Source organism: Nocardiopsis sp. B62 (assembly GCF_018070675.1).
In the GTDB taxonomy this organism is placed as follows: Bacteria; Actinomycetota; Actinomycetes; order Streptosporangiales; family Streptosporangiaceae; genus Nocardiopsis; species Nocardiopsis prasina.
In genome coordinates this window covers 227315-284712 of record NZ_JAGPXK010000001.1, presented here as the reverse complement: position 1 = coordinate 284712, position 57398 = coordinate 227315, and the positions used below count along the sequence as shown (strand labels likewise).

Here is a 57398-nt window from a genome sequence, read left to right as displayed (position 1 = left end):
CCCGAACGCGGAGACGGCCAGCCCCCGCAGCTCGCGTTCCCTGACCGGGTCGAGGCCGTCGCGGAACACCAGCACATCGGACAGCGTGCGCCGGGCCATGTGCACCACCTCGCGCTGCGCCGCGCTGAGATGGGGGTGGGCGCGTTCGTAGCGCCGCAGGTGCTCCAGCCACAGGTCACGGCGGGCGCGGGGAGGGAGCTCGGCGAAGACGAGGCGGCGGTGAACCAGAGGGTGCGTGGTGAACGCGTCGTAGTCCCTGGGGAGGCGGTCACGGTTGGCCTCCACCCACTCGCGGGCCAGACCGTGGTCGGAACGGGCCAGTGCCGGGGTACGGCCCGCCAGCGCGAGGGTCATGATGACGAACCAGCCCGCGCGCAGCCTCTGCAACCGGGGCCGCACCGAGGCTCCGGGGGAGGACACCCGGGATCGCTCCCAGGGGGCGCGGCGGCGTTGGCGGCTGAGTTCGCCCAGGGCCTCGACGACCCGCAGAGCGGCCTGCGCGCCCAGGCCCCGCAGGAGCGGCCGGACCATGGAGACCCCGCTCCAGCAGCGGACCTCGGTTCCTCGGTGCCGGACCAGCGTGGGGACCCAGGGGGCGTTGGGCCCCCACTGACGGACCCGCCACTCGCGCACCTCCGGGTGGGTGAGCGGAAGTGTCTCCAGCCGACCACCCGACACGGACTCCACCGTCGTGGAGATGTCCGCGCACCTGTCACACGAGGAGTCGAAGGCCAACACGTACCGAACCCGAATGTCCCTCATGATCTCCCTTCCCCCGCTGCCGCATCCCAGTGTCAAGGGGAGTTCTTCGCCGTGGGTCAGGTTTTCGGAACTTGGTACCTCCAATCGGTGGTCCACGAGGGCAATATCGGCGCGAACACGGATGAAACCGCGTTCGCGCCGCTGATCGGCGCTCTTTTTGGTGGTCACTTGGGTGATGTATCGGGCTGGCCGGGGGACCCGGAACCACGCGGTGTTCCCCGAGGTCAGGTGCGTTCTCCGGGGCAGGAGCCGAAAGGAGCAGGAACAGCGGCACTCGGAGACGACGCGCGAACTCGTCGGTGTCACCACCGAACCGTTCCCGCTCCGGGGCGCACTCGCGGAGCGCCGTTGGTGGGCGCCCCGCGTGGGCGGCCACGAAAACGCGGTGGATCCGCTCGGCGGCCCCTGCTCTCCTCGGCAACGGAGTGGAGGCACCGAGACGAACGACGCACAGGCGGAGATCGCGCGAGCCGTCGAGGGCGAACCGCGCCTGCACCGGCCCGAGGTGCGCGCCTCCCCACAGGCGGCCGGGGAGCTCCTGGACCCGGAGTTCGTCGGGGTGGGGCAGCCATGGCGCAGATGGGACCGGGCGTCGATGCTCACGGATCTGCCCTCGATGACTCCCGAGGACCCGGGGTCGGCGATCCGACATGCGCGGAACCCGGCTCGCACCGGGATTGGTGCACCTGACCTGTGCCGCCGTGGTCGACGGCCACAGGGCTCTGCGCAGTGCCCTGTGGCGGCGCGACGGGCACGGTCGGTGGCGGACGCTCCACCACCAGGGGACGCCCTGTCCGCAGACGAGCGGGTCAGGCCACCAGGACGGGGGCGAGCCGTTCCAGCTCGGTGACGGCGGCGGCGATCGAGGGACGTTCTCGGGCTCCGGCGCGTGTGAAGGTGAGCAGCGAGCGGGCCGGGACCGGAGAGCCCTCCAGCCGCACGCGGGTGACCGGCAGGTCGGGGGACAGGTCCGCTGACCTCGGCACCAGCGCCACCCCCAGGTCGTGGGCGACCAGAGCCGCCACGGAGCTCCACTCCAGCGCCTGGTGACGGCCCTGCGGGGTGAACCCGACCGCCGCGCAGGCGGTCATGGCGTGCGCGTGACAGGTCGTGTCCGGCCTCGGCAGCACCCAGGCCTCCCGCGCGGCCTCGACCAGCGGCACGCTCGTTCGCCCGGCAAAGCGGTGCCCTTGGGCGACCAGGAGGTCGAAGGGGTCCTCGAACAGGGGCGCCTGGTCGAAGCGGGTGTCGTCCAGCGTGGGGGTACCGGGGGCGGACTCCACGATGGACAGGTCGATGTCACCCCGGAAGAGCAGGTCGAGGCTGTCTCCGGGCTCGGATTCGATGATCCGTACGTCCAGGCGCGGATACGCCGTGCGCAGAGCGGCGGCCATGGGCGCCAGCAGCCGGGTCAGCACGACGGGGAAACCCGCCACCCACAGCGGCCCGGCCGGTTCCGCGTCCAGCCCGCGCATCTCGATCTCCGCCCGCTCCCAGCGGGCCTGGATGGCGTCCGCGTGCTCCAACAGACTTCGCGCGGCCGGCGTCAGCCGCACACCGCGCCCCTGGGGTTCCAGCAGCGGCACCTCCAGCTCCTTGGCGAGCAGCCGGATCTGCTGCGAGGCCGCCGAAGGCGTGAAGTGCAGCGACTCGGCGGCGGCGGTCACCGTTCCGTGGTGGGCCACCGCCCTGAGGATGCGCAGCCGACGAAGATCGATCATGTAGTTGATTCTTCAGAGTGTCATCCAGAAAATCAACCTGGACCGCGAGGGTCCCCGGGCGTGATGCTGGATCGCGGAAGACGACGGCGAACCTGAGGTGCTCGATGAACAGTGTCTGCCCCCACTGCGGATGGCCGGACGAACAGCCCTTCGCGGTGCTCTCCCAGCATCGGACCGGCACGGGGCTGACCGTGTGGTCGCGCTGTGTCTGCGGCTCGACCCAGGTCCGCGAGATCGGTCTCGCGGGCACGCGGATCGTCTCCCGGGGGCGGCCCACCAAGACCCCTCGCGCACCCGGCTGCAACGCCTGAGCGACCCACCGGAAGTGTGACGGGGGTTCGTCCCCAGGAACAGTGCGGAAATCGTGGTCGGGGAGCGGTCCGCGATACGGTTACGGGCATGGGGAACACACCGGCGCGACCGTCCACTTCGGCCGAGGACTACGTGAAGGTCATCTATGACCTCCAGGAGCGCGGAACCGGACCGGTGACGATCTCCGGGATGGCCGAGCGACTGTCGGTGTCCAATTCGTCGGTGTCCGGGATGCTCCGCAAGCTCAACGAACTCGGCTTCGTGGAGCACCAGCGGTACGGCAACGTCAGCCTCACAGAGACCGGCACCAAAGCGGCCCTGGCGGTCCTGCGCCGCCACCGGTTGCTGGAGACCTACCTGGTGGCCGAGCTGGGCTACTCCTGGGACGAGGTGCACGACGAGGCCGAGATCCTCGAACACGTCGTTTCGGACAAGTTCGTCGACCGTATCGCCGCCCACCTGGGAAACCCGGTGGTGGACCCGCACGGCGACCCCATCCCCACCCGTGAGGGCGTCATAGTCGAGCGCGAGTCCGTGCTGCTCTCCGAGGCCGAGGCCGGTACGACCGGCGTGATCGCCCGGGTCAACGACACCGACCCCGAACTCCTGCGCTACCTCGCCGACATCGACATCGGTATCGGCATGCGGGTGGAGGTCGTGGAGCGGCTGCCCTTCGCCGGTTCCATCCAGATCGCGGTCCGCCCGGAGAAGGGCGAGGAGGAGCGCGAGCAGGCCCTGGGGCTGGTCGCCGCCGAGGCCCTCTGGCTCAGCCCCGAGGAGTAGCGGACCCGGCACCACACCGGGGTGGGGTGCCGGGCGGGCTGCTCCTAGGCCAGGGGCCGGACGCCGGGACGACCGGCATCGATGACGAACCGGGCCCGGTCACGGATGGGCGCGCCAGGCCTGCTCACGTAGTCCACCACCCGGTAGTCGGCGGTCCACTCCGTGGGCGTGACGGTGTTGCGCACGTAGCCGCGGCGGCGGTTGATGAACTTGATGTGCGGGTTCTCGGCCAGCTGGACCGCGTCGCCCGGGTTCTGTTCGGCGCCGTCCTGACCGCTCGTGAAGGAGGTCCCCACCAGTTCGGTGGCCACCGTCCTTGATCCCGGGTCGTCGAAGTCGGCCTTGACGTCCACCACGTAGTTGGCGTGCACGTCGCCGGTGAGCACGACCGGGTTGGACACCCCGGCGATCTCGTCCCGGACGCTGTCCCGCTCGACCCGGTAGTTGTCCCAGGCGTCGTCACTGAAACTGGTCGAGTCTCCCTCCGCGAAGTCGCGCTGGGAGAAGAACACCTGCTGCGCCAGGACGTTCCACCTGGCCTTGGAGTCCGACAGTCCTCTGGACAGCCACCGGCGCTGGTCGGCGCCGAGCAGGGTGCGCCCGGGGTCGTCGCGCTCGGAGTCCTCCACCTGCACGTCCCGGTACTGGCGGGTGTCCAACAGGTGCATGTCCACCAGGTTGCCGAAGGTCAGCCTGCGGTACAGGTGCAGGTCGGGCCCGGCCGGGCGCTGGGCGGCGCGCAGCGGCATGTGCTCGTAGTAGGCCTTGAGCGCGTGCTCGCGCCGGAGCAGGAACTCCTCCGGGGGGACGTCCTCCTCGTAGGAGGTGTCGTCGGCCCAGTTGTTCTCCAGTTCGTGGTCATCGAAGACCACCGCCCACGGGAAGGCCGCGTGGGCGGCCTGGAGGTCGCGGTCGGTCTTGTACTGGGCGTGCCGCAGCCGGTACTCGGCCAGGGAGCGGATCTCCACCTCAGGGACGTGGCCGCGACCGATACTGCCCTGGTCGGGGGTCTCGTAGATGTAGTCGCCGAGGAAGGCGACCAGGTCCAGGTCCTCCTCCGCCAGGTGCGCCTGGGCGGTGTAGTGGCCGTGGGTGTAGCTCTGGCAGCTGGCGAACGCGAAGTCGAACCTGTTCACACGGGCGCCCGGAACAGGCGCGGTGCGGGTGCGGCCGACCGGGCTGATCTCGTTGCCGACCCGGAAGCGGTAGAAGTAGTCCGCTCTGGGGCGCAGGCGCTCCAGCTCCACGTGGACGGAGTGGGCCTGGTCGGGGCGGGTCTCGACGCTTCCGGACGCGGCGAGGGTGCCGAAGTTCTCGCTGTGGGAGACCTGCCACTCCACCTCGACGGCTCGGTTGGGCATGCCGCCCAGGCCGTCTTCGGCCAGGGGGTTCGGGGCGAGCCGGGTCCACAGGACCACGCCGTTGTGGAGGGGGTCACCGGAGGCGACGCCCAGGGTGAAGGGGTCGGAGATCGCGGGGTTTCGGGGGATCGAGGTGGCCGCGAGCGCGGAGGGGGTCCCGAGGGAGGTGCCCAGTGCGGCGGCTCCCAGCGTGACGGCTCCACCGACCAACGCCTGGCGGCGGGTGGCTGCGGGCCCCGGGAACAGCGTGGGGGACTGATCGGGGGATGCGGGTGTACCCGGCATGTACGGTCTCCTGGGTTCGAGCGGCGGACCGCCCCGGAGTGCCCGGGACGGGAGCAACCGTGGTCCATCCGGCCATGGAAAGTGGTACGACCCAACGCCTACGCGGTGAACATTACCTCCGCTTCGGTGACGGCAAGGTTACTGAGGGTCGCAGCCTGGGTGTTTCGTCGACCCTGGGATATTACGATCGCTTACGTTCTGGCCCCACCCCCTCAAGAGGTCCGCATGGGTTACGTTCTCGAAGCCGTGATCGCTCCGCCGTCGCTCCTGCGGGCGGGCGGCCCGGACCTCCTCGAGGTCGGGTTCGTCACTCTGAGTGAGGGGCTCGCGTTGGTGCCCGTCACCGAGGCGCTGGCCTCCATGGACGACCAGGCGGCCGAGGCCCCCTCCGGTTTCGTCCGCCTCACGGTCCCTCTGGTGGAGCGCGTCACCGCGTGGTCGGCTCGGGGGCCGCTCGCCTACGTCGAGGCCGACTTCTTCGGCGGCACGGGCTCCCAGAGGGCGGTCGTGTGGGACCGGGGAGTGGTGGACCTGGGTCCACTCCATCAATCAGAGGGCGAGCCCACCCCGGAGGAGGGGACCCCGATCTCCCGGGCCCTGCGCCGGCTGGGGGTGGGTGTCGGCCCCGACGAGCGCGACGAGTTCGACACCGCCGGGCTGGGTGCGCACCGCTCCACGGATGCCTGGGCACGGCAGGCGACGCCACTCGGGGCGTAGGCGCGGCGCCGGGGGAGTGGACGGCTCCATAGCCCGCGGACCGCGACTCGGCCCCGGGCGCCTGGAGGCGCCGCCGAGCCGGGCCCGTCGGGCCCGGTTCAGGTCAGTCGGACGACGTGTTTGCCCCGCACGCCACCGGCCTCCAGTGCGCGGTGGGCCTCGGCGATGTCGGCCAGTTCGTGCACCGTGTCCACGACCGGGCGCACCTCTCCGCGCTCGACGTACCCGGCCAGGTCCCGGAAGAGCGGCGTCTTCGGGTTGCCGCTGAAGAACATGGTCCGGCGAGACCGCAGGAGTGTCGCGCCCGCCAGGCGCACCGCCGAGGAGAGCGACCCGACGGACACCGCCACCAGACGCCCTCTCCGGGTCAGGAGCCGTTGGTAGTCGGGCAGGTCGGTGGCGACGATGTCGATGATCACGTCGAACCCCTCCAGCCCGGCCAGCTCGGCGGGGCCGGTGGAGGCGTAGTCGTACGCCTCATGGGCTCCCAGGCCGCGGACGAAGTCCAGGTTGCGCGCCGCGGCCAGCCCGGTGACGTGCGCGCCCATGGCCCTGGCCAGCTGGACGACCGCGCTGCCCACCCCTCCGCTGGCGCCGCGCACGAGGACGCGTTCACCCGGTCTGACCCGTGCCATGTCCCGCAGCGCGGTGATCCCCGTGGTACCACCGGCCAGCAGCGAGACCGCCTCGACCGAGTCGAGACCGGCCGGGCTGAGCGAGACCCGTCGGGGACGCACGGCCACGTACTCCGAGGTCGCGCTGCCTCCGGCTCGGCCCTGGACACCCCACACCCGGTCTCCCACGGCGGGCCCTCTCACCCGCGCGCCCGCCTCCACGACCTCCCCGGCGAAGTCGATGCCCATCCCCTTGGGGAAGCGCCTGCCGGTCACCAGCGCGAGCCGTCCGGAGCGCACCAGCAGTTCCCCGCCGTTCACGCTGCTGGCGTGCACCCGCACCAGGATCTGGTCGGGGCCAGCCACCGGACGGGGGACGCGCCCCTCATAGAGCACCTCGGGCCCTCCGTAGCCGTCGTATCGGGCCGCACGCATCTCCATCGTCTTCTCCGTCCGTTCCGGTCCTGGGGGGAGGGTGGCAACGGTCCCGCCCCGCCTACGCTCCAGGTAAGCATCGAAACGGAGGGGTCAATCCGTTTAGCGGTAAAATGAGAGGCATGCCGAACGAATCCTCTCGGAAGCCGCGCTCGGACGCGCTGCATAACCGCCGACGCATCCTCGACACCGCCCGGGCCGCCTTCCTGGAGGGCGGGATCGAGGTGTCGATGACCGAGATCGCCCGCCGCGCGGGGCTCGGCATCGCCACGCTCTACCGGCACTTCCCCCACAAGGACAGCCTGGTCCACGAGGTGTTCCGGGGGCAGCTCGACGTCTGTCTGGCGGGCCTGGAAGAGGCCGCCTCCGACCCCGACCCCTGGCGGGGCTTCCGCTGGTTCATCGAGGAGCTGTGCGCGATGCAGGCCCTCGACCGGGGCTTCAACGAGGTCTTCCGAGCGGCCTTCGTCGGCGGGGCGGTGTTCGACGAGGCGCGGATCAGGGCAGAGAACACCTTCGCCGACCTCGCCCTCCGCGCCAAGGCCGCAGGGAAGCTGCGCCCCGACTTCGTCCGCGACGATCTCACCCTGGTGATCATGGCCAACAGCGGCGTCAGCGCCGGCTCCGAGGAGGACGCCGTGGCCGCCTCCCGCAGGCTCGCCGCCTACCTGATCCAGGCGTTCCAGGCCACACCCGAACATCGGCCGCTGCCACCCGTACCGAGGCTGGGCCCGCACCCGGCGCTGCGCGAAGCACGCTGACCCCGCCCCCGAGGGCCGTCTCCCCATACTGAGCGCGTGAAGCGACGACATCAGGTCCTGGCTCCGGCCGAGGCCGGTCCGAGACGGGGCCCCGGGCACCACCGGGTGGTCGGCACCCCCGGTGTCCGGGTCCGTCCGACCACGGCGCGGGCACCTGCTCCCCGCGTTCAGGAGCTGAGCGCCTCCGGGTCAGTGGGTTGACGCGAGCGGGGCAGCGTGTCGAGCACAAGACGGTAGGACTCGGTCACCAGCTCCTCGATCAGCTTCGTGTCGATCGAGTCGCCAGGAGCCAGCGTGATCCAGTGCCGCTTGTTCATGTGGTATCCGGCGACGATGTCCGCGTACGCCTCCCGGAGCGTTGTCGCGTCGCTCGGATCGGCCTTGACGATCACGACGGGCTGACCGGCCACGACCCGCGCGTCCCGCACGCGGGAATGCCGCGGAACCTCGGTCATCAACATGAACCATCTCTCGTGGACTCTGAAGGCCTCCCAACCGGGCTCGAACGAGTACACCGTGGTTTCCGGCAGGTTCTGGGCACACTCTTCCGCCACCTCCTGCAGGGCCTTTCCGTCCACCGTCGGGACCTCCTCATCAACACGGGGCAGCAAGCTCGGGCACCGAACCCCGAGCGAGCCGAATCCCGCCCGGCGTTCCCGCGCATGACCCGTTTCTACCCCTGCCGAACAGTCGCGATTCCGGTGCCAGGGGCTCAGTAGCGGGCGCGGTGTCATCCGGGTGGAGGTTCGGCGTCCCTCCCGGCGTGGGTGGCGCGTGCCCGAGGACGGTGGGTCACGACGGTCGGGCCGTAGGTGACGAGGAACCACCTGCGGCCCGACCGCTTTCCCACGCCCCCTGTTCATCCCCTTGCGTCCGTGAATAGCATCGTTTGTTGTGACACACCAGACGACGGACACCGCGAACAGCGAAGGCCCGCGTCTCGCGTCCGTGCGCGGGATCAGCGTCAGTTACGACGACCGCGGCGCAGGATGCCCCGTCCTGTTCGTCCACGGTCACCCCTTCGACAGGACCATGTGGGAACCCCAGGTCAGAGCACTGGCCGGGCGCGGTTACCGCACCATCGCCCCCGACCTGCGCGGATACGGACGCAGCACCGTGGTACCCGGGGTGACCTCGATGGACACCCTCGCCCGTGACCTCGCCGCCCTCCTCGACCACCTAGAACTCGACGTGGTCAACGTGGTCGGCCTGTCCATGGGCGGGCAGGTCGCCCTGGAGCTGTACCGGCTCTTCCCCGACCGCGTGGACTCTCTGGCCCTGGCCGCGACCAACCCTCTGCCCGAGACCGAGGCCGGCAGGGCCAAACGCAGGGCGATGGCCGCCCGCCTGCGCGCGGAGGGCATGCGCGGCTACACCGACGAGATGCTGGTCGGCATGATGACCGCCGCGAACGTGCGGGACCAGCCCGCCGTGGCCGACCACGTGCGCGCCATGATGTACGCCGCCCCGCCCGAGGGCGCGGCCGCCGCTCAGCTGGGCCGGGCCGAACGACCCGACCACACCATGTTGCTCAGGCACATCTCGGCGCCCACTCTGCTGGTGGTGGGCCAGCACGACGGCTTCACCCCGCCCGGGGGCGCCGAGCTCATGCACGTGCGCATCGCGGACTCGGTGGTGGAGATCATCGAGGGCGCGGGGCACCTGCCCAACCTTGAACGCCCGGGACGCTTCAACGAGGTCCTGCGCCGCTTCCTGGAGCAGGCCCGGACCCGCCCCCGCGACCGCTGAACACGCCGTGACCCGGTGTGGCGGTCACGGCGGCGTACTCGTGGTTCAGGCGGGGGTCCGCTCGACGGGGAGCCACAGCTCCCCCGAGGCGAGGTCTCCGTCGTACTCCACGCTCAGCAGTTCGGGACCGCGCCGGTACCGGTAGGCCGGGTTGGAGGGGAACCACTCGCTGGCGGCGTACACCCAGAGGTGCTGGATCGCTTCGGGGAAGCCGAGCCGCTCGAAGGGGAACACGACCCAGGTCCCCTCGGGCACGTCCAGGGCACGCATCCCCTCCGGGGTCCCCGACGCCGACGTCGCGGCGGCCAGGTGGAAGTCGACGTCGCTGCCCTCGCGCCGGTCGGGGTCGTGCGCGACGGTGACCGAGAGGGCGCCGCGCGGTTCCTGGTCGGACAGCTCCGCCAACCTCTCGTACACCTCGTCGCCCAGACCCAGGACGAACTCGGCCATGGGCTGGTTGACGCCCTCCTGGACGAGCGGAACCCGGGTTCCGGGACCGACCAGGCGGAAGGCGCCCTTTTCGACGATGCGGTAGCGCATGATGGTGTTCCCTTCGATGGTGAGGCGGAAGGCCAGCCGTGACTGGGAGTTGAGCGCCGCGCCCGTGCGCCGGGCCTCGCCCGGGCTCATCCCGTGCATCGCCCGGAACGCCCGGCCGAAGGCCTCCGCGGACCCGTAGCCGTAGCGGACCGCGATGTCGAGCAGGGTGTTTCGACCCTCGATCACCTCCGCCCCGGCCAGGGTGAGGCGGCGCCGACGCACGTACTCCGACAACGGCATCCCGGACAGCGCCGAGAACATCCGCCGGAAGTGGTGCTCGGAGGTGAGCGCGGACCGCGCCATGGCGGCCACGTCCACGGGTTCGCCCGGATCCTCCTCGACCCGTTCGAGCGCCTCGTTCAACCGGTCCAGCACGTGTGCCTCCCTCTTCCACCACCGACGTTAGGGACCCGGCCCCGCCCCGACCCGACAGTCGCCGTTCACCTCCGGTCAGGTCCGCCGAGGTGCCCCTCTGCTGGCAGGAGAACCTTCTGTCACCACCGCCTGCCACGCTCTACGGTGCCACTCCGAGCCCCCACCCCCTTCGGAAGGTCACATGTCCCAGAACGTCCCGCACAAGGTCCCGGACGAACACGGCCGCCGCGCACCGTTGGGCGCACGCTTCCACCAACTCCTGGGGGCGGTGGGGCTGGGCAACCTGGGCGACGGAATCGCGGTGGTGGCGCTGCCCTGGTACGCCACCACGCTCACCGACGACGCCCTCCTGGTCGCGCTGGTGGGTGCGGCCACCCGTCTTCCGTGGCTGTTCCTGGCGCTGGTCGCCGGGGTGGTGGGCGACCGAACGGACCGGCGTCGCCTCATGGTGCGCGCCGGTGCGGTCAAGGCGGTGCTGCTGGTGCTCCTGACCGCCGTGGTGGTCCTGGGTGTCGGTTCGATCCCCCTGCTGGTCCTCATCGCGCTGCTGGTGGGCACGTGCGAGGTGTTCTTCGACAACACCGCGCAGTCGATGGTGCCCTCGGTGGTGTCGCGTCCGCAGCTGGAGCGGGCCAACGGGCTCCTCCAGGTCGTGGAGCGCGTCCTCAACAAGTTCCTGGGCGCGCCGCTCGCCGGGGCGCTGCTGGCGGTCTCCACCGCCTGGGCCTTCGGTGCCCAGGCCGCCCTGGTCCTGCTCGCGGTCGTGTGCCTGGTCGGCATGCGCGGCGACTTCCGTCCGGCGGCGGAGGACGCGTCCGGGGAGTCTGCGGACCGGCGGTCCTCGGTCGGAGCGATGCTGCGCGAGGGGCTGGTGTGGCTGTGGCGGCACCCGGTCCTTCGGCCGCTCGCGCTGGTCTCGGGGGCCTCCAACCTGGCGGCGGCGATGAACGGGGCCGTGCTGGTGCTCTTCGCCCAGGAGGTGCTGGGGGTGGGTGCGCAGGGCTACGGTCTGCTGATGACCGTCACCGCCTTCGGAGCGGTCACGGGCGCGCTCGTCGTTCCCTCCCTCACGGGCCGGATCCACCCCTCCAGCGCCATGGTGGTGGTCCTGACGGTCCTGGGGGCGACCGCGCTGGCCGTGGGCCTCCTGCGCTCCGTACCGGTCTTCGTGGTCTGTTACTTCCTCACCGGGTTCGTCTCCACCTGGTGGAACATCACCCTGATCTCCCTCATCCAGAGACTGACCCCCGACCGCCTGCGGTCCCGGATCTTCAGCGCGCACCGCACCGTCTCCTGGGGGCTGCTGTCGGTGGGGATGGGCCTGGGCGGAGCCCTGGTCTCCGTGTCCGAGGGGCCGTTGGGTCGCGAGTGGGCGCTGGCCGCCCCCTTCGTCACGGCGGGGCTGATCGGCCTGGCGCTGGCGTTGGTCGCCCGTCTGGTGCTCGGTCCGGCGCTTGTCGACCGTGCCCTGTCCGACGCCGAGGCACGGGGCGAGCCCGGGTCCGGCTCACGGCAAGACTGACCCCCGGAAAGGGATGATCGGGAAAAACCTGGAAATCTTCGGGCAACATCCGTGTCTGGATCGACGCGGCGCCCTTCCAACCCGCACCATGGCCCCACAAGATGGCCCGCAGGCCGACCCCGAGAAGGAGGTGGGCGGGGCGGGGTACACACGCCCCGCGGACTCTATGGACCTTGGTTTTCTGCGACCTCTGTACGAAAGCGACGGCCCGGTGGCCTCGGTGCACCTCGACACCAGTCGGGACACCACGGACGCCGACAAGAAGATCGAACTGCGCTGGCGCCACCTGCGCGAGGAACTGGAGGCGCTCGGCACCGACGCGGCCACCCTCGACGTTCTGGAGGAGGCCGTCGGAGAGGGCAACTCCCGCGCCTTCGGTGACCACGGACAGGCGCTCTACGCCTCCGAGGGAAGGCTCCTGGGGGCGCACACCCTCGCTGTGCCGCCCTCACAGGACCGGGCCTCGTTCCTGCCCGTCCCGGACACCCTCCCACTGGCGATCGACCGCGGCCGCCGCCTCCCCTACGTCCTCGTGGCCCTGGACCGGGTCAACGCCAAGGTGTTCGCCTACCCCAGCCACCCCACGCGCGGCCCCGTCATGGAGGCCGCCAACGAGGGTGAGAACATGCAGAACATCGACGGGGCCAGCCGTATCTTCCCCGGTCAACGCGGTGACGCCGGGGGACGCCGCGCCGACACCGGCACCGCGCAGGACCGGTGGCGGGGCAACGCGGCCCAGGTGGCGGACCTGGTCCGCGAGGCGGTGCGCAGGGTGGACGCGGCCGTGATCATCGCCGGTGGAGACGACGAGGCCATCGCCTACCTGCGCGACAACCTCGGCCCGCGCCAACTCACCATCCCCATCAAGGTGGTCTCCGGCGGGCGCGGCGGCACCGACGCCGAGGAACGCCTGCACGAGAACGCGGAGGAGTGCCTGCGCGAGCTCATCCACGAGGAGCGGACCCGGGTCTACTCCGACTACCAGCGCAAGCTCGCGCACGACCAGGCGGTCAAGGGCACCAGCTCCATCCTGCCGATGCTGTCGGAGGCCCGGGTGGAGACGCTCCTGCTGGGAGCCGACCGGGAGAACGAACCCCAGCTGTGGGGCTCCTACCACTCGCCGGTCCTGGTGGACACCTCACCGCGCGGCCTGGACGACCCCAACGCCGGGTTCCAAGCACCGGCCAGCGCGCTCATGCTGCGGGCGGCGGTGATGTCCGACGCCGACTTCACCGAGCTGCCCGTGCCCGCACAGAGCGTGGACACCCGCACCGACCGCGAGACCCCGGACTCGGACGCCGGGGCCACGCTGCGCTTCCCCAAGCAGTAGCGTCCCGCGCCCCGCTCCTGCTCCCGCAGGGGCGGGGCGTTCTCACGCCCGGGTTCAGGAGTCCGCGAACACCCCCAGTTCGTTCCCGCTGGGGTCGGCGAAGTGGAAGCGCCGCCCACCGGGGAAGTCGTAGGGGCCCTGGAGGACACGGCCGCCCGCGCGTTCCACGTCCGCGACCGTGCGGTCCAGGTCCTCGGAGTAGAGCAGGACGAGTGGGCCGCCGACACGTACCTCACCGGCCGGGTTGAGACCGCCCACTTCCGAGGAGCCGTCAGCCGAGCGGATCCCCGCGTACGCGGGACCGTAGTCGTTGAACCGCCACCCGAAGGCCTCGGTGTAGAACCGCTTGGTCTCCGCCAGGTCGGTGACCGGGATCTCCACGTAGTCGATGGTGTGATGCCGCTGATCGCTCATACCCGGCATTGTCCTCGACGGGGCCGACAGAACGGGGCATCGTCCGACGGGTGTCGGAACTCCCCGCTCCACGGCCCGACCCTGCGGTCAACCCCACCCCACCTCGGTGGACCGCCCCATGGCCGGGCCGGGGCACCGGTTCCTCACGTTGTGGACGACACCTGCGACCCCCGGCCCGGCCAGCCGTCCACCGGACCTCGACGCCGGTGTGATCCCGCCATACCGGTTGCTTCCAGTCCGAGGCGGCGGACCGCCCGGGGTTGAAGCCGGAGCTCTCTGCCCGCTCCGTCGTGGCCGGTGCGTGGCAGGCCACGAGCGGTGCCGCCGTTGCGCCCGAACGCCTGGTGGGAGGCGTGAACCCGCTTGGCCAGCCCGGATGGTGCGGTTGGTGGTCGGCCTACGCGGGATCGGCCGCCAACGACATGATGAAGCGCTCGGCCGCGGCGTCGACCTCGGCGTCGGGGGTCAGCAGCCCCTGGAGCAACAGACCCCGCAGACACGAGATCGCGATCAGGCTCCGCTGCCTCGCGTCCGTCGGCGTGGATCCGTCGCGAAGAGCCGCCTCTTCGAGCAGGCGCGCCAGGTCATCGATGTCGGCGACGAACTCCTGGAACGCGTCGGGCTCGTAGACCGCCAGTCCGACCAGGTGGAAGAAGGCACGGGTTCGATCCTCGTGTGCGGCGTTCGAGTAGTAGTTCCAGATGGCCCTGCACAGGGGAACGAACCCGAGTTCGTTGTCGGCCGCGGCAATGACGAGGTTGTCGCGGCGGCGCGCCTCGGACAGCACGGCTCCCAGAAGACCAGGTCGCGATCCGAAGTGATAGGTCAGCAGCGTGTGGTGCACATCGAGCCGCTCCGCTATCTGACGCATCGACAGGTTCGAGCTGGGGCCGCTCTCGCCGAACTCACTGAACAGCGCCTCCAGGAGGCGCTCCTTCCCTTCCCCGACCGGCGATCTCACGCTACCTCCGTTGACATCTTCACCACTGTTGAGTACGTTATCGCACATCGAATTCACCAGTGTTTAGGACAGTGGGCGCTGCCTCCGCGAGGAGGTGCCATGGCCATTCATGGTCCGTCGGCGGCACGGTCGCGGACGGATCGGTCACCGAGTCGACCGCGGTCGACTCGGGCCTGGCGGTCGGCACTGTCACGGCGATGCTCGGCCGCCGAGCTCACCGCCGACATCTTCGCCACCGCGACCCTCAGCCTCGACGCGGACCTCCTGTGCGGTGTCAGCCCCGCGGGCGCGGCTGCGACGGTGCCCCCGGGGCACACCAGGCGCCGTGTGTCACGGGCCGCGTCGTGGGGGAGACGACCGTCGCAGAACGCGGTCGGCAGGGTCGCCCGGCGGCGGGACCCACTCCAGGACGCAACGGTGTTCACCGAACCGGACATGGCCGCCCTCGACGTGAGGGCGGGCGCATCGCGAAAGGAGAAGCTCGATGAGCGAGATGTTGCACGGCTGCCTCGCAGACACGGAGTACCTGGAGGTCACGGCGGAGTCGGGGCACAGCTACGGCGTCTGGGTGACCACACCCCCCGGCTACGCGGACTCCACGGATCCCCTGCCGTTGATCTACGTGATGGACGGCAACTACGCCGTGGGCCTCACCGCGCCCCTCATCGTCACCCAGGCGGACCCGTATCTCGCGATAACCCCGTACATCCAGGTCAGCGTCGGCTACGCCGGCGAGGAGGCCGCACAGTGGGCACACCTTCGCAACCGCGATCTCGTGCCACCTGGAGAACCCGTCGGCGGCGAGACGCTGACGACCCTCGCGGCGGCTCGCGACTCGGGTGCGATGACCCAGGCTCAGGTGGACGCCTACCTCGCCGAGCTGTCGGACACCCACGCCGACGTCTTCCTCGACTTCCTCGCCAACGAACTCCACCCTCGTCTGCGGTCGCGGCTGCGCGTCAGCGAGTCCGGGCACGGCCTCTTCGGCTACTCCTACGGAGGCCTCTTCACCCTCTACGCATGGCTTCGCGGGACGGCCCCGTTCACGACCTTCGGTGCGGGCAGCCCCGGTGTCGTGGGGCCGGACAGCCAGGTGTTCGACCTGGTCGAGGCCCTGCCCGAGCGGGGTGCGGACTCGGCCGCTCCACGGTTGCACGTCACGCTGAACGAACTCGAACTGCTGGGAGACGTTCCGATCTATCGCGGGCTGGCCCGCAACGTCCTCTCGGTCGTGGAAGCGCTACACAGCAAGGGACGATCGCAGGACGTCTCGAGCGCGATGTTGCAGGAAACGCACGTCACCGGCCTACAGGCATCGTTCCTGAGCTACCTGAAGACGTGCTTCACGCGCTGAGCCGACGGTGAGCAGGGCGCCCACCCACGAGGTCACCCACGGCTGCGGCCCGAACGACCAGGTAGGCGCCCCGACCCGGCGGGGCGGGCGGGTACGCGACGACGTCCGCGCCGGGTGTTCTCGGCGTGGACGTCGCGCCCGGCCATCAGCGGGGCGGCCGCGAAGCAGGCACCGTCGGAGTTGCTCCCGCACCTCGGAGGCGGGGAAGCGTCGCGACTCCCGCCGAGTACGCGGGTCCTGCCGGGGAGCGGCGGGGTACCCCCCTTGATGGCGAGCCCAGCCCACCCTAGGGTCGGTGGTCACACCCTCACTCACAGTGAGGCCCCCACTCCGACACGGAGGTCTGCCCCGTGCCCACCCCCCGCACCCGACGCCTGTCCCTCTGTCTGGCCGCCGCAGGAGCGGTCGCGCTGACGGCCTCGGCGCTCCCCGCGCACGCCGAGCCCGTCCCAGCCGACGTCCGGGTCTCGAACGCCCCCGCCCTGGAGGAGGCCCTGGCCAACGCCCAGCCGGGACAGACCATCACTCTGGACAGCGGTGAGTACGTCGGCTCCTTCGTCGCCACCACCCCCGGGACCAGCGGCGCCCCCATCACCCTGACCGGCCCCTCCGACGCCGTCCTGGTCAACGACGAACCCACCTCGGGCAGCGGCTGCCCCGCCCCCGACACCCACAGCAGCGGCTACGGCCTGTGGCTCCACGAGGCCGACCACTGGAACGTGCGGGGTCTCACCGTCGCCGACTCCAAGAAGGGGGTCGTGATCGACCGCTCCGACCACGTCCACCTGAGCGACCTGGAGGTGCGCGGCACGGACGACGAGGGCGTGCACTTTCGCAGCTCCAGCTCGGACGGTTCCGTCCGCGACTCCCGCATCACCGACACCGGCCGCGTGCAGCCGGGCTTCGGTGAGGGCGTCTACCTGGGGTCGGCGCACAGCAACTGGGGCTGCTTCGGGGGCGACGACGGCGTGGACCGCAGCGACCGCACCGAGGTCACCGGCAACCACTTCGGTCCCGACGTCCGAGGAGAGCACCTCGACATCAAGGAGGGCACCCGCGACGGCCGCATCTCAGGGAACACCTTCGACGGACGGGGCATCTCCGGCCAGAACTTCGCGGACAGCTGGGTGGACGTCAAGGGCAACGGCTACGTGTTCGAGCACAACACCGGGACCTTCGAGCGGCCCGGGGTGTTCGCGCACGGCTACACCAGCACGCAGCAGGTCGACGGCGCGGGCTGCGGCAACGTCTTCCGCGACAACCACTCGGACCTGGGCGGGGTGGGCGGCTTCGCGATCGCTCTGTGGAGCCAGTCCGACTGCGCGGGTGAGCCCAACGTGGTGCACGCCTCCAACACCGTCAGCGACGCCACCCGTGGGCTGACCAACATCGACGTCACCCCCTGACGACCGACGCGAGGCGCCCCCGTCCGAGTGGGACGGGGGCGCCTCGCGATCACGGCGACCGGCGGGGGATCAGCCCTGCTCGGCGACCAGCTTCTCGGCACCGACCAGGCGCACGCACACGGCCAGAGCCTCGATGGCCTCCTCCAGCGCGTCCAGCTCCGGGAAGGAGGGCGCGATGCGGATGGTGCGGTCCTGCGGGTCCTCACCGTAGGGGTGGGTGGCACCGGCGGGGGTGAGCGCGATCCCGGCCTCGGCCGCCCGGCGCACCACCTCACGGGCGCAGCCGTCCAGCACGTCCAGGCGCACGAAGTAGCCGCCCTTGGGGGTGGACCAGGTCGCCAGACCGGTGCCGCCGAGGCTCTTGGTGAGGATGCGCTCCACGGTCTCGAACTTGGGCTCCAGCAGCTCGCGGTGGCGGCGCATGTGCGCGCGCACGCCCTGGGCGTCACCCAGGAACATGGCGTGCCGCAGCTGGTTGATCTTGTCCGGGCCGATGGAGCGCTTCCCGGCGAGCCCCTGGTACCAGCTCAGGTTCGCGGGCGAGGAGCCCAGGAAGGCCACCCCGGCACCGGCGAAGGTGACCTTGGAGGTGGACCCGAAGACCAGGGCGCGGTCGGGGTTGCCGCTCTCGGCGCAGGCACCGAGGAGGTCGGCGATCTCCACCTCCTCGTCGGTCAGGTGGTGCACCGCGTAGGCGTTGTCCCAGAAGATCCGGAAGTCCGGGGCGGCGGTGGGCATCGCGGCCAGGCGTCGCACGACCTCGTCGGAGTAGGAGACACCGTCGGGGTTGCTGTACTTGGGCACGCACCAGATGCCCTTGATGTCGGCGTCGGTGCTCACCAGACGCTCGACCACGTCCATGTCGGGGCCCTGGTCGGTCATCGGCACCGGGATCATCTCGATGCCGAAGCGCTCGCACAGCGCGAAGTGCCGGTCGTATCCGGGGACCGGGCACAGGAACGCGACCCGCTCGGCGTCCGCCCAGCGTCCGGTCCCGCCGGGAACCGTGCCCAGGAAGGCGTTGGCCAGGCTGTCGTGCATGAGCTCGAGGCTGGCGTTGCCCGCCGCGATCAGCTGCTCGACCGGGACCTGGAGGAGGTCCGCGAAGATCTCCCGCAGCTCCAGCAGGCCCTGGGGGGCGCCCGCGTAGTTGCGGCAGTCGGTGCCGTCTGCGGCGGTGTAGCGGCCTCGGGGCAGTTCGAGCAGTTCGGCGGACAGGTCCAGCTGGCGCGCGGACGGCTTGCCCCGGGTCAGGTTCAGGGAGAGTCCACGCTCGACCAGGGCGGCGTGGTCGCGCCGGGCCGACTCAAGGAGCTCGGCGGGCGGTGTGGGGCTGCTTGCGGTGGTCACGGGATGTTCCTTCCGATGGGACGCCCCCGGTGCGACGCGCGTCGTGGAACGGGGCGCACGGGGTTTCGCACAGGAATTGTCCCAGATGACGGCGGCGCAGTCCCGGTCAGGTCGTCACCCTCGGTTTTGGCGGGCGCGTCGGGCGGCGCGCTCCTCCAGATGGTCGGTGTCCAGGGCGGGGTCGCAGAAGGGTCCGCCGACGCGGTCGTGGGGCGGCCGGGTCGGGTCGGGTTCGTCTCCTTCGGCCCCCAGGAGCGCGGCCGCGTGGGCCTCGGCGTCGTCCCGGGGTTCGTAACCGAGCTCACGCGCCCCCTCCAACGACCACCAGCGGCGGGTGTTGTCCGACACCCCCCACACCAGGCGGAAGCCCGGGGCGGGGTGGGCGATGACCGCCTCCATCAGGCGGGCGCAGTCGTCGGGGGAGAGCCAGGTCGCCAGCATGCGGGTGTCGGTGGGGAGCGGCTGGCACGACCCGATCCGCACGCACACCGTGTCCAGCCCGTAACGGTCGTGGTAGAGCCGCGCCAGGGCCTCCCCAGCGACCTTGCCCACCCCGTAGTGGGTGTCGGGGCGGGGGAAGGCGAACTCCCCGGGGTCACCGTCACCGCGAGGGTGGAAGCCCACCGCGTGGTTGGAACTGGCGAAGACCACCCGGGGGCCGCCCGCACGGCGGGCCGCCTCCAGGACCTGCCGGGTCCCGTGGACGTTCACCTCCAGGATGTCCTCCCAGCGCTCCTCCAGGCTGAACCCGGCCAGGTGGATGACGGTGTGGGCGCCCTCGAAGGCGGAGGTCATCGCGTCCAGGTCCGTGACGTCGGCGCGGACCGTTTCCACGGCCTCGCCCTCGGCGGCGGGCGGGGGTTCGACGATGTCCACGAGCCGCAGGAGTCGCCCCGGGCGGACCAGGCGCGGGCGCAGGAGGGTGCCCACGACCCCTGCGGCGCCGGTGATCACGACGGTCTGGAGTGGGTCGGCGGTCCTGTTCATGTCCGGTGTCGCCTCCGTCCGGTGTTCCCCCGGGTGGGGGAGGCGGGGTCCTCCTCGCCCGGCGTTCCCGTGCCCGCAGGGTTCACAGGGAGGTGACGCCGAGGCGGCCCATGAGCTCGGGTTCGGTGATGATGTCGATGCTCTGGCCCTTGGCGATGTAGGCCTCGGCCTGCTTGTGCTTGGAGGTCTTGCCTCCGTGGTCGCTGTCGGCCACCACCAGGACGTCGGTCTTCTTGGTGACGTTCTTGGCGGGTTGGCCACCGGCCTCGGCGATGCGCTTCCACACCTCGGGCTTGTCCATGGCGCGCAGGTCACCGGAGACGCACACCGTACGGCCGTAGAGCGGTCCGGCCGGGTCGGCGTCGGCGGACGGTTGGGGGAGCGGGGTCTGCGCGGCCCGCTGCCAGCGACCGAACCGGTCCTCGCGGGCGGGGGCCTCCACCACGGCGGTGATCAGCGGGACGGCCGCCGGAGCGGGCGTGGCACTGACCGCCTCCAGACGGCCCAGGCGCAGCCCGCTGACACGGCTGAGTTCGGGCAGCGTGCCGGTGCCGTGGCGTCGCATGGCCGCGATCATGATGTGCGCGGCCGCCTCGGCGTCGGCGTCGGCCCGGTGGTGTCGGGTGATCGTGTGGCCCACGTGCGCGGACACCGTGGGAAGGCGGTGGTCGGGCAGGTCCCAGGTGCGCCGGGACAGCGCCAGCGTGCAGGCGTAGTCGAAGGCGGGCAGCGCCAGCCCGGTGTGGGCGCAGGCCTGGCGAAGCGCCCCCATGTCGAAGGGGGCGTTGTGCGCCACCAGCGCCCCGCCCCTGGCGAACTCGATCACCTGGTCTCGCACCCTCTCCCAGGTGGGCGCGTGGGCGACGTCCCCGGCGGTGATGCCGTGCACGGCGGTGTTGTGCCGGGAGAAGAACGAGACCGGCTCCGGTGGGCGGATGAGAGTGGTGAACCGGTCGACCACCCGCCCCTCGCTCACCCGGACCAGACCCACGGCGCAGACGCTGCCGCGGTCCTGGTTGGCGGTCTCGAAGTCGATCGCGGTCCAGGTGTGGGACACCCCCGCTACCTCCCTTGTACTCGCGTTGGAACGGGTCGAGCGTACCGGGGCCGTCGCACCACCGCGGTCAGAACGGTTCGAAGGAGGAGATCGCCTGCTCCCGTAGCGAGGTGTCCTCGGCCCAGACGTCCTCACCGGAGGACCAGGCCAGCGTGTAGAACTCGCCCTCGGTGGCGTTGATGTTGCGGGCCAGCAGGCGCCAGGCGCCCTCGCCCCGGTCCCAGCTGAACTCCCAGTCGGCCGCCGAGACGAAGGAGGTCCGGGACGTGACGTCCTCCACCCTGATCCGTTCGTACCCGGGCAGCCGGTTCTCCGCGACGGAGTTGCTCTCCTGCTCCAGCACGTGCTCGTACTCGTCCTCGATCGAGTGGGGGGTGCGGTCGATCTGGAGGTAGGCCTTGGACGTGGGGGAATCGTAGAAGACGCTGGCGCCGTCCGTGCGGCGCTCCCAGCCGTCGGGGACCAGCAGGGCGAACCCCTCGGGGTCCTCTGTCCAGGTCATACCCTCCGCGGAGGGGACCTCGTCCTCCTCTGTGACCGGGGCGGTGGGGTCCCCCGCGTCGGTGGGGACACCGGCCTCGTGGCTCGGCGAACCCTCCTGGCCGGATCCGCCCCAGCGGTCGACGACGACCAGGGAGGCGGTGATCAGCAGGGCGGCCAGGCCCAGGGTGAGCACCACCACGGGCCAGGTCAGGCGTCGTGGGCGCCGTGCGGCGGTGGCCCCGTCAGGCGTGGCGGGGGTGGGTTCGGAGGCGGTCGGGGGCCCGAAGGCGACCGTCGTCCCCACGGGCCCGGTCGCGCCCGGAAAGCCGGTCGTCCCCGGTGGGGTGGAGTCACTCGCGCCCGGCGCGGCCGGGGGGAGGTGTGCCACGGTCAGGGCCGAGGTCCCGGTCTCTCCCCGAGCGGCGGCGCTCAGCAGCTCGCGACAGCCCCGCGCGTCCAGTCGGCGGTCGGGGTCCTTGACCAGCAGTCCGCGAACGGCATCGCCCAGCGGACCGGGCAGGATCTCGGGCGGGTCCGCGCTGAGCACCGCGTGCAGGGTCGCCGGGACGCCCTCACGCAGGAAGGGGGACACCCCCGTGACCGCGTGGTACAGGGTGGCGCCCAGGGACCAGAGGTCGCTGGCGGGGGTGGCGGGCCGGGAGTTGAGCCGTTCGGGTGCCACGTAGGCCGCGGAGCCCATCACCCCGGAGGTCTGGGTGACGGCGGCGGTGTCCACGATCGTGGCGATCCCGAAGTCGGTGAGCACCACCCGGCCCGCCGCGGTGACCATGACGTTCTCGGGTTTGACGTCGCGGTGGGTGATGCCCTGGCCGTGGGCGGTCTCGAGCGCGTCGAGCAGGCCCAGCCCCCAGGCTGCTGCCCGCTGTGGCGGGACCGGGCCGCGCTCGCGCATCAGGCGCATCAGGGAGTCGCCGTCCAGCAGCTCCATGACGATCCACGGGCGACCGTCGTCCTCGACGATGTCGTACACGGTCACGATGTTGGGGTGCTGGCCCATCGCGGTGGCCTGGGCCTCCCGGCGTGCCCGGGCGGCCACCCGAGCGCGTTCCTCCTCGTCCAGGCCCGGACCCAGCAGGATCTCCTTGACCGCCACGGTCCGATTGAGTCCGGTGTCGTGCGCCCGCCAGACCCGGCCCATTCCTCCTCGCCCGACCTCGGAGTGCAGTTCGTAGCGCTCACGCAGTGTGCGGTGGGGAAGGACCACCTGGGACTCCTGTGGGACGGGGGCCGAAGGTACGGGCGACGTGACGGCCGCGGGGGCGGGGCGGGAGTTCACACGTCAGGTCGCCCATTCTAGGAAGGATCGGACCTCGGGGCGTACATCGACTGACGGCTCAGGTGTCAGCTTCGGCCAGGAAGTCCCTGACAAGGCGGTTCACCGTATGGGGTGACTGACGGTTGACCCAGTGCCCCTGGCCCGCGAGGAGTTCGAGGCGGGCTCCGGGCACCGCCTTGGCGGCGGCGACGGTGGTGGCGGGCTTGACGCCCATGTCCTTGTCACCCTGGACGAACAGGGCCGGGCAGCGGATCTCACCCAGGCGCGGACGCAGGTCCACGTTCATCCGCCAAGGGCCGATGGAGGCGTTCTGCCAGTCCGAGGATCCCGCGCCGTGGGCGTCCATCTCGGCCATGACCTCGTCGACGACCTCGTCCTGGTCGGGGGCGGGTCCGGCGAACAGTGCCGTGCGGACGAAGGCCTCGGTCCGCTTCCTGTTGCCGACCATCATCGCGGGCAGGGAGGTGTTGAGCAGGTGGCTCCGGGAGACGAGCCACAGGAGCTGGTGGTAGACGGGCGGAAAGGACAGGGTACCCCCGGGAGCGATGGCCACGAGGCGTTCGACGCGGTCGGGGTGGTCGATGGCGGTGGCGAGGGTCATCGCGCCGCCCTGGGACATCCCGACGACGGCGGCCCGGTCGACGCCGTACTGGTCTAGGGTCGCGAGCACGCAGCGTTGGAGGGCGGCGTGGTCGGCGAATCCGTTCCACGGGGTGCTCAGCCCCTGTTTGGGCCAGTCCGGGGCGATGACCCGGTGGTCCCGGGCGAGGTCGGGGATGAGGTGGCGCCAGCTCATGGTGGCGCTGTCCACTCCCGCGCCGCTCAGCAGCAGCACCGGCGGGGCGTCCTCGGGGCCCTCGACGATGACGCTCAGGCGCCCCTCGGGAAGGGCCACGTGCTCTCGGTGGAAGTCGGGGCCGCTCATGTGTGGTCCTCACGTCGGTCGCGCCAGCGCTGGAGCATGGCGGGGAGTTCGGTCTCCAGGAACCCGTAGAGCTCGTGGACGTTGGCCAGGCGCTCGCGGCGCTCGGGTGGGGCGTCCTCCAGGGCCCTGAGTCCGCGTTCGGTGACCTGACGGAAGCTGGTGGCCAGGGCGTAGCGGCGCTCCAGCATGCGGCTCCAGCCGTCGGCGGCGATCCGGAAGTACTCCTGGCGCTCGCCGCGTTTGCGCACCCCCTCGACCAGACCGCTGGGGGTGAGCATGCGGGTCGCGCTGCTGATGGAGCTGCGGCTGACCTGGAGCACCTCGGCCAGGCGTGCGGCGCTCTGCTCGGGCGGGTCGCTGATCAGCAGCCAGCCGATGACCCGGCCGGAGATCAGCGGCAGGCCCTCGCGTTCGAAGAACACGGCGACGTCGTCGACGAAGGCCAGTTCGTCCTCGGTGGGTTCGTTCATGCGGGCAGATTACAGCCATTGCAGTCATGACTGCAATGGCTGTAACGGGGTTGCCGTCGACCCGAAAGGAACACCCACAGGCGGGAACCCCGCGTTCGGTCGCGTCCCGTCCCCGTCAGGCGGTCGCGCTCCGCTCCTGGAACGGGGGGTGCGCGTGGCAGGGGTCCGCTCGGTGCGGAGCGGACCCCTGCCAGCCGGGTCGGCCCGGGAACCCCCGGGATGGAACGGACGCCGGTTACCGGTCACCGTTCCCTCGGCTTCTCTCAGCCCTGCGCCCTGGCTACGGGACGGAGTCGAATGACGGGGATCGTGCGGTCGGTGTCCTGCTCGTACTGGGCGAACGCCGGGGAGACCGTGGTGATCTGGTTCCAGGTGCGGTCGCGTTCGTCCCCGGCCAGCTCCTCGGCCGTGACGGGGAACTCGGCTCCGGCGACCACCACCCGCACTCGATCGGGGGCCGCGGCCAGGTTGCGGTACCACAGCGGCTGCTTGGCGGACCCGGCCGCGGAGGCGACGATGACGTAGGAGCCGTCGCCCAGCGGGAAGTAGGCGACCGGCGTGTGGCGTTCCTCCCCGGACCTGCGGCCGATCGTGGTCAGCACCAGGGCGTTCATTCCCTCGGGGCCGCTGCCGCCGGCCCGGATGTCGGCGATCACCCCGGCGTTCATCTGCCGCATCTGCTCAGCGGGCGGCATCTGGACGCCACGGGTGCCGTTGGGTGTGTCGAAGCTCAAGAGGTCTCCTCGTGGGGCTCGGGCCGTTCAGGACCGGCCAGTGTCGACGGCGAGGCTGTTGTGGGGCGGGCCGTTGGACGTGCCCTGGTTGCGGGCGAAGGCCACCGGATCGGATCGCAGCACCCCGCCCGGTGCCCCCGGTTCGGGACGGTGGTCAGAGGGTGATTTTCCCTCGCCCACCACCCGAGCCCCTCACGCCCCGACCTGCTCGGCGAGTTGGTCGGCGACGCCCCGGGGTTCACGGCCGAGGAGTTCGGCCAGCAGCGGGTCCGGTTGCGCGAAGTACCCCTCGCGGGTCGCGCGGAACATGGTGAGCATGAAGCGGGCCGCCTGCTCCGGAACACCGTTCGCCGTCTGGTCGGCGACCCACTGTTCATCGTCAACGACGACGCGTTCGACGGGGTGGCCGCCGAGTTCGGAGGCGATCGCCGCGAAGTCCTCGAGAGTGACGGCCTCTCCGGCGATCAGGGTGGCGGCCCCGTCGAGGGAGCGCTCACCGGAGAGAACGACCGCCGTGGCCTCGGACAGGTCGGCGGGGGAGGTCCACGGGACGGGCCCGTCGGCCGGGGCCGTGATCACCCCGGTCTCCCGCCACGGCCCGAGCATGGAGGCGAAGCTGTGGGCGAAGAAGCCGTAGCGCAGGGAGGTCCATGCGACACCGGAATCGGCGAGGATCGCCTCAGTGGCGGCGTGAACGGCCGCAGGAGGGTAGGGGCCGTCGATCGCGGCACCATGCTGGCTGGTGTACAGGATCCTCCGGGCGCCGGCCGCGACGGCGGCCTCGATCGCGTTGCGGTGCAGCCCCACCATGTCGGCGGTCGGGTCGTTCCCGGACACCAGGAGCACCTGGTCGGCACCAGCGACGGAGTCCCGCAGGGCGGCCGGTTCCTCGTAGGAGCCCTGACGCACGCGCACGCCGCGGTCCGCGAAGTGCTGGGCCCTGGAGACGTCGCGCACGCTGACACCGATCCGGTCGGCGGGCACGCGTTCGAGGAGGTGTTCGACGGTGGCCCCGTTGAGGGTGCCGGTGGCGCCGGTGACGACGATCATGCTGGTGGCCTTTCGCTGTGTGCCCGCAGTGTGTGCCCGCACTGGAAGTGGTCCGGTGGCACCGTTTCCCTCAAGTTGACCAGTGGGGTCAGTTTCACGTTGGCAACGACGCTAGATAACCTGACCAACGCAGTCAAGTTACGGTCGGAGCAGCGGAGAGCGGTGGGAACCATGAGCGGTGCGGCATCCGAGAGGCCCCGGCTGCGCGCCGATGCCCAGCGCAACACCGAGCAGATCCGCCACGCCGCGATCGGTGCGTTCCGGGGGCGAGGCCTGAGCGTGCCGCTGGAAGAGGTGGCCAGGGCCGCGGGGGTGAGCAAGGCCACGATCTTCAACAGGTTCGGCGGCCGGATCGGACTCATCGAAGCCGTCATCGAAGAGGTCGTCGCGCGCGAGCTCCGCGCCGTGATCGACCACGCTCGGGCACTCGACGACGCGGGGGAGCGGATCGCGTACTACGTCACCGCGATCCGCGACCTCCAGTACCGCCAACCCACCGCCAACGACGTCCTGCTTCAGGAGTACCCCCACTCCCAGCAGCTGATGGACATATGCCGGGTCGCGGGCGAGATCTACGACGAACTCGTCTCCGCTGGTCACGCCGCCGGAGTCCTGCGACCGGAGTTCACGACGGATGACCTCCACGCGCTCATCGTCGACACCGCGCTCGCACTCAAACACGGCGCCCGCCCGCCCCGCGACGCCTACGACCGCCGCACCACCTTCCTCCTCGACGGAATCCGTGAGCACCAGGGGCCTTCCGGCGAATGAGGGCAGACGGGCCGCGGAGCGGTGACGGCGGGTCGACGGACCGAACACCAGCCATCCCTCCCCAGGCGGCCCGTCCAACCACACGAGCCAAAGCAGCCAACCGACCAGGACGCAGGAAAGCCCCGCCGGTCCCCTGGCGGAGCGGAGTCGCCCGGACGCGGATCGCGACCGGTCGCCTGGAACGGTCGGACTCACCGCCTGGCGGCGCCAAGGCTGCGACTCTGGCCATCGCACCGTTCCGAAGCAACCAGGTCCTGGCCTCCTCGAACTGACCCGCGTCCTCCAGCAGCCTCCCGAGGGTGACCATCGCCTCGGCGTGGCCCGGGTCGGCAGCCCGACGCAACCTGCCTTACTCATCCGACCTGACACGGCCAGGGATGCCCCGAAGAGGAACATCGCCGAGGTGTCGCCTCGGTCTGCGGCCCGGCGCCACCAGTCCCGGGCCCTCCTCCTCCGACCCGTGTTGAGCATCAGGCCCCCGAGGGTGACGATCGCCCGTGTGGCCCTGCCTGGCCAGCGGGGTCCAGGCCCTTTCGGCGACGGCGGCCCGGTTGGCGTCGTGAGCGGCCCCCGCGCGCCTGGCGACTTCGACGATCTACGGCAAGCTCCCCGATGCGCAGTTTGACCCGCTTGTGGTAAAAGTTAGGCGTGCCGAACTTTAGAGATGGGTTCTCTTCAAACACCTGGTCCACCGTGATCCCCGGGGTCACACTGGCCCTGGCTCTCAGCGCCTGTTCCACCTCCGCCGGAACCGACCGCGACGACGACCGCCTCGTCGTCCTCACCACCTTCACCGTCATCGCCGACATGGCGGAGAATGTCGCCGCCGACCGCGTCGAGGTCGCCTCCCTCACCCGACCCGGCGCGGAGATCCACGGCTACGAACCCACCCCCGACGACCTCGTGCGCGGCCAGGACGCCGACCTCATCCTGGAGAACGGCCTGGGCCTGGAGGCATGGTTCCAGCAGTTCACCGAACGCGTGGACGCCCCCACCGCCGTGCTGAGCGAGGGCATCGAGACCATCCCCGTCTCCTCGGGCGGCTACGAGGGCGAACCCAACCCGCACGCCTGGATGTCCCCCGACAACGCCCTGGTCTACGTCGACAACATCCGCGACGCCCTCACCGAACTCGACCCCGAAGGAGAGGCGGTCTACGCCGAGGCAGCCGAGGGCTACAAGGAGGAGATCGCCGAGGTCGGCACCTACCTGGAGACCGAACTCGCGGAGGTACCCGAGTCCTCCCGAGCCCTGGTGACCTGTGAGGGGGCCTTCTCCTACCTCGCCCGCGACGCCGGACTCGCCGAGCAGTACCTGTGGCCGGTCAACGCCGAACGCGAGGGCACCCCCCAACAGATCGCCGCCGTGTCCGAGTTCGTCCGCGACAACGACGTGCCCACAGTGTTCTGTGAGAGCACGGTCAACGACAGCGCCCAACGCTCCGTGATCCGCGAGACCGGCGCAGCCATGGGTCAGACGCTCTACGTCGACTCGCTCTCCGAGTCCGACGGCCCCGTTCCCACCTACCTCGACCTGCTCCGCCACGACGCGGAGGCCATCGTCGCCGGCCTGACCGGCGAGTGAGGAAGGAGACCGCCATGAGGGAGCAGAACCGGTGACCGCCGCCATCGAGGTGACCGGAGCCACCGTTCACTACGGCGAGGTCCTCGCCCTGGACGACGTCCACCTGTCCGTGGAGCCCGGCCGGGTGTGCGGGCTGCTCGGCATGAACGGCTCCGGCAAGTCCACCCTGTTCAAGGCCGTGCTCGGCCTGGTCCCCGTCGACCACGGGCGGGTCCGTCTTTTGGGCATGGGCAACGCCGCCGCCCGCCGCAAGGGCCTGGTCGGCTACGTCCCCCAGTCCGAGCAGGTGGACTGGGCCTTCCCCGTGCGGGTGCGGGACGTGGTCATGATGGGCCGCTACGGGCACATGGGCCGCAGGCGCCGCCCTCGCGCCGCCGACCGCGAGGCCGTGGACCACGCGCTGGCCCGCACCGACCTCACCCACCTGGCCGACCGTCAGATCGGGGCACTCTCCGGAGGCCAACGCAAACGCGCCTTCGTCGCGCGCGCCATCGCCCAGGACGCCGACGTGCTGCTCCTGGACGAACCCTTCGCGGGCGTGGACAAACGCTCGGAGGCCACCATCACCGACCTGCTCCTGCAACTGCGCCAGACCGGGCACACCCTGCTGGTGTCCACCCATGACCTGGCCCAGGTACCGGCCCTGTGCGACGAGGCCGTCCTGCTCCAACAGCGCGTGATCGCGCACGGTCCACCCGAGAAGGTCCTGCTACCGGACGTGCTCCTCGAGGCGTTCGGCATCCACCCCAGTGAGGAGCGACGTTCGTGGACGTCCTGATCGCGCTCGTGGAATGGTTCACGGTGCCGATGCGGTTCGAGTTCGTGCAGCGGGCGCTGCTGGTGAGCGTCGTGGCGGGCGTGGTCTGCGCCGTGCTCTCCTGCTGGATGACGCTGGTGGGCTGGTCGCTGATGGGCGACGCGGTCTCACACGCGGTCCTGCCCGGAGTGGTGCTCTCCTACATGTTCGGCATGCCCTTCGCCCTGGGCGCCCTGGTGTTCGGGGGCGGCTCTGTGGCGCTGATCGGAGTGATCAACCGCACCTCACGGGTGAAGGAGGACGCCGTGATCGGCGTGGTCTTCACCGCCATGTTCGCCCTGGGCCTGGTGATGCTCTCGCGGGTGCCCAGCCAGACCGACCTCAGCCACATCCTGTTCGGCAACGTGCTGGGGGTCTCCGACTCCGACATCCTCCAGGTGCTGGTCCTGGCCGCGGTGGTGCTGGTCGTGGTCTGGTACAAGCACCGCGACCTGACCATGTACGCCTTCGACCCGGTCCACGCCCACGCCATCGGTGTCAACCCGCGCCTGCTGGAGACCCTGCTGCTGGGACTGCTGTCGGTGACGGTGGTGGTCGCGCTCCAGGCGGTGGGGATCATCCTGGTCGTGGCCATGGTGATCATCCCCGGAGCGACCGCCTACCTGCTCACCGACCGCTTCGAGCGGATGCTCCTGATCTCGGCGGCCGTGGCTGTGGCCGCCGCCGTGGTGGGCGTGTTCACCAGCTTCCACCTGAACGTGTCCACCGGCGGCTGCATCGTGCTGGCCCAGGCGATCGCGTTCACCCTGGCCTACCTGTTCTCCCCCCGACAGGGGCTGGTGTGGAAGGGGCGTGCGGTCCGCGCGCTTCGGGCTCGCGGCCGCGGAACCGGCGTCCTCGGCTGATCGAGCGATGAACACTCTGTTTTGAACATTATGTTGACAACTTTTCGTTGTCAACGCATAGTGATGGCATGGAGAACCCACAGGAGACCTTCACCCGGCCCGACCCCGAGCAGGCCCGACGCAAGCGCGTCCACGAGGCCCTCTTCCGCATCACCGAACGCCACGCCACCGGCGAGGACCGCCTCCGCTGGGACCGGACGCGCATGCCCATGTCCCCGCACGAGGCCATCCGCCGCGTCAGCGACCTGGCCGCGGGCAGCGCCCTCCCTGATGAGGGCGCCCCTTCCGTGGACCAGGACGACCTGACCGCGGCGCTGACCCTGGTGCCATGGGCCCGAGCCGAGTTCGACCAACTGGAGTCGGGGCTGCTCACCATGTCCAAGGGGCGGGGCATGACCTGGCAGGAGATCGCCTTCGGTCTGGGGCTGGGCACAGCCCAGGCCGCCCGGCAGCGCCAGGAGCGCCTCACCCGTCGCACCGAGGAGGGGTAGGCCCCGTAGCGGCCAAAGCGGTGTCCTGCTCAACCCATGCGGGGGACAGGGAGAGGCTTCACCATCGCCGAGCGGGTCACGAGCCCGCTCGGCGCGGGGATGCTCCGGAACGCGTCCCACCTGCAACTGCGGCACGCGGACAGCGCCCATGTACCCAACAGGTACGTCAGGTGAGGCCGACCACGGTCCAGGGGCCCGGGTTCTCCTCCGTCACGACCACGGCTCCGGGTACCGCGACCAGACGAGGAGCGTCGGGAAGAGTCATGGCGCTGCCCTCGGACCTGATCCACCACTCCTCGTTTCGGGTCATGTCCGCGTTCAGAACAGCGGGTTCGCCCTCGGAGTCCCAGCCCGCGAACTCGACGTTCATCGATCCCCGGTCCAGGTCGGGGTCGGTCAGGTAGTCAGGCCGGAGCACACCCTCCCCCAGAAGCAGCCCGCGGTCGATGTCACCCTCGGCCGGGCGCTGGGAGGTCTCCAGGTGGGCCAGTTCCTCACCCTCGAAGGACATGCGCCAGTACTCGACCGTGCCTTCGTCATAGTCGACGGCCATCTCGGCGTAGCCGTCATCGAGCAAACCGACGGGGTGTCGATCCCGGTCCTGGTAGACCGCGCCCCTGATCTCCTCGCCCGTCTGGGGGTCGATCAGGAACTCGTGCCGTTGGTTTCCGGTCCCGACCTCCAGGAAGAGCGCTTCGGCTCCGGGGGAGAGTTCGTGCTTGGCGACGCCTCGGCTGTCATCGGCGAACTCCTGGTCCACCTCCCAGAGGACCTCACCGGTTTCCCCCTCGAGGCCGACCGCGAGCATTCCCTGCTCGTGTAGGTCGACGGAGTCGTCTTCGAAGCTGCCGTCGTTGTAGGCCGCGATGACCACCACGGTTTCCCCGGCACTGAGCACGTTCTCGACCGTGACCCCGGTGCCGGCCTCGGGCGCGGGCGGCTCATAGGTCCAGACCCGCTCGCCTCCGAGCAGGGAGAAGGCCTCCACGGAACCGCCCTCCTGCGCGGGGTCCGTGACCGCGACGTGCGAGGTGAGCGCGGCGGCACGGGCGAGGTTCCTGCCCGGGTCACCCTCGTGTTCCGCGATCAGTCGCCCGGTGCCCGCGTCGAGCAGTACCGCGGTGTCCGGTTCACTGCCCGGCAGGGTCAGCAGGACCTCCTGCCCATCAGGTGTCGTCCGGGCGCTGCGGAGACCCCCGTTTTCGAGCCGGTAACTCCACAACTCCTCACCCGAGGCCCCGTCCAGGCCGACGGCACCGTCGCCCGTCACCATCACGGGCCCGGACACACCGGGCAGGACATCGATGAGGCTGGTCTCCCGATCAGCCGTGCTCCACTGCCAGGCCACCTGCGACACCTCAGCCGGTATCGGGTGTGACGGGGCCTTGCCATCGTGGACACGATGCTCGACGGCCGCCGGACCAACATCTCCGGAAGGTGCGCACCCGGACGCGCACACCAGGAGGGGAAGAGAAAGCACCATCGCACCGGTGGTGATCGAGTTATCCATTACCACCACTCACGGCACCGAGTGGCACCCGCGCTCTTTCCGCATTCGTACCCAACTGCGATCCACCTCGAGCAAAGCAATGAAATCCGCAAACCTGCTCCACACTTCTACCATCAGGACTTCCGGGCAGATCCGAGGGAAGGGTTCGAACCAGGTGTCTTCCAGGAGGTTGCAGATCCTGGGCCTGCCACCCGTGGATCCATGAGCCTCACCAGGCGGTGGGCGGTAGGAGGCGGGCACCCGGGACACGACGAACCCGAAAAGCACTCCCATGGGCTCCGGTACCGCCCTCTGGTGGAAACGGCGCCGTGGCCAAGGCTGCCCAAGGGCGCTTCCGCTGCGAAGAGCCCCGCGACGGAAGAGGACGTCGCGGGGCGGGAACTCACAGGAGCATGGCGAGCTGGCGCGCCTGGGCGACCAGGGTGCCCTCGCTGTCCCAGATTTCCATGTCCTCCTCGTGGAGGCCGTTGGATACGTGCTTGGTGGAGACCCGACAGGCCAGCCAGCCGGGAGCGGGCCGGGCGCGCACGTGGGAGGTCAGCTCCACCGTGATCGTGCTGAACTCGCCGATGTCGAGTACTGCGGGAACGGCGAAGTCGACCATGGCGGGCAGCGAGTGCACGTCGGCGTCACGGCCGTCGGCGAAACGCATCCAGAAGTCGGTCCGGGGCTGGCCGTCCTTCTTCCCGTCCAGCCACCCCGGGCGCTCGGGGTAGCGGTAGTCGATGCGGTGGGCGATCGTGATGCCCTCCGGCCTGCCCGCGAATTCCGGGGGCACGTAGCAGTCCTCGGGGGCGGGCAGCTCCGGCGGCCCGTCCAGATGCAGCTCACGACCCTCCGCCGTGAGGTCGCCGTAGGTGGCGGTGGCGCGCAGGATCTCCTTGCCGCCCTGTTCGGCGACGACGGCGCCGGTGGCCGTGCGGCGCCCCTCACGGATGGTCTCGGTGCGCAGAACGGCCTGGCCCGGGGCGGCGGGACGCAGGTAGAAGGCGGAGACCACGAGGGGGTCGGGCTGGGTGAGGGTCTGGCTCAGGGCGTTGAGGGCCGTCCCCAGGACGTAGCCGCCGTTGGGGTGCGAGGTGAAGGTGGTCCAGCCGTCGGTGAGGGTGGCTGTGAACTCGCCGTCGGCACGCTTGTCGACCCGGGTGTCCTGGTCGAACTCGTAGCCCTCGGCGGGGTGGTCAAGGCTCATGATGCAATGTTACCGACTGGTAGAACCCCTGGCCACACCTGAACCGAACGGGGTTCGGTTCTGTGGGCGAGGACACTCGAGACAGGACCCCGAGAACCGCTCGACCCTGACGCCAAGTCGGGCCCCACGTTCGTCACCACGACAGACGCTACCCGCCGCCACAAACGAGAACCTGTCACATCGTGGGCCACACGAACGCCTCACCGCCCAGCATCGACGCCCACGGCGGGGGGCTGAACTGGCGCCCTCAGGAGGACGTTCGCAGCCAACGCCGCGCGTCCCTGGGACCCGACCGGCGGCCGCAGGAACACTCCGCGGGGAAGGCACGGGCAGGCGGGGCGTCCCTCCTCGGGGCGTCTTGCGTCGCGAGGTCCAGGGAGCTTCGGTGGGTGTGTCCGCGAGGTTACGGACCGCCCACGACAATCGGACACCGTCACCCCGGCTTCCGGCTCCCACACGCCCGCTTCGAGTGAAGGGCCCCGGCCCCGGCACTGGCAGAATGGGCCGCCCTCCCGCCCCCTCACCCCTCCTGGCTGTCACACCTTGCACGAGCTTCGCCATGCCTACGACACCCACCTGCGCGGCCACCTCCCTTCCCCGTCCCAGACCGGGGCGGTGCACCTACGGGACCCGCACCTGGACGGCGCCAGCCTCGTCCGCACCCACTACGGCACCCACGGCGTCGTCGACCACGGCCCGTTGCCGACCCGCACCGACCTCTCCGCCCTCGTCGCCCGCCAGAGGGACCGGTTCGACGCGCACTCCGAACCCGCGCAATGGCGGACCCACGCCCACGACCCGCCCGCGCTGGCCCACGCGCTGGACACGGCCGGGTTCACACCGGGCCCCGAGCGTTCCGTCCTGGTCGCCAAACTCGACGACCTCCCCACAGCGCAGCCCCCGCCGGACGAACAGCTCCGCGAGAACGACCGGGTGTCCGCCCGGGCCGTGCGTCGCCTGGCCGCCGGCTCCGGACCACACCGGCGCCCCCTGGCCGAACACGAGGCGGACGGCTACGCCTTCGAGAACCGGACCCTGACCCTGGTAGACGGGGCCCACGTGCGCGCCGCCAGCTGGGCCACCCTGCGCACCGGAACGCCCTTCGTCGTCCTGGAGGGCATGACCGCGCCCCGACCCGAGTTCCTGGGGGAGTGGGCCCGGCACGCCAGCTCCGGCCGCGTCCTGCCACTGTGGTGGGTGTGGACCCAGGCCGAGTCCCGCCTCATGTCCGCCGAGGTCGACCCCGCGGCCCAACCCGACCTGCTCGAACTACTGCTGGCATCGGGGTTTCACCAGGTCACCACCGCGCGTACCCACACCTGGGTCCCGGACGGGACCCCCGCCCCGACCCGACCGGTCACCGAACTCAACGACGACCCCGAACACGACGACCTCTGGGATCGGTTCACCAACCGCTTCTTCTTCGCCCCCAGCGCCACGGTCTTCCCCGGCATCGTCGAGCCCACCCCCTCGGTGACCTGGTCGGTGAGCGCCGTCGCTGGGAACCCCCAACGCCTCGCCGAGCTGAACCGGTCCATGCGACGCGCGCTCGCCGCCAGCGTGCCGGAGGGTGAACACCTCTACTCCCTGGACTGGCAGCACATCGGACGCCGGTACGACCCGCGCAGGGTCGGCGGCGACGAGCAGCCGCGCCATCCGGCGCACACGTTCCCCGACGGCGACTACTACATCAACCTCGCGAGGGACCTGCGTCTGGGGACCTTCGGCCATCCCTGGGAGCACGGTCAGGGGACTCTGTGCGTGTTCGGCCAGGCGTTGCTGACGGAGGCGGAGGCCGACCTCAACCGGTTGCTGGGCTCACCGCTGCGCCGTGACGGGCAGCGGGCCGACTGACCCCGGCACGGGGCGCACGGCGGTGCCTGTCCGAAACCGTGTCCCGTGCCCAGGCGTCTCGCACACGGGGGTGCGAGATGCTGGCTACGCCGCGCTCAGAGGGTGGGGGGCCCTGGCGAGCTTCCCCCCGGGGTGGAGGAGTTTCGGGCCCTGGCCAGCGCTGCGGCGGCCTGGTCCCTTCGGAACGGGTCGTTGTTCTCCCCGAGGAGCTTGACGGCGCGTTCCAGGTGCGGGACCGCCCTCGGTGGGTCACCCGCCGCCATCCAGGTCAGCCCGAGTTCGTGGCGGGCCAGCCCCTCGTGGTGCGGGTCGTGTTCATCGGACAAGAACCCGACCACCTCGTCGAGCAAGGCCAGGGCCTCATCCGTTCGGCGGAGCCCCCGAAAGCAGATGCCCAGGCCCATCCCCGCCTTGGCCACCTCACGGGTGTCGCCCAGCCCTTGGAACATGGTTCGGGCTCGTTCGTGGGCCTCCATGGCCTCCGTGAATCGCTTCTCCTGGCTCAACACCGCGCCCAGGTTGACCCACACCCTGGCTTCGCGATGGGTATCGCCCAGCTGGCGGAAGAAGCCCTGGGCCCGTTGGTGGGCGTCGACGGCCTCGGCGAACCGGCCGACCTCACGCAGCGTCGCCCCAAGGTTGTTCCACGCGATGGCCTCCCGGTGCACGTCGTCCAACCGGGCGAACATGACCTGCGCTCCCCGAAGGGCTTCCAGAGCTTCGGTGAAACGCCGTTCGTCGCCCAACGCGGCCCCAAGGCTGCTCCACGACACCGCCTCGCCGTGATCGTCGAACAGCTCAGCGAAGAGGGATCGGGCACGTCCGTGCGCGTCGATGGCCGCCCCGAACCGACGCGTCTCACGCAGCACGGCTCCCAGGTTGTTCCAGGAGATGGCCTCGCGATCCCTGTTCCCGCTTCGCTGCGCGGCTCTGAGCGCGATCCGGTGCACGTCCTCCAGGTCGGAGAGGTCCCGACGCCGTTTGAGATACGTGTTGAGGAAGACCGGCAGGTCGGTCTCGGTCCGTGTCTCACCGAGCCTGCGGGCCACGTGCACGGTGTCGATCAGGACCGCGCGTTCCGCGTCCAGCCACCGCGTGGCCGCCCGACGGTCGGCGAAGGTCTCCGGGGTCTGCTGGCCCGGCAACGCCACGAGGTTGAGACGGGCGCCGTCGGCCATGGACGAGTAGTGGTCGAAAAGCCGCCGTCGAGCGTGGACGAACCGGTCCGCAGCGTCGTCTCCCTTGCTCAGTGAGGCCGCGTAGTCGGCGGTCAGGTCGTGCATCTGCCACCGACCCGCCTTCCCCGACACCAGGTGCGCCGCCGACAGAGAACGCAGACGCTCCAGAGCCTCGGTCTCCTCGACCCCGGCCAGGACCGCCGCGGCCGCCGTCGAGATGTCCGGTCCGGGAGCCAACCCCAGCAGGGCGAGCAGTTCGGCGGCCTCGGGCGCCAGCCGCGCACGGGACTGTTTGAAAACCGTGTACAGGCTGCGGGAGCCGTCCCTCAACCTGCGCAACCGTGTCTCGGAACCCTCAAGGGTGTTCGCCAGCTCGTCGGCGGTCATGTCCGGAGCCGCTCCCAGGACGGCGGCGCAGATGCGCAGCGCCAGGGGCAACCCGGCGCAGGCCTTCGCCACCCGGGCCAGGGCTGCGGCTTCAGCGACTCGTGGATCGTCCGGGTCACCGACCCGCAGCGCCTCCATCAGGACCCGGACGGCACGGGTGTCGGAGAGGTGGTCAATGGGGATGCGCCGCCAGCCGTACGAGGTGAGGCGGTCGCGTGAGGTCGCCAGCAGGCGGTGCCTCGCCAGACCGGGAACCAGGGGAGTGACCTGACCGGCCTCGGATGCGTTGTCGGCCACCACCAGGATCGGGCCGCCCAGTTCCAGGGACCGTTCCTCCAGGGAGGAGCGGTACAGTCCGCGTCTGGCGTCGGCGTCGTCCGGCCACCGCTCCGTGGGTACCTCCAGGCTGCGCAGGAAGGACTCCACCGCCCGGTCACCGTCGACCGGAGTGGAGTAGCCGTGCAGGTCCACGAAGAGCGCTCCGGCGAACCACCCGCGACGGATAGCCTCGTGCCCGGCAGCCAGCGCCAGTTGGGTCTTGCCGACCCCTCCCATGCCCTGGGAGACCACCACTCCCGCGACGCCCTCGACCCCGGGGTCGAGCACTGCCAGGACCCGCTCCAGTTCCGCGCCCCGGCTGGTGAACCCGGCGTCCAGCGAGGGCAGTGTGAACAGGGTCTGGGCCGCTCCCCGGGCGGGGCCGACACCGTAGTTATTCTGCACACCGATGGTGTCGCGCCGGGACCGGGATCCATGGATGGCCGCGCGGCTCAGCGGGCGGCCGCCGATCTCCCCGGAGGAGTCCTGCCTGTTCACGCGTCCCCGTGCCCCTGGCTCTGGCTCCGTCGATCACCATGGTTGTTCTGCGTGCCGATCACATCGCGGCCAGCCCGGTTGCCGCTCATCTCGACGTGGTCGCCGTCGTAGCGGGTCTCGCTCCGGTGCACGCCCCCGTGAATGGTGCCCGCCTGGATGAGCACCCCGCCGTGCACGTCGCGGGCGATGTTGGTGACGCCTCCGGCCGCGGACGGAGCCACCTCGTCCAGGAGTACACGCAGTTCGGCGGCGGCGGCCGGGTCCTCACGCAGCAGGCGGCGCAACTGGGTCCGCCAGGTCTGCTCGACCTCCTGCACCGACACCGTCTCCCCGCCCCCGGGGTCCAGTTCGCGGCGGGTCTGCTCCACCTCGTCCAGGGCCCTGCTCCGCTTGGCCTCGTCGCCCTTGAACACCCGGGTGATCCAGCCCTGGACCACCGTCCATCCGCCCTTGACCATCTCCTGGGTCAGGACCTTGGCGCCTTCCTCGAACAGCTCCACCGTTCCGGTCTCCCTACCGTCGCGCCGCCTGGGTCACCGGGCCCGCCGAACCCCGCGAAGCCCTGTGGATAAGACACCCTAGCCATCGAACGGTTCCACGCAGGGCCCTCGGGGGCCGTCCAAGCCCCCCGATCCCTCGCCCGCGTCGCACCCGTGAACGCTCTCACCACGGGGAAGACCCACCCCCCTGCTAGCGTTGGACCCCGCGACGCCGAGAGTCGGCCGTGCGGACCCAAGAGGTGAACTGATGACTGTCGTGACCAGCGCCGCCGTGAGCGACGCCCCCAGCACCTCCAGCCAGCGGGTCCCGGCCTGACCACACGACGGGACCCCCGAAAACGAAGGTCCTCAACGTTGTCCCACTCCACCCACGCCTGGTCCACCCGACCCGAGACCAGCGCCGACGTCACCACGATCCACGCGATCAACAGCGCCGCGTTCGAGAGACCGGCCGAAGCCGACCTGGTCGACGCCCTGCGCGCTGACACCTCCGCGTGGATCGACGGCCTGTCCGTCGTCACCGAAGCAACTGACGGCACCCTGGTCGGGCACGCGCTGTTCACCCGCTGCCACGTCGACGGCCACCCGGCCCTGGCGCTGGCTCCGTGCGCGGTGCTGCCCGAGTTCCAGCGCACCGGCGCCGGTGCGGCCGCCATCCGCGCCGGTCTGGAGTCGGCCCGCGCCCTGGGCGAGAACCTCGTCCTGGTCCTGGGCCACGCCGACTACTACCCGAGGTTCGGCTTCACCCCGGCCTCCGGGTTCGGCGTGCGCGCTCCGTTCGAGGTACCCGACGAGGCCATGATGGCCCTGTCGCTGGACCCCTCGCGTGAGACCCCGCGCGGCACCATCCGGTACCCGGACGCCTTCGGCGTGTGATCCACGAGGAACGCCCCCGCCACGGGACTCCGTGGCGGGGGCGTTCCGCATGCAGATGGCCAGGGCAGCCCCGGTCAGCTTGTTGACGTCCCTCCTGGGTCCGAACACCGCCAGCCGCGCACTCCGTGTCCGCCGAACCGGTCCGCGCTGACCGGTCCAGGTGCTCCTCGTGGGTGCGGGGGCGCCGGGCCACCACGTCGAAGGCCCACCACCGTCAGGTCGCTGGACCCTCATGCGGGTCCAGCCCCTCCTCCACCAGCAGCCGCTCACTGACCCTCTGGTAACCCAGGGCGCGGTTGACCGCGAGCATCGCCTGGTTCTCCTGGTTGATGGTCACCGCCACCGCTTCCACATGCGGGAACAGGTCGTGCACCCGCAGTGCCTGGGTCGCCTTGACCCGGCTGGCCAGCCCCTTGCGCCGGTGGGCGGGCAGCACCGCCGTGTCGTGCTGGTCGGCCACCACGCCCCGCGTCACCGTGCTCACCGTGGCCGCGACCACCTGGTCCGACATACGGTCCAGTGCGGCTCCCACCACCAGCCGCGACCCGTCCACGGTCATCTGACGCTCCCACTCGCGCACCCGTGGCACGTCCCAGGCGCGCGCCTCCACCTGGAGGGCGGCCCCGGGGGCGTCCAGCAGGTGGGCCATGACCCGCCCGAAGGAGGCGGCCATGTGGTCGGGTGCGGGCCCCTCCCAGTGGGTGAGCCGGTACCCGCGCGCGGGAGTGGCGGCCAGGCTCCAGCAGCGACGCAGGGTGGATTCGTCCAGGTACTGCTTCTGGAGCTCCAACCGCAGCAGAGTGCGCAGGTAGGGGCTGGCGCGCGCGAAGGACTCGCCGGGTTCTCCGGCCAGCACGGTGCTCTGGAGGCGGTCCATCCCCTGGGCGCGGGCCTCCTCCACCACGGCCTCGCGCAGCTGCCGACCGGTGCCCCGACGCCGCACGTGGTCGGCCACGAACAGGCGCAGGAACCCGATGCGCGCGTCGTGGTGCTGGTGGCGCAGCTCCGCCACACCGTGGATGGGGTGGCCCGGGGTGATCCGAGCCGCCCAACGCCAGGCACGCCCCGCGCGACCGGAGCGCAGACGGGTGGCCAGTTCCTCCGCCGGTGCGGCGCTGCCCGACAGCGCGGACTGCCCGTCGGTGTACACCGAACTCCAGGCAGCGAGGTCGGCCGTCGGGGTCGCGGCGGGGTCGAAGGTCTCAATGTGCGGACTCACCCGGCCACCGTTTCACACCCGGGGTCGCCACGGCCCGCAACGCACTGGTCGGAGGGGCGACGGGGACACTTCAGGCGGGAAGAAGGGCCATGACCGAACAGACCAGCGCCGCCACCGAGGCCAGGGAACGCACGTGGTTCCACCGCACCCACCCCGGCTCGAAGGCGGCCCGCACCGCCGCCGGGTCGCCCAGGTGCTCGGTCGTACCGGCCTGCTCCAGGGCGTTGTTGCGCGGCACGTTCACGGCGAAGGTGACCACCATCGCTGTCAGCAGCAGGACCAGACCAGCCCCGGACCAGACCAGGGGCGTCGGCGAACCGGAGGTGGCGTACAGCGCCGTCGACCCCAGCGCAGCCACCGGCGCCCCCACGAAGACCACCGCGAACAGCGGGTTCAGGATGGCCGTGTTGATTCCCCGCATTGACTCGATCATCGCGCGGTCGCCAGCGCGGGCCAACCCGGGCATGACCGCCATCGAAAAAGACAGGAACAGACCCGCGAACAGGCCGGTCAGCACGGCGGCCAGCACCGGCACGACCCCGAACACCATCTCCGACATGGGAACGTGCCCGCCCTTCCTCGTACGTGCCGCCCACGGGTCACGCGACGCCCCCATCCAAGCACTCCCGCGCGCCCGGCGCCACGGGGTCCGGCCCCGCCCCCGTGTTCGCGCACACCTGTGAGCGAGCACCCGCAACCAGACGGCCCCGCCGCGCGTCTGACCGGCTGACCACCATCCCGGCGCCCCGGCCGGAGCACCGCACCACCACGAGGGAGTCCCCCGACCATGTCCCAACGAGCCCTAGGCGTGACCGGTGTGGTCATCGCCCTGAGCCTGGCCCTCAGCTCCTGCGGCCTGGTCCGCGACCTGACCTCCGGCGAGGAAGGCGAGGAGGAGACCGCCGCCTCCGAGGAGTCCGCCGAGCAGGTCACCGCCGAGGACGTCGAACTCCCCTTCGTGCGTCAGGGCCGCATGTTCGTCGAGGGTGGCAACGACGTCGCCGTGGAGATCACCGTCGAGGCGCTGGAGCACGACGGCGAATACCTGATGATCGACTTCAGCCGCAACATCCTGGAGACCATCACCGGCGAGGAGATCTCCTACGCGGGCGCCCCCGTCCGCCTGGTCGACCCGGTCTCCGGGGAAGTCCTGCTCCCCATCACCGACGAGGACCACGGCGAACCCTACGGCAGCTACTTCATCGAGGGCAGCGACCTCGTTCCCATCCACGAGTATCTGGCCGCGCCCATCCGCCGGTACTTCCCCGCACCCAGCGAGGACGTGGACTTTCTGACCCTGACCGGGATGACCGCCGGACACGTGCCCGGCGTCCCCGTCAGCTACGTCGACGAGTTCACCCAGCTCCCCGAACCCGACGTGCACGACTACATCGACCCCGAGACCTGGATCATCAACGGGGACCTGCCCGAGGACGAGATCGTCTACCCGGAGACCGCGCCGGAGCCCAGGTTGGACACGGCCGAGTTCGTCCAGTCCATGGAGAGCTTCGTGGACAGCTCCACCGCCTCCACCACACGCGCGGGGGACGAGGAGACCATCGCCCTGCACGCGGACAACATGTTCGCCTTCGACGAGTCCGACCCCACCGACGAGGCCGTGGACACCATCAGGGAGGCCGCCCAGTCCCTGCGCGAGAACCTCGGCGAGGACGTGGAGATCACCGTCGTCGGCCACACCGACGGCAAGGGAGCTGACGACTACAACCAGACGCTGTCCGAGGAGCGCGCCGAGGCCGTGCGAGCACTGCTGGAGGAGGAACTGGGGTCGGACTTCACCCTGACCACCGAGGGCCGGGGCAGCGGGGAGCTGCTCGCCCAGGAGGGCGGGGACGACGACGAGGAGGCCCGCGCCCGCAACCGCCGCGTCGAGTTCTCCTATGAGGTCCCGATGGCCGACAACGGCACCGAGGAGGGCGGCGGCCTGGAGGCGGCCAAGCGCCACGTCGGACCTGCGGCGCCCTACTTCGAGGAACTGGACCCCTTCACCACGGTCGCGCACGAGGACCTGGACCTGAACGTCTACCCGATGGTGCGCGACGGCGCGTACCTGTTCCAGATGGTGGGCTTCCAGAACTCCACCCTCTCGGACCTGGAGGCCGACCTGGAGGGCGACGAGGCGTTCCTGCCCGGCAGCCCGCAGCAGTACACCGAGGGCACCATGGGCGGTTTCCGTCTGGAGGAACCCGACACCGGCGTGATCCGGTACGTGATCCGTATCCGCACGGGGGAGGGGGAGTACGAGGACTTCGCCGACGAGATCCTCACCCTGTCCCCGGGCGAGGAGTACATGGCCCTTGCGGTCTTCCCCGCCCCGAGCCCGGACGTGGCCGAGATGACCCTGTACGCGGGTGCCTTCGGCGAGATCCCCGGAGTCCCGATCCAGTAGCCAGTCCACGCCGCGGCCCCGCCCTCCTCACCGGGGGAGCGGGGCCGCGCCGCGTACGGGCCGGTCGGCCCACCGGTGTACCCGGGCCCTGGGATCCGCGACCGCTCGGTGACCGGCACCCCCACCGTGGTCCGCCGTCGCCACCGCCAACGCCTCGGCCACCGGCTCCTTGGGGGTGACCTCCCTCCAGCCCTCCCGGTCCCCCTTCGGCAGGGGTGATCGGCAAAGGTGAGACGACCTGCCCCAACAGGGGGATCGGGCCGTGGAGTCAGGCCCTCCGGGCGTGGGCCTTCTCCAGTGCCGAGGTGAACACCTCCAGCGGCTGCGCGCCCGAGACACCGAAGGCACGGTCCATCACGAAGAACGGCACACCGGTGGCGCCCAGGGCACGGGCGGTGCGGACGTCGTCCTCGACCTCGGCGGTGTAGGCGTCCCCGGTCAGCACGGTGCGGGCCTCAGCGGCGTCTAGGCCGATCTCCACGGCCAACTCCACCAGGGTCTCCACCTCTCCCAGGTCGCGGGCCTCCACCAGTTGGGCGCGCATCAGCCGCTCGTGGGCCTGGCCGCCCACACCCCGTTCCCTGGCCAGGTGGGTGAGCCGGTGGGCGTCGAAGGTGTTGACCATGACGGCGCCGTCGAACTCGTAGTGCAGCCCCTCCTGCGCGGCGATCTCCCCGACCCGCGCGGTCATCGCACGGACCTGGTCGGGGGTCGCGTTCGTCTTCGCCGCCAGGGAGTCCAGGACCGGCTCGCTCACCCCACGGGGAAAGGCCGGGTCGAGTTGGAAGCTGCGCCAGACGACCTCGACCTCGTCGGCGTGCTCGAACCCCTCCAGGGCCCGCTCCAGGCGCCGCTTGCCGATGTAGCACCATGGGCACACGATGTCGGACCACACTTCGATCTGCACGGACGTTCCCCTCACCAACAGCTTCCGTCCGAGCACGCGGGCGCGTCCTCGGACCCCAACGTCACCAGTGCGCCGACCACGGGCAGGGGCATATGGCCCTCGTCCCGCTCCGGCACCGGCTCGGGCGTGCTCCGCGGCTGCATGTCGCTCACACCCACCACCCCTCACATACTTCTTGTGCGTAACCTACTGATCAGTGAGTATGCAGGTAGGACAGACCGACCTCAAGAAGGAACTTTCATGTCCGCGACGAACACCGGTGTTCCCCTGACCGAACGCGACCTCACCCGTGGGCCCGAGGACTGCCCCGTCCGCGAGGTCCTGGACCGGGTCGGTGACAAGTGGAGCGTGCTCGTCATCGTCATGCTCGGCCAGCGAACGCACCGCTACAGCGAGCTGCACCGCGCCATCGACGGGATCAGCCAGCGCATGCTCACGCTGACCCTGCGCGCCCTGGTCCGTGACGGCCTGGTGGAGCGCACGGCGCACGCCAGCGTCCCACCGCGCGTGGAATACACGCTGACCCAGCTCGGACACACCCTGCTGGTGCCGCTCACCGCCCTGGACCGCTGGGCCAACGACCACCGCGAGGACGTACGCGCCGCGCGCGAGCGCCACGACCGTGGGAACGGCTGACCCCTCAGCCCCGGGGGCGGTACCGGGCGGCGGCCCGGTCCCTGGCCAGCGCCAGCAGCTCACGGGTGCGCTCCTCGGTGCGCGGACCCGGGTTGAGCACCGACACCCACCCCTGGGAGGCGTACGCGGGATGGGGGAGCAGCCGGTCCAGCTCGGTGAAGTCGATCCCGACCCGGTGCTCGGCGTGCGCGGCGCGGGCGTGGCCCACGAGCTCCTCGAACAGCGCACGCCCCACCGCTACGTTGACCCGGAACACCCCGGGCCGGTCCAGGTAGGAGTCGGCGTCGAAGCCCGGGTAGTCCTTGGTCACCAGGGTCGCGAACGGCGTGAAGCCGTCGCGTTCGCGCGCCCGACCGTCCGGGTCGTAGAGGAAGAAGGAGTCGCCCCAGGCGATCTCGGGCGCCCCGCTCTCCTGGCTCGCGGTCATCACGTCCACCTCGCCCAGTCCGGCCACGAACCGGATGACCTCGTCCTGGTCCATCTCGCCCCCTCACAGACTCAGGGCGACCCCGCGCCACCCACCTTCAAGTCTCTCATTCAGATGCTTTTTGAGACTTCTTCCGGCGAAGTCCCATCCAAGAGGCCACTCATAATCATCAACCCTCAAACCATGGGAGAGTCCTCGCCCAACCCTGGGCCGCCGGTCGACATCGGAAACGCCAGGGCCCCACTTCGCGCCCACCCGCGCCCGGGCACGCGGCCCCTCAAGCACGAGCGCGACCGCGTCGCCATCACCGAACCCGCCGCGGCCCACACCCCGCCGCCCGCCGTCATCGACGCCACACTCAGCAAGGACGCCCCGGACACCTGAGGCCACGGATCGGACAGCGCACACCCAAAACCGCGCCAAGGGCATGGGGACCCCAGGTCAGGCGTGGGACACTCACCGCATGGCCGCACCGAACCCGGGCCCCCGTCGGCGCCGAACCCACGTGGACCTCCGGGAGCTGCGCCCCTCCCGTACGTGGTTCTGGGTGGGCGGCACACTCCTTGCGCTGTCCCTGTTCGCGGGCACCGTCCTGTTCGCCCTCCTGTCCGTGCGGGCCGTGGCCCTGCCCGAGTTCGCCGCGAGCACCCAGGGCTCCCAGAGCGCCACCTTCACCGTCCCAAGCACCCAGGGCACCGAACAGGGATGGCTGCTGTACGGCTCACCCCGGGGCGTGGACCACACCGCCTGCACGCTGACCGCCCCGGACGGAGGCCACCCCGTCTTCGCCTACCCCACCTTCAACCACCAGGTCGAGGAGGAGAACCGGTCCTGGGCGATGATCGGCACGGCCACCCTGACCCAACCGGGGGAGTACACCCTCACCTGCCAGGGCACCGACGACGTCCGCTTCGGGATCGCCCCCGGCGCGCAGACCACCGGCACCCTCGTGACCGGCCTCTTCGGGGCGCTGGGATCACTGCTGCTCCTGCCCGCGCTGGGCGTCTCCTCCGGGCTGGCCCTGATCGTGGTCACCGCCGTGCGCCGTCAACACCACCGCGAACGACTCCTCCACCCACCCCGGCAGCGCCCCTGACGCTCAGCCCACCGCCCACGCGGGCAGGGGCTCGGTGCGCTCCACCCACTCACGCGGCAGCGATCCGGCCGGCAGCCCCGCCCCGAGCACACCCGCCACGATCGCGCACGTGGTGTCCATGTCACCGCCCGGCGCCACCGTCGCCCACAGAGCCGACGCCAACCCCGACCGGTACCGGGCCGTCACCCACAACGCGAACGGCACCGTGTCCAGGGCACTGACCCGCGACCCGTTGCCCAGCTCGCGGGCCACACCGATCGGGTCGGTGGTGATCAACAGGGCACGGGCGTCCCGCACCGCCTCACGCACCCGCCCCTGGGGCAGGCGCTCCACCACACGGTCCAGGAACGGGCCCGCGCCCAACAGCTCGCGCCGCGCCACCAGGGCCGCCGCCAACGCCACCGCCACGGCCCCGTCCACCGCCTCGGGGTGGGTGTGGGTCACACGCGCGCTCACCTCGGCCTGGGCGGCCACCTCGTCCAGGTCCTCGGCGTACCAGGCGCCCAGCGGCGCCACCCGCATCGCCGCCCCGTTACCGAAGGACCCCGAGCCCTCGAACAACTCCGAGGCCAGCGACCGCCAGTCACCACCCTCCCGGACCAACCGCAGCATCCGACCCGTGGCCGGACCGTAGCCCCGGTCGAAGTCGTGGTGGTGGGCGAAGGAGGACGCCAACCGGCCCCCGTCCACCCCACCGCCGCGCCGCACCTCGGCGTAGACCGACGCCGCCATCTCGGTGTCGTCGGTCCACTGCCAGGGACCGGGCGGCAACTCCCGGTCGACCATGCGGGAACGGTTCTCGGGAACGAAGAACTGGGAGCCGAAGGCGTCACCCACGGCCAGTGCGGACAGGGAGGCCAGAGCGCGCACCGGGCGCGCGACGTCGATGGTGTGCATAGCACCCTCCATCCTGACCACCCCGGCGCCACCTGTCCACGTCCCACCCGGGCCGGGGTCCCGGCATGGCCACAACCGGCAAGGCGTGTGCCGGAGCGACCTCTCCAGGGAAGACCACCGGTGGACCCCCGCCCCACCCGGGCCGGGCTCACCGCCCGACCCCGCACCGGACAGGAAAGCCGTGTCCCCAGCACCCATCCACACACGCCCCGTCGAGGAACCCTCCCACGACCGCGCCGTCGGCTCCCTCCTGGGCGCCGTGGCCGCGGCGGCCCTGGTCGGCACCCCCACACACCTGGCCCAGAGCTTCGCCACCGCCGCGACCACCCCCGCCCCCCAGGGCACGACGGAGGCAACCGGCGCGCAGCCGTTGGCCCACCTGGTCCGCTCCGCCCTGCACCACGGCTCCGCCCCCGCGAGTGCTGCCCCTGAGTACGCCGCGTGGTCGCGGGCGCTGCGCTCCCTGGTCCTGACCGGCGCCGCGCCCACCAGCGAACCCGTGCTGGAGCACACCACCAACGACGACCTCCTGGGGGTCTCCTGGCGGGCCCTGACCCGAACCCCCCACCCCGTGGAGGGCCCCACCCGGGGCGCGTTCCCCTGCGTCCACCTGGTGGACACGGTGTGGGCGGCCTACCACTCCCACGGCGACCTGGCCGCGATGTACACCGGCGCGCTGGCCGGGGCGCGGTGGGGGGCCTCGGCCCTGCCGCTTCAGGCCGTGCGCAGGCTCAGCGAGCACACCGACCCCCACGCGCTGACCGTCGCCGCCCTGGTGGCCCTCAACGGCTCCCACCCCGACCGCTGGCCCCAGCTGCCCATCCGGGTACGGCCCGAGCAACGCCTGCCGCCCTTCGCCGTGCCCCACCCCCTGGACCCTCAGGTGCTCCTCGGCAACCTGGACTTCCTGCGCTCGCGTCCCGAGGACGTGGACGCGGCCGTCTCCCTGTGCCGCACCCACCCCGAGGACGCTCCCCACCTGGCCGGGCCGGACTGGGTGCGGGTGTGGCTGCACGACACCCCGGGCCGCAACCCGAACCTGCACTTCACCCTGGACGAGGCCGCCTCCGCCGTGGCCGCCCTGCGCGCCGAGGGCAAACGGGTGCTGCTGCACTGCTGGGCGGGGGCCTCGCGCACCCCGGCGGTGGCCGCCCGCTACGCGGCCGCCACCCTGGGCGCCCCGCCCCTGGAGGCCATGGCCGCCCTCATCCCCGCCGTGGGCGGACATCTGGACAACCCCACCCTGTCGCAGGCGGTGGCAGAGCTCAGCGGCCTGGACCTGCCCAACCCGCTGACCAGCCTCTTTCCTGCGGGGCTGCCCCCACGTCGACCTGAACTGCGGACGTCCCATATCAGTGGGTGATAAGTTCCACAAACCGGCGCTTTCCGGTACCGTTACCCTCGCGTTACCCCTAGGCTCTGCGCCCGGACCCCGTGCCAAGCCACCGGCGGTCCCCGCTGTCTCCCGTGCTCGGCTCCACTCGTTTCCGGGGCCCGCACCACCTGGCGCACCGCGCCTTCCACGGCCGCCGTGCCGGGAGGTCACCGCCACGCCCCTGTTCCCGTTCGAAGGACTGTGTTGTGGGCACAAACGAGCCCCAGATCCCGCCCGCCGACGATCACGACGCCGCCACCGAGGCCGCACCCGTCGTCGGACCCCGCCAGGCCGCCGCGCGCTCACGCTCGCGCCGCAAGCGCGCGCTGGTCGTGGCCTCGGCCGCCGGCCTGACCCTGGTCGTGGGCGGAACCGCCGCGGCGGCCGTCCTCATCTCCGGAGCCGACCCGGGCACCGCCACCAACGCCGCAGGCATCCCCAAGGCCCAGCCCCAGACGCTGGTCGTGGAGGAGCCCGAACAGGACACCGCCCAGCCCGAGGACGACCAGGACCGTTCCCAGGCCGGGGCACCCCAGGCCCTGACCGCCTCGGGCTCCGACGTCCGCGAGGAGCCCGAAGAGGAGGAGACCACCGAACCCGAGGCACCCTCCGGTGACTCCGGCGGCTCCGACGCGCAGAGCACCGGAGAGGGCGGCACCTGCGAGGCCTCCTTCTACGGAGACGGCTTCCACGGCGCCACCACCGCCAACGGCGAGACCTTCGACACCTACGGCATGACGGCCGCCCACAAGACGCTGCCGTTCAACACCATGGTGAAGGTGACCAACCCCAACAACGGGAAGTCGGTCACGGTCCGCATCAACGACCGCGGCCCCTTCATCGCCGGACGCTGCCTGGACCTGTCCACGGCCGCCTTCGACGAGATCATCGGCACCGGCTCCGGTGTGGGCACCGTCGCCTGGGAGGTCGTGAGCTAGCCGCCACGCCCACCACGGCACACCCGATGCGCCCCGCACCACCTCCCGGTGCGGGGCGCATCGCCGTCTCCGCCCCCCGGCCTGCTGACCTGCGCCGATCACCCTCCACACGCCCCCGACCCCGCGTAGACTCCACCACCGGGGCCACCACCCACCCCCGCACCGGGCCGCCCACCAGCACACACGAGTCCCCGCACGTCGCCCCGACGTGGCACAATCCCCACCACCCACCACCGCAGGCACCACAACACCAAGGGGAGTCGGGCGTTGTTCCGCACCACCACCGGCTGGGTCGTCTCACCCACCGACCTCGTCGACACACTGGAGTGCGACCACCGCAGCGCCCTCAAGAGCGCGCTCGCCGCCCACGTACCCGGCGCACCCCGACCCGAGGAGGTCGACGCCCTGGTCGCCCACCACGGCGACCTGCACGAGAAGGCCGAACTCGAACGCCTCACCACCCTGTTCGGCGACAACCTCGTACGCGTGGAACCCCCCACAGCCGACGACCACTCCCTGGCCCAGGCAGCCCACGCCACCGCCCAGGCCATGGCCGCCGGAGCCCCCGTCATCTACCAGGCCTCCTTCCACCACCCCCTCACCGACACCGTCGCCTTCCACGGACGCGCCGACTTCCTCATCCGCTCCGACCTGGACCCCGCCACCGGCCACACACGCCCCGACGCCCCCACCCCCCACACCTACGAACCCTGGGACACCAAACTCGCCCGCCGCCCCGGCCCCGCCGCCGTGGTCCAACTCGCCGCCTACGCCCAGGCCGTGGCCGTCCTGCACGGACACACCCCCCAGCACATGCACCTGCTCACCGGCGACCAACACACCCACACCCTGCCCACCGCCGAGTTCACCCCCATCCTCGCCACCATCACCAACCGCCTCCTGGACCACCTGGCCACCGAACCGGCCCTGCCCACCCCCACCTGGGGCCAGCCCCGCCCCGGCTGCGACGGATGCGGCTACGCCACCTGGTGCTCCCAGGGACGCACCGCCGCCCGACACCTGTCCCTGGTCGCCGGACTGCGCACCGACCAGGCCACCAAACTCGCCGACGCCGGCCTGGACACCATCGACGCCCTGGCCAGCGCCCCCGACGACGCCCGCCCCACCACCCTGCCGCGACGCTCCTTCGACCAACTACGCGCCCAGGCCGCCCTCCAGGTCCGCCAGGACACCACCCGCACCCCCGCCAACCCCCAGGGCACCGTCACCGCCGAGGTGTTCTCACCCGAGGGCCTGGCCACCCTGCCCGCACCCAGCCCAGGCGACGTCTTCTTCGACATGGAGGGCTACCCCTACCACTCCCGCCAGGGCGAACGCGGCCTCGAGTACCTGTTCGGCGCCACCACCGAGGACGCCCAGGGGAACGAGACCTTCCACGCCTTCTGGGCCCACGACCGCGCCCAGGAGCAACGCGCCCTGGAGGACTTCGTCGACTTCGCCACCGCCCGCGTGGACGCCGACGAGAACGCGCACGTCTACCACTACGCCTCCTACGAAGTGGACCGCCTCAAGCACCTGAGCGCCGAGTTCGACACCCGCGAGGAGGAGGTCAACCGGCTCCTGCGCGAGAACCGGCTCGTGGACCTGTTCACCGTGGTCCGCAAGAGCCTGCGCGTGTCCCAGCGCTCCTACTCCATCAAGTACCTCGAACCCCTCTACCTGGACACCGCGCGCGACGGCGGCGTGACCACCGCGGCCTCCAGCATCGACGCCTACGCCTCCTACCTGGCCGCACAGGAGGCGGGAGACACCGACACCGCCACCAAGGTGCTGGCCGCCATCGCCGCCTACAACCGGGACGACTGCCACTCCACCGCCCGCCTGCGCGACTGGCTGGAGGACCACCGCACCGAACAGGGCATCACCGACCGTCCCCTCATCCAGTTCGAGCTCACCGAGGAGGAGGCCGAGCGCGCCCGCAAACGCGCCGAGAAGGCCGCCCGCCACGCCGCCCTGACCGAACCCCTCCTCGAACACGTGCCCGAGGACCCCGAACAGCGCACAGCCCAGGACCAGCCCCGCGCCTCCCTGGCAGCCCTGGTCGGCTACTACCAGCGCGAGAACACCCCGCCCTGGCGCGAACACTTCCAACGCCAGAGCGCACCCCTCCAGGACCTGGAGACCGACAGCAACTGCGCCGTGCCCTGGCAGGTGCACGTGGGGGAGTGGGAGGAGCCCACCGGCCGACGCACCAAGGCCCGACGTGAGGTGTCCATGCGCCTGGATCGCGCCCACCCCAACCCCTTCACCACCGGCGAGAGCGTCCACCTCCTCCACCCCGGCGCCCCCGGCCAGGCCGCCACCACCCACCCGGCCACGGTCACCCGGGCCGAACCCGACTCCCTCACACTGCTGGAGACCGCCAACCCCGACGAGACGCTCTCCCGCGCCCCCGTCGCGGCCCTGCCCGGCTCACCGGTGGACCTCAAACCCAAGGACGGCGCCCTGGAGAGCGTCGCCCACACCGCCGTCCAGGACCTGCCCGAGTGGCCCCGCCACCCCGGCCTGGACGTCCTGCGCCGCGTCCCGCCGCGCCTGCACCCCCCGGGCCCGCTGCCCGCCCCCGAACAGGGCGACCTCATCAGCGCCGCCATCACCGCCGTGGACCGCCTGGACCACTCCTACCTGGCCGTCCAGGGCCCACCCGGAGCCGGAAAGACCTACCTCGCCGCCCAGCTCATCACCCACCTGATCAAGGAGGGCCGCAGCGTCGGGGTCTGCTCCACCGGACACAAGGCCGTGGAGAACGTCATGGCCGCCGCCCTGCGCGCCGCCGACCAACAGGGCCTGGAAGTGGCGGCCGCCAAACGCCCGCGCGGCGGCAAGAAGGACCCGGACGCCCCCTGGGAGCAGCCCTCCAGCCAGAAGGTCCTGGCCAACTGGCGGAACAAACGCGCCGCGCAAGGACAGCCCGTCCTCATCGGCGGCACCGCCTGGGGCCTGTCCGGCGCGGACACCATCGCCGACCCCCTCGACGTGCTCATCATCGACGAGGCCGGACAGTTCGCCCTGGCCGACACCCTGGCGGTCTCCGCCTCGGCCCACAACCTCGTCCTGCTCGGCGACCCCCAACAACTGCCCCAGGTCGTCCAAGGGGTACACACGGAGGGCGCCGACGCCTCCGCCCTGCAGCACCTCATGGGGCACGACGCCATCATCGACCCCGCCCTGGGCTACTTCCTGGACCAGACCCGACGCATGCACCCCCACGTGTGCGCGCCCGTCTCCGAACTCTCCTACCAGGGCCGCCTCCAGGCCCACCCCTCCACCGCACACCGCACGCTGGGCACCCCCACCGCGCCCAGCCGACTCACCCCGGGCGTGTACACCCTGCCCGTCCACCACACCGGCCGCACCACCCACAGCCCCGAGGAGGTCGAGGCGGTGGTCGCCGCAGCCCGCCACCTGGTCACCGAACACGTCACCACCGACCCCGACCAGGGACCCCGCCCCCTCACCGGACACGACATCCTCGTCGTGGCCCCCTACAACCTCCAGGTGCGCACCCTGCGCCAGGCCCTGGCCCACGCCCAGGAGGACACCCCCGCGCTCGAAGGGGTCCGGGTGGGCACCGTCGACAAGTTCCAGGGGCAGGAGGCAGCCGCCGTCCTGTGCTCCATGACCACCTCCGACGCCGCCGAGACCAGCCGCGGACCCTCCTTCGTCCTGGACCGCAACCGGCTCAACGTCGCCCTGTCCCGAGCCCAGGTCCTGGCCCTGGTCGTGCACTCACCCGACCTGCTCACCACCGCGCCCCGCACCATCGACGAACTCCGCCTCCTGGCCGCCTTCACCGGACTGGTCGCCACCGCCCGACCCTGGCCCCACCAGTGACCCCCACACCATGAGAACCACCCCACACGCCAACGCCCCCGGGTTTCGGACACCCCCCAGGTGGAGTACGTTTTAGGGAGCACACCACGCCCGACCCGCGAGCGCCCAGCGCCTCGCGTGGGCGGGCCACGGCGTGCGCACGCGAGGGAGTGTTCCGCGGACGCTTTGCCAGGCTCCTCCGAGCCCGCGCCCACCGGGTCGCGCGGCACGGCCACAGCCACTCCGGTCCGGCGCCCGCACCGGCGAACACGACCCAGCCCACCCCCACACCCGTTGGTGGGCCACGCCGCCCCGGCCCGCCACCGTTCTCGAAAGGCACCACGGCCCCCGTGTCTGAACGTCCCTCCTCCTCCGGCGGTGGCCGCAACACCCGCCACCCCACCGGCATCCGTGTCGTCGTCATCGTCCTGGCCCTGCTCGCGCTGGCTCTGGGCCCCTTCGGTTACCTGATGGGCGTCGACGCCGACTCCCACGCCGGTTCGGCCGCCGAGTGGTTCACCCTGGCCTTCGGCGCGGCCGTGGGCCTGCCCTTCCTGGCCGCGGCCGTGGCCACCGTGGCGGGCGACCGCAGGGCCGCCCTGTGGTCCCTGGTGCTGCTGGTCTGGCCCGTGGTGTTCGTGGTGGTCATCCACCTGGCCGGTCTGGCCGGGTAGGCTCCCGGGAGTGTCACCGAAGAAACGCAACCGCCGCAAGCCCCTGCAGGGGCCGTCCGAGCCGACCCCGGCCACCGAGCAGGGCCGTGTCGAACCCGGGCAGATCCCGGACAGACGCCCCGTGAGCCGGACCCCGGTCACCGTCACCGACCCGCCCGACCGCCGGGTGACCGCCCTGTGGGTCCTGCTGTGGTCGCTGTGGGCCCTGGGCAGCCCACTGGCCCTGCTCGCCCTGCTCCTGGCCGGACTCAACGCCTTCGACATGACCGCCGACCCCATCGACCCCGGCGCCGTACCCGACCCCGGGCTGCTGGCCGAGCAGGAGGCCCAGGCGGTGCGCGCCATCGGCACCGCCCTGATCTGGTTCCTGATCATGGCCTGGGTCGTCCCGGCCGTGGGGGCCGTCACCGCCGCCTTCCTGCGGCGCAGGATGGCGGCGATCTCCTTCGCCGTCGCGCTGGTCCTGTCGGTGGGCCTGCTGCTGTTGACCGTCTCACCGGTCGAGTTGTGGGGAGCGCTGACCACCCACCTGTTCGGCTGACCCCCCGGCCCCACCGCCCACTCGCCCGCCCCGCCTGCCACTCCCGGGCCCCCACCCGGGCCACAATGGAACCCGTGGACACCACCAACCCCTCCCCGACACCCGAACCCCAGGCCGAGATCGCCCTGCCCACCACTGTGCGGGCCCGCCTGGAACACCTGGACACCGGCGTCCTGGTGGACACCCGCGCCCTGGAACGGGTCCGCGAGCGCTTCGACGCCGAACAGGCCCACACCCTGGGCCGGTACCTGACCAACGCCCAGTCCCCGGCGACACTGCGCGCCTACCGCGCCGACTGGACCTCCTTCGGCGCCTGGTGCCTGGCCGAGCAGCGCACCTCCCTGCCCGCCGACCCCGTGGACGTGGCCGTCTACCTGGCCGCCTGCGCCGAACAGCGCGGCGAGGACGGCACCACCTGGGCGTTCTCCCCGGCCACCCTGGAGCGCCGCTCGGCCGCCATCGCCGCCGTCCACGGCGCCCACGGCCTGGACTCACCCACCCGCGCCGAGGTGGTGCGCATGACCCTGCGCGGCATCCGCCGCACCCGCAGGGCCCGCCCCCGCCGCAAGGCCCCCGTGGTGCTGAGCACCCTGGAGTCGATGCTGGCGGTGCGCCCACCCGAGGGTCACCCCGGGGGTGTGGCCCGCAGACGCGACGCTGTACTGCTGCTGACCGGCTTCGCCGGGGCGCTGCGCCGCTCGGAGCTGGCCGGGCTGAGCTTCGACGACCTGGAGCTGCGCACCGACGCCGCCTCCGGAGCACCCACCCTGGTGGCGTCGCTGTGGGCGACCAAGACCGACCAGGAGGGCAGGACCCACCAGCGCGTGGCACTGCCCCGGGGACGCCACCGCCTGACCTGCCCGGTGTGCGCCGTGGCCGACTGGTCGGCGCTGGTGGTGGTGCACCGCGACGGCGGCAACGAGGCCGTGCGCGCCTGGCTGCGGGACCCCCGCCCCCCCGAGTCCGGGCCCACCCACTCCTGCCAGGACCTGAACCGTCTGGAACTGTCCGACGGCACCGGCCGACCACTGCTTCCGGCCGTGGACCGGCACGGCCGCCCGGCCGAGAAGGCGATGACCCCCAAGGCCGTGGGCAACCTGGTCAAGCGCTACGCCGAGCGGGCCGGGCTGGACCCCGACGACTTCGGCGGGCACTCCCTGCGCGCCGGGTTCGCCACCCAGGCCGCCCTGGGCGGAGCCAACGACCGCGAGATCATGCGTCAGGGCCGCTGGACCAACGCCCAGACCGTCCACGACTACATCCGCACCGCCAACCCGTTGGAGGACAACGCGGTCACGCGACTGGGCCTGTGACCCCGCGCGGGCCGTGTGAGCTGCCACTCAACGAACACTCGCTCATCTCGAATCACCAACAAACCCACCATCAAAGCCTGATACAGCCCGTTAAAGTGCGATCCTTCCCTGATGAGACATTAGGTTGGTTGCGTGAGAAAGGGGACGGACCCATGGTCGACGAGTTTCGCGCGGCATTCCAAGAACTGATCGACGCCTCCGTCGCCACCGACCCCCAACAGTTCCCACCCGCCGTCCACAAGGTCTACCTCCTGGCCTCCCAGATCCCCGCCTCCGAACGGGAACTGGCCCTGGAGGCCCTGACCCCCCTGCTCTCCGGAGACCACGCCGCCCCCGGCATCATCGCCGACCTGTCCGTGGTCGCCGGAGCCCTGGTCGAAATGGGCACCGACCCCGGCCCCGCCGGCATCGAGACCCTGCACAGCCTGCGCACCATGGGCAAGGGCGCCATCGTCTTCGTCCGCGCCTGGGAACGCACCGGCGGCGGACCCCCACCCGACCCCGACGCCGTCACCGCCGACGCCGAAGCCCGCGTGGCCGCCGAACTGGGACCCGACGCCCCCGCCGCCACCATGTGCTGGTGGACCATCCGCCGCCACGGCCTGGCCGCCCGCACCATGCTGGGAGAGCCCGGCGTCCGCGCCCACACCAGAGGCGACCCCTCCCTGCACGCCGACCTCGCGGCGATCGCCAACCAGCTCAGCGACCTGCTCGCCGAGTTCGACGAGGTACGCGCCCTACTGCGCATGGCCGAGGCCTCCTCCGCCCTGGTCATGGACCGCACCTCCGGCCGCGCCTTCCGCGTCCTCTTCGACGGCATCAGCGACAACTTCCAACTCCACACCCTGCTCGCCGACGCCCTCATCGGCCCCCGAGGCCAGGGCCTGCCCGGCGAGGCCCCGGACCCGCGCTGGACCGCCTCCTTCCGCGACGGCCCCGTCGACCCCGCCGCACAGACCGTGTGGGGCTGGTGGAACCTGGTCGCCCACGACGGCGCCTGGGTCTGGAACGAGGGCGTCCCCGCCGAGATCCCCACCATCGACGGCGAACACGTCCTGGTCCTGGACGAACAGCCCTACCCGCGCTCCTGGAACGCCGGACGGCGCCTGCCGCACGTACGCGGCTGGTTGGAGGTGGACTCCGAGCTCGACGCCGAGGACGCCGCCCTGTGGTGGAACCGGGTGGCCCCGGCAGAACCCGCCATCCCCGACCCCGACGCCCAGGACCACACCCCCCTGCCCGAACCCGTCGTGCTGCACACCCCCGCGGCCGAGGCCCAGCGCGTGCGCGGGTTCGTCCCCCGAGCCGAACCCGACGACCGGGACCAGCCCGCGGGCACCACCCCCGACGGGCACGGCCCCGGCGCCGCGCCCAACGCGGCCGCCCCGGAGGGGATCCCCGGGCGCGTCGGCACCGCCCCCGGACACGACAGCACCGGTCTGCCCGCCACCGGGCCTGGGAACGGCGCCGACGGCACCAACCAGAACGCCGGGCTCGCTGACGCCCTCCCCGACGAAGCCGCCCAGGAGAGCGTTCCCTGGGAGCCGGTCCCGGCCGACCAGGACCTCCCAGCGGTCACCGAGCAGCGGGGGAGCGGCGCCCCGACCCCGCTCACCCACCAGGGCGAACACGGTGGGCCCACCAACGCGCCCACGTTCGCCGGTTCCGCCGAGGAGGACACCGCCCCGGCCGTGGAGGAGCCCAACCCCACCGCCCCGGCACCGACTGGTCAGGGGGAGCGGGCCTCCGCGCCGGGTGCGCCCTCCACGACCGCCCCCACCGGGCTGCCCCGGATGCCGCGCGGGGTCTCCCAGAGCTCGGGTTGGGGCCCGGCCTGGCGCTGAGGGCCCAGCCAAGGCCACGTAGCCGCACGTCAACGCGATGGGGCCCGGGAGAGTGCTCTCCCGGGCCCCATCGTGTTCTGGGCGGCCTCAGCCCTCAGGCGTCCTCCAAACGGTGCCGGGGCTGGTGGTGCTCCGGGACGGGCTCGGCTCGGGTCGCGGTGGAACGGGGCCGGTCGTCGTCCCCTCCGTCCTCGTAGAGGCCGTCGAAGTACTCCTCCCGGGTGGGGCCGTCCTCGTTGTCGCGGACCCAGCGGGCACCCACGAACACCGGAGCGGCCAGCACCAGGGCCAGGGGCACGAACACGCCCAGGGGCAGCAGCGTCAGGGCGCCCTCGACACCGGGCAGGACCGGCAGGCGTTCCAGCAGGTGCATGCGCAGCAGGGCGGTGGCGGTCGCCCCACCCACGACCAGGGCGGCGGCGAAGGGCAGCATCGGGGTCAGGCGCGGCGGCACCGCGACCAGGGCGACTAACAGGCCCACGCCCACCAGTCCGGCCACCGCCACGGGGCCGGTGCCCTGTAGGGCGTCGGACTGCACGGCGTTCAGGCCCCGCAGGTGAGCGAACGCCCAGCCAGTCACCAGAAGTAGGACCGGGCCCAGGATCAGGCCGGCCAGGAAGCCGACGAAATGTCGCACGGGGGTGCTCCTCTCAGGGGTTGCGCAGCACCATAGCGACAAAAACGGAGTTCAGCACCATAACCACCAAGAGGTGC

At 71.4% G+C, this 57398-nt stretch carries 53 protein-coding genes (1 of these 53 cut by a window edge); 27 read left to right on the top strand and 26 right to left on the bottom strand.

The features are described 5' to 3' along the window. Positions 1–762 carry the 5' portion of a bacteriocin fulvocin C-related protein gene (locus tag KBX21_RS01235; RefSeq protein WP_049573095.1) on the bottom strand. It extends 201 nt beyond the left edge of the window, so only the first 762 of its 963 coding nucleotides appear in the window; its start codon is at positions 760–762; its stop codon lies beyond the left edge, outside the window. A gap of 809 nt (positions 763–1571) precedes the next feature. After that, positions 1572–2483 carry a LysR family transcriptional regulator gene (locus KBX21_RS01230; protein ID WP_082206481.1) on the bottom strand — a complete coding sequence of 304 codons (912 nt, stop codon included), beginning with the start codon at positions 2481–2483 and terminating at the stop codon, positions 1572–1574. Positions 2484–2587: 104 nt separating this feature from the next. On the opposite strand from KBX21_RS01230, the gene KBX21_RS01225 reads away from it, so the two are divergent. Beyond that, positions 2588–2794 carry a hypothetical protein gene (locus KBX21_RS01225; protein WP_210840726.1) on the top strand — a complete coding sequence of 69 codons (207 nt, stop codon included), beginning with the start codon at positions 2588–2590 and terminating at the stop codon, positions 2792–2794. A gap of 88 nt (positions 2795–2882) precedes the next feature. Then, positions 2883–3578 (top strand): metal-dependent transcriptional regulator, encoded by a 696-nt coding sequence (locus tag KBX21_RS01220; protein WP_049573080.1) that lies wholly within the window; start codon positions 2883–2885, stop codon positions 3576–3578. Between the two features lie 44 nt (positions 3579–3622). On the opposite strand, the gene KBX21_RS01215 is transcribed toward KBX21_RS01220, so the two are convergent. Next, positions 3623–5224 (bottom strand): alkaline phosphatase, encoded by a 1602-nt coding sequence (locus KBX21_RS01215; RefSeq protein WP_210840725.1) that lies wholly within the window; start codon positions 5222–5224, stop codon positions 3623–3625. A 225-nt stretch (positions 5225–5449) separates the two neighbouring features. Here KBX21_RS01215 and KBX21_RS01210 point away from each other — a divergent pair, with 225 nt between their 5' ends. Next, positions 5450–5941 (top strand): hypothetical protein, encoded by a 492-nt coding sequence (locus KBX21_RS01210; RefSeq protein ID WP_053107288.1) that lies wholly within the window; start codon positions 5450–5452, stop codon positions 5939–5941. A 98-nt stretch (positions 5942–6039) separates the two neighbouring features. Here the strand turns inward: KBX21_RS01210 and KBX21_RS01205 are convergent, their stop codons facing one another. Continuing rightward, positions 6040–6990, bottom strand: a complete 951-nt coding sequence (locus KBX21_RS01205) for an NAD(P)-dependent alcohol dehydrogenase (protein ID WP_082206483.1) — start codon at positions 6988–6990, stop codon at positions 6040–6042. 122 nt (positions 6991–7112) lie between these two features. On the opposite strand from KBX21_RS01205, the gene KBX21_RS01200 reads away from it, so the two are divergent. Continuing rightward, positions 7113–7751: a TetR/AcrR family transcriptional regulator gene (locus KBX21_RS01200; protein ID WP_049573073.1), complete on the top strand. Its 639-nt coding sequence runs from the start codon at positions 7113–7115 to the stop codon at positions 7749–7751. Between the two features lie 167 nt (positions 7752–7918). On the opposite strand, the gene KBX21_RS01195 is transcribed toward KBX21_RS01200, so the two are convergent. Beyond that, positions 7919–8329, bottom strand: coding sequence for an MmcQ/YjbR family DNA-binding protein (locus KBX21_RS01195; RefSeq protein WP_210840724.1), 411 nt, complete (start codon positions 8327–8329; stop codon positions 7919–7921). A gap of 316 nt (positions 8330–8645) precedes the next feature. Here KBX21_RS01195 and KBX21_RS01190 point away from each other — a divergent pair, with 316 nt between their 5' ends. Next, entirely contained in the window at positions 8646–9500 is an 855-nt protein-coding gene (locus KBX21_RS01190; RefSeq protein ID WP_210840723.1) for an alpha/beta fold hydrolase, read from the top strand. Positions 9501–9545: 45 nt separating this feature from the next. On the opposite strand, the gene KBX21_RS01185 is transcribed toward KBX21_RS01190, so the two are convergent. Further along, entirely contained in the window at positions 9546–10415 is an 870-nt protein-coding gene (locus KBX21_RS01185) for an AraC family transcriptional regulator (RefSeq protein WP_210840722.1), read from the bottom strand. 181 nt (positions 10416–10596) lie between these two features. Between KBX21_RS01185 and KBX21_RS01180 the strand changes: the two genes are divergently transcribed. Beyond that, on the top strand, positions 10597–11937 hold the full coding sequence (locus KBX21_RS01180; protein ID WP_210840721.1) for an MFS transporter: 1341 nt from the start codon (positions 10597–10599) through the stop codon (positions 11935–11937). Between the two features lie 166 nt (positions 11938–12103). Then, positions 12104–13267: a hypothetical protein gene (locus KBX21_RS01175; protein ID WP_049573062.1), complete on the top strand. Its 1164-nt coding sequence runs from the start codon at positions 12104–12106 to the stop codon at positions 13265–13267. Between the two features lie 54 nt (positions 13268–13321). Here KBX21_RS01175 and KBX21_RS01170 read toward each other — a convergent pair whose 3' ends face one another. Both KBX21_RS01170 and KBX21_RS01165 read right to left on the bottom strand, forming a co-directional pair. Beyond that, complete coding sequence (locus KBX21_RS01170) at positions 13322–13681, bottom strand: VOC family protein (RefSeq protein ID WP_049573059.1); 360 nt, start codon at positions 13679–13681, stop codon at positions 13322–13324. A 397-nt stretch (positions 13682–14078) separates the two neighbouring features. Further along, positions 14079–14642 carry a TetR/AcrR family transcriptional regulator gene (locus KBX21_RS01165; RefSeq protein WP_210840720.1) on the bottom strand — a complete coding sequence of 188 codons (564 nt, stop codon included), beginning with the start codon at positions 14640–14642 and terminating at the stop codon, positions 14079–14081. 484 nt (positions 14643–15126) lie between these two features. Here KBX21_RS01165 and KBX21_RS01160 point away from each other — a divergent pair, with 484 nt between their 5' ends. Together KBX21_RS01160 and KBX21_RS01155 are read left to right on the top strand one after the other, a co-directional pair. After that, on the top strand, positions 15127–15996 hold the full coding sequence (locus KBX21_RS01160; protein WP_210840719.1) for an alpha/beta hydrolase: 870 nt from the start codon (positions 15127–15129) through the stop codon (positions 15994–15996). 350 nt (positions 15997–16346) lie between these two features. Beyond that, a complete protein-coding gene (locus KBX21_RS01155; protein WP_210840718.1) occupies positions 16347–17402 on the top strand; it encodes a NosD domain-containing protein in 1056 nt (351 codons plus the stop codon). 69 nt (positions 17403–17471) lie between these two features. Here KBX21_RS01155 and KBX21_RS01150 read toward each other — a convergent pair whose 3' ends face one another. From KBX21_RS01150 to KBX21_RS01115, 8 genes are all read right to left on the bottom strand, one after another. Then, on the bottom strand, positions 17472–18752 hold the full coding sequence (locus tag KBX21_RS01150) for an aminotransferase class I/II-fold pyridoxal phosphate-dependent enzyme (RefSeq protein WP_210840717.1): 1281 nt from the start codon (positions 18750–18752) through the stop codon (positions 17472–17474). A 114-nt stretch (positions 18753–18866) separates the two neighbouring features. After that, entirely contained in the window at positions 18867–19739 is an 873-nt protein-coding gene (locus tag KBX21_RS01145) for an NAD(P)-dependent oxidoreductase (RefSeq protein ID WP_049573047.1), read from the bottom strand. 82 nt (positions 19740–19821) lie between these two features. Next, positions 19822–20796: an exonuclease domain-containing protein gene (locus KBX21_RS01140; protein ID WP_210840716.1), complete on the bottom strand. Its 975-nt coding sequence runs from the start codon at positions 20794–20796 to the stop codon at positions 19822–19824. 67 nt (positions 20797–20863) lie between these two features. After that, positions 20864–22504, bottom strand: a complete 1641-nt coding sequence (locus KBX21_RS01135) for a serine/threonine-protein kinase (protein WP_210840715.1) — start codon at positions 22502–22504, stop codon at positions 20864–20866. A 130-nt stretch (positions 22505–22634) separates the two neighbouring features. Continuing rightward, positions 22635–23501: an alpha/beta fold hydrolase gene (locus KBX21_RS01130; protein WP_210840714.1), complete on the bottom strand. Its 867-nt coding sequence runs from the start codon at positions 23499–23501 to the stop codon at positions 22635–22637. Further along, on the bottom strand, positions 23498–23971 hold the full coding sequence (locus KBX21_RS01125) for a GbsR/MarR family transcriptional regulator (RefSeq protein ID WP_049573032.1): 474 nt from the start codon (positions 23969–23971) through the stop codon (positions 23498–23500). The genes KBX21_RS01130 and KBX21_RS01125 overlap by 4 nt, the downstream gene beginning before the upstream one ends. A 263-nt stretch (positions 23972–24234) precedes the next feature. Beyond that, on the bottom strand, positions 24235–24705 hold the full coding sequence (locus tag KBX21_RS01120) for a nitroreductase/quinone reductase family protein (protein ID WP_082206479.1): 471 nt from the start codon (positions 24703–24705) through the stop codon (positions 24235–24237). 192 nt (positions 24706–24897) lie between these two features. Beyond that, positions 24898–25755 (bottom strand): NAD(P)H-binding protein, encoded by an 858-nt coding sequence (locus KBX21_RS01115; RefSeq protein WP_210840713.1) that lies wholly within the window; start codon positions 25753–25755, stop codon positions 24898–24900. Positions 25756–25926: 171 nt separating this feature from the next. Here KBX21_RS01115 and KBX21_RS01110 point away from each other — a divergent pair, with 171 nt between their 5' ends. The 5 genes from KBX21_RS01110 to KBX21_RS01090 all read left to right on the top strand — a co-directional run bounded on the left by KBX21_RS01110 (position 25927) and on the right by KBX21_RS01090 (position 30263). Further along, positions 25927–26526, top strand: coding sequence for a TetR/AcrR family transcriptional regulator (locus tag KBX21_RS01110; protein ID WP_210840712.1), 600 nt, complete (start codon positions 25927–25929; stop codon positions 26524–26526). Between the two features lie 648 nt (positions 26527–27174). After that, a complete protein-coding gene (locus KBX21_RS01105) occupies positions 27175–28110 on the top strand; it encodes a metal ABC transporter substrate-binding protein (protein ID WP_210840711.1) in 936 nt (311 codons plus the stop codon). Positions 28111–28141: 31 nt separating this feature from the next. Beyond that, on the top strand, positions 28142–28888 hold the full coding sequence (locus tag KBX21_RS01100; RefSeq protein ID WP_049573022.1) for a metal ABC transporter ATP-binding protein: 747 nt from the start codon (positions 28142–28144) through the stop codon (positions 28886–28888). After that, complete coding sequence (locus KBX21_RS01095) at positions 28876–29772, top strand: metal ABC transporter permease (RefSeq protein ID WP_210840710.1); 897 nt, start codon at positions 28876–28878, stop codon at positions 29770–29772. Before KBX21_RS01100 ends, KBX21_RS01095 begins: the two co-directional genes overlap by 13 nt. Positions 29773–29840: 68 nt before the next feature. After that, positions 29841–30263: a hypothetical protein gene (locus KBX21_RS01090; RefSeq protein WP_049573016.1), complete on the top strand. Its 423-nt coding sequence runs from the start codon at positions 29841–29843 to the stop codon at positions 30261–30263. 166 nt (positions 30264–30429) lie between these two features. On the opposite strand, the gene KBX21_RS01085 is transcribed toward KBX21_RS01090, so the two are convergent. Then, complete coding sequence (locus KBX21_RS01085; RefSeq protein ID WP_307869122.1) at positions 30430–31611, bottom strand: PQQ-binding-like beta-propeller repeat protein; 1182 nt, start codon at positions 31609–31611, stop codon at positions 30430–30432. Positions 31612–32155: 544 nt separating this feature from the next. Beyond that, positions 32156–32965, bottom strand: coding sequence for a thioesterase family protein (locus tag KBX21_RS01080; RefSeq protein ID WP_049572999.1), 810 nt, complete (start codon positions 32963–32965; stop codon positions 32156–32158). 543 nt (positions 32966–33508) lie between these two features. Between KBX21_RS01080 and KBX21_RS01075 the strand changes: the two genes are divergently transcribed. Next, entirely contained in the window at positions 33509–34819 is a 1311-nt protein-coding gene (locus tag KBX21_RS01075) for a DUF2716 domain-containing protein (protein ID WP_210840709.1), read from the top strand. A gap of 95 nt (positions 34820–34914) precedes the next feature. On the opposite strand, the gene KBX21_RS27020 is transcribed toward KBX21_RS01075, so the two are convergent. Together KBX21_RS27020 and KBX21_RS01065 are read right to left on the bottom strand one after the other, a co-directional pair. Further along, positions 34915–37200, bottom strand: coding sequence for a tetratricopeptide repeat protein (locus KBX21_RS27020; RefSeq protein ID WP_210840708.1), 2286 nt, complete (start codon positions 37198–37200; stop codon positions 34915–34917). Further along, the gene (locus KBX21_RS01065; RefSeq protein WP_210840707.1) at positions 37197–37700 is read right to left on the bottom strand and encodes a hypothetical protein; all 504 of its coding nucleotides are present in this window, start codon (positions 37698–37700) and stop codon (positions 37197–37199) included. The genes KBX21_RS27020 and KBX21_RS01065 overlap by 4 nt, the downstream gene beginning before the upstream one ends. 354 nt (positions 37701–38054) lie before the next feature. On the opposite strand from KBX21_RS01065, the gene KBX21_RS01060 reads away from it, so the two are divergent. Further along, positions 38055–38576 (top strand): GNAT family N-acetyltransferase, encoded by a 522-nt coding sequence (locus KBX21_RS01060; protein WP_049579491.1) that lies wholly within the window; start codon positions 38055–38057, stop codon positions 38574–38576. A gap of 214 nt (positions 38577–38790) precedes the next feature. On the opposite strand, the gene KBX21_RS01055 is transcribed toward KBX21_RS01060, so the two are convergent. Together KBX21_RS01055 and KBX21_RS01050 are read right to left on the bottom strand one after the other, a co-directional pair. Next, on the bottom strand, positions 38791–39795 hold the full coding sequence (locus KBX21_RS01055) for a GNAT family N-acetyltransferase (RefSeq protein WP_210840706.1): 1005 nt from the start codon (positions 39793–39795) through the stop codon (positions 38791–38793). 70 nt (positions 39796–39865) lie between these two features. Continuing rightward, entirely contained in the window at positions 39866–40354 is a 489-nt protein-coding gene (locus tag KBX21_RS01050) for a DUF1772 domain-containing protein (RefSeq protein ID WP_210840705.1), read from the bottom strand. A gap of 228 nt (positions 40355–40582) precedes the next feature. Here KBX21_RS01050 and KBX21_RS26825 point away from each other — a divergent pair, with 228 nt between their 5' ends. Then, on the top strand, positions 40583–42202 hold the full coding sequence (locus KBX21_RS26825; protein ID WP_210840704.1) for an OmpA family protein: 1620 nt from the start codon (positions 40583–40585) through the stop codon (positions 42200–42202). 268 nt (positions 42203–42470) lie between these two features. Here the strand turns inward: KBX21_RS26825 and KBX21_RS01040 are convergent, their stop codons facing one another. After that, positions 42471–43109 (bottom strand): DsbA family oxidoreductase, encoded by a 639-nt coding sequence (locus tag KBX21_RS01040; protein WP_210840703.1) that lies wholly within the window; start codon positions 43107–43109, stop codon positions 42471–42473. Between the two features lie 240 nt (positions 43110–43349). Here KBX21_RS01040 and KBX21_RS01035 point away from each other — a divergent pair, with 240 nt between their 5' ends. Next, positions 43350–43745: a helix-turn-helix domain-containing protein gene (locus tag KBX21_RS01035; protein ID WP_049579483.1), complete on the top strand. Its 396-nt coding sequence runs from the start codon at positions 43350–43352 to the stop codon at positions 43743–43745. Positions 43746–43749: 4 nt separating this feature from the next. Here KBX21_RS01035 and KBX21_RS01030 read toward each other — a convergent pair whose 3' ends face one another. Beyond that, entirely contained in the window at positions 43750–44226 is a 477-nt protein-coding gene (locus tag KBX21_RS01030) for a DUF6194 family protein (RefSeq protein ID WP_210840702.1), read from the bottom strand. 129 nt (positions 44227–44355) lie between these two features. Here KBX21_RS01030 and KBX21_RS01025 point away from each other — a divergent pair, with 129 nt between their 5' ends. Both KBX21_RS01025 and KBX21_RS01020 read left to right on the top strand, forming a co-directional pair. Continuing rightward, entirely contained in the window at positions 44356–44556 is a 201-nt protein-coding gene (locus KBX21_RS01025) for a hypothetical protein (protein ID WP_210840701.1), read from the top strand. A gap of 79 nt (positions 44557–44635) precedes the next feature. After that, entirely contained in the window at positions 44636–45268 is a 633-nt protein-coding gene (locus KBX21_RS01020) for a hypothetical protein (protein WP_210840700.1), read from the top strand. Positions 45269–45271: 3 nt separating this feature from the next. On the opposite strand, the gene KBX21_RS01015 is transcribed toward KBX21_RS01020, so the two are convergent. After that, a complete protein-coding gene (locus KBX21_RS01015; RefSeq protein WP_210840699.1) occupies positions 45272–46165 on the bottom strand; it encodes an ADP-ribosylglycohydrolase family protein in 894 nt (297 codons plus the stop codon). 181 nt (positions 46166–46346) lie between these two features. Here KBX21_RS01015 and KBX21_RS01010 point away from each other — a divergent pair, with 181 nt between their 5' ends. The 7 genes from KBX21_RS01010 (at position 46347) to KBX21_RS00980 (ending at position 56684) form a co-directional block, all read left to right on the top strand. After that, positions 46347–47528 carry a dual specificity protein phosphatase family protein gene (locus KBX21_RS01010; RefSeq protein WP_210840698.1) on the top strand — a complete coding sequence of 394 codons (1182 nt, stop codon included), beginning with the start codon at positions 46347–46349 and terminating at the stop codon, positions 47526–47528. 218 nt (positions 47529–47746) lie between these two features. Then, positions 47747–48478, top strand: a complete 732-nt coding sequence (locus KBX21_RS01005) for a septal ring lytic transglycosylase RlpA family protein (RefSeq protein ID WP_210840697.1) — start codon at positions 47747–47749, stop codon at positions 48476–48478. Positions 48479–48745: 267 nt separating this feature from the next. Continuing rightward, the gene (locus KBX21_RS01000; protein WP_210840696.1) at positions 48746–52333 is read left to right on the top strand and encodes a TM0106 family RecB-like putative nuclease; all 3588 of its coding nucleotides are present in this window, start codon (positions 48746–48748) and stop codon (positions 52331–52333) included. A 329-nt stretch (positions 52334–52662) separates the two neighbouring features. Then, on the top strand, positions 52663–52986 hold the full coding sequence (locus tag KBX21_RS00995) for a hypothetical protein (protein WP_049579920.1): 324 nt from the start codon (positions 52663–52665) through the stop codon (positions 52984–52986). 10 nt (positions 52987–52996) lie between these two features. After that, positions 52997–53527 carry a hypothetical protein gene (locus KBX21_RS00990; protein ID WP_210840695.1) on the top strand — a complete coding sequence of 177 codons (531 nt, stop codon included), beginning with the start codon at positions 52997–52999 and terminating at the stop codon, positions 53525–53527. A gap of 65 nt (positions 53528–53592) precedes the next feature. Continuing rightward, positions 53593–54840: a site-specific integrase gene (locus KBX21_RS00985; RefSeq protein WP_049579927.1), complete on the top strand. Its 1248-nt coding sequence runs from the start codon at positions 53593–53595 to the stop codon at positions 54838–54840. Between the two features lie 152 nt (positions 54841–54992). Continuing rightward, positions 54993–56684 (top strand): hypothetical protein, encoded by a 1692-nt coding sequence (locus KBX21_RS00980; RefSeq protein ID WP_210840694.1) that lies wholly within the window; start codon positions 54993–54995, stop codon positions 56682–56684. A gap of 94 nt (positions 56685–56778) precedes the next feature. Here KBX21_RS00980 and KBX21_RS00975 read toward each other — a convergent pair whose 3' ends face one another. Further along, positions 56779–57321: a hypothetical protein gene (locus KBX21_RS00975; RefSeq protein WP_210840693.1), complete on the bottom strand. Its 543-nt coding sequence runs from the start codon at positions 57319–57321 to the stop codon at positions 56779–56781. Positions 57322–57398: the final 77 nt, after the last annotated feature.

Excerpts from the sequence above, each read along its gene's own strand:
- KBX21_RS01160 (WP_210840719.1), top strand. The coding sequence starts at position 15,127 with ATGAGCGAGATGTTGCACGGCTGCCTCGCAGACACGGAGTACCTGGAG.
- KBX21_RS01015 (WP_210840699.1), bottom strand. The coding sequence starts at position 46,165 with ATGCACACCATCGACGTCGCGCGCCCGGTGCGCGCTCTGGCCTCCCTG.
- KBX21_RS01215 (WP_210840725.1), bottom strand. The coding sequence starts at position 5,224 with ATGCCGGGTACACCCGCATCCCCCGATCAGTCCCCCACGCTGTTCCCG.
- KBX21_RS01090 (WP_049573016.1), top strand. The coding sequence starts at position 29,841 with ATGGAGAACCCACAGGAGACCTTCACCCGGCCCGACCCCGAGCAGGCC.
- KBX21_RS01180 (WP_210840721.1), top strand. The coding sequence starts at position 10,597 with ATGTCCCAGAACGTCCCGCACAAGGTCCCGGACGAACACGGCCGCCGC.
- KBX21_RS01050 (WP_210840705.1), bottom strand. The coding sequence starts at position 40,354 with ATGTCGGAGATGGTGTTCGGGGTCGTGCCGGTGCTGGCCGCCGTGCTG.
- KBX21_RS01225 (WP_210840726.1), top strand. The coding sequence starts at position 2,588 with ATGAACAGTGTCTGCCCCCACTGCGGATGGCCGGACGAACAGCCCTTC.
- KBX21_RS01130 (WP_210840714.1), bottom strand. The coding sequence starts at position 23,501 with ATGAGCGGCCCCGACTTCCACCGAGAGCACGTGGCCCTTCCCGAGGGG.
- KBX21_RS01230 (WP_082206481.1), bottom strand. The coding sequence starts at position 2,483 with ATGATCGATCTTCGTCGGCTGCGCATCCTCAGGGCGGTGGCCCACCAC.
- KBX21_RS01115 (WP_210840713.1), bottom strand. The coding sequence starts at position 25,755 with ATGATCGTCGTCACCGGCGCCACCGGCACCCTCAACGGGGCCACCGTC.
- KBX21_RS01145 (WP_049573047.1), bottom strand. The coding sequence starts at position 19,739 with ATGAACAGGACCGCCGACCCACTCCAGACCGTCGTGATCACCGGCGCC.
- KBX21_RS01205 (WP_082206483.1), bottom strand. The coding sequence starts at position 6,990 with ATGCGTGCGGCCCGATACGACGGCTACGGAGGGCCCGAGGTGCTCTAT.
- KBX21_RS01170 (WP_049573059.1), bottom strand. The coding sequence starts at position 13,681 with ATGAGCGATCAGCGGCATCACACCATCGACTACGTGGAGATCCCGGTC.
- KBX21_RS26825 (WP_210840704.1), top strand. The coding sequence starts at position 40,583 with ATGTCCCAACGAGCCCTAGGCGTGACCGGTGTGGTCATCGCCCTGAGC.
- KBX21_RS00980 (WP_210840694.1), top strand. The coding sequence starts at position 54,993 with ATGGTCGACGAGTTTCGCGCGGCATTCCAAGAACTGATCGACGCCTCC.
- KBX21_RS01210 (WP_053107288.1), top strand. The coding sequence starts at position 5,450 with ATGGGTTACGTTCTCGAAGCCGTGATCGCTCCGCCGTCGCTCCTGCGG.
- KBX21_RS01030 (WP_210840702.1), bottom strand. The coding sequence starts at position 44,226 with ATGGACCAGGACGAGGTCATCCGGTTCGTGGCCGGACTGGGCGAGGTG.
- KBX21_RS01080 (WP_049572999.1), bottom strand. The coding sequence starts at position 32,965 with ATGAGCCTTGACCACCCCGCCGAGGGCTACGAGTTCGACCAGGACACC.
- KBX21_RS01020 (WP_210840700.1), top strand. The coding sequence starts at position 44,636 with ATGGCCGCACCGAACCCGGGCCCCCGTCGGCGCCGAACCCACGTGGAC.
- KBX21_RS01175 (WP_049573062.1), top strand. The coding sequence starts at position 12,104 with ATGGACCTTGGTTTTCTGCGACCTCTGTACGAAAGCGACGGCCCGGTG.
- KBX21_RS01035 (WP_049579483.1), top strand. The coding sequence starts at position 43,350 with ATGTCCGCGACGAACACCGGTGTTCCCCTGACCGAACGCGACCTCACC.
- KBX21_RS01025 (WP_210840701.1), top strand. The coding sequence starts at position 44,356 with ATGGGAGAGTCCTCGCCCAACCCTGGGCCGCCGGTCGACATCGGAAAC.
- KBX21_RS01110 (WP_210840712.1), top strand. The coding sequence starts at position 25,927 with ATGAGCGGTGCGGCATCCGAGAGGCCCCGGCTGCGCGCCGATGCCCAG.
- KBX21_RS01200 (WP_049573073.1), top strand. The coding sequence starts at position 7,113 with ATGCCGAACGAATCCTCTCGGAAGCCGCGCTCGGACGCGCTGCATAAC.
- KBX21_RS01220 (WP_049573080.1), top strand. The coding sequence starts at position 2,883 with ATGGGGAACACACCGGCGCGACCGTCCACTTCGGCCGAGGACTACGTG.
- KBX21_RS01125 (WP_049573032.1), bottom strand. The coding sequence starts at position 23,971 with ATGAACGAACCCACCGAGGACGAACTGGCCTTCGTCGACGACGTCGCC.
- KBX21_RS00985 (WP_049579927.1), top strand. The coding sequence starts at position 53,593 with ATGGAACCCGTGGACACCACCAACCCCTCCCCGACACCCGAACCCCAG.